General features: G+C 68.4%; 49 protein-coding genes, 1 other RNA gene and 1 pseudogene (2 of these 51 only partly in view). 15 read left to right on the top strand and 36 right to left on the bottom strand.

Annotated elements, in window-relative coordinates:
* From FFI97_RS13530 to gyrA, 14 genes and pseudogenes are all read right to left on the bottom strand, one after another.
* Positions 1–1,183, bottom strand: the 5' portion of a protein-coding gene (locus FFI97_RS13530; protein WP_175497132.1) for a TRAP transporter large permease. It extends 131 nt beyond the left edge of the window; only the first 1,183 of its 1,314 coding nucleotides appear in the window; its start codon is at positions 1,181–1,183; the stop codon falls past the left edge of the window.
* 31 nt (positions 1,184–1,214) lie between these two features.
* Positions 1,215–1,748 (bottom strand): TRAP transporter small permease, encoded by a 534-nt coding sequence (locus FFI97_RS13525; RefSeq protein ID WP_062468676.1) that lies wholly within the window; start codon positions 1,746–1,748, stop codon positions 1,215–1,217.
* A gap of 3 nt (positions 1,749–1,751) precedes the next feature.
* Positions 1,752–2,720 (bottom strand): TRAP transporter substrate-binding protein, encoded by a 969-nt coding sequence (locus FFI97_RS13520; protein WP_062468673.1) that lies wholly within the window; start codon positions 2,718–2,720, stop codon positions 1,752–1,754.
* Positions 2,721–2,882: 162 nt separating this feature from the next.
* Positions 2,883–3,215, bottom strand: a complete 333-nt coding sequence (locus tag FFI97_RS13515) for a ComEA family DNA-binding protein (protein WP_062468671.1) — start codon at positions 3,213–3,215, stop codon at positions 2,883–2,885.
* Positions 3,216–3,352: 137 nt separating this feature from the next.
* A pseudogene (gene lapB / locus FFI97_RS13510) lies at positions 3,353–4,532 on the bottom strand (lipopolysaccharide assembly protein LapB).
* A complete protein-coding gene (locus tag FFI97_RS13505; RefSeq protein ID WP_062468665.1) occupies positions 4,522–4,857 on the bottom strand; it encodes a lipopolysaccharide assembly LapA domain-containing protein in 336 nt (111 codons plus the stop codon). Before FFI97_RS13505 ends, lapB begins: the two are co-directional and overlap by 11 nt.
* Positions 4,858–4,999: 142 nt before the next feature.
* The gene (locus tag FFI97_RS13500; protein ID WP_070064000.1) at positions 5,000–5,326 is read right to left on the bottom strand and encodes an integration host factor subunit beta; all 327 of its coding nucleotides are present in this window, start codon (positions 5,324–5,326) and stop codon (positions 5,000–5,002) included.
* Positions 5,327–5,406: 80 nt separating this feature from the next.
* A complete protein-coding gene (gene rpsA / locus FFI97_RS13495; protein ID WP_062468664.1) occupies positions 5,407–7,095 on the bottom strand; it encodes a 30S ribosomal protein S1 in 1,689 nt (562 codons plus the stop codon).
* A 232-nt stretch (positions 7,096–7,327) separates the two neighbouring features.
* Complete coding sequence (locus FFI97_RS13490) at positions 7,328–9,346, bottom strand: bifunctional 3-phosphoshikimate 1-carboxyvinyltransferase/cytidylate kinase (RefSeq protein ID WP_139705134.1); 2,019 nt, start codon at positions 9,344–9,346, stop codon at positions 7,328–7,330.
* Position 9,347: 1 nt separating this feature from the next.
* On the bottom strand, positions 9,348–10,241 hold the full coding sequence (locus FFI97_RS13485) for a prephenate dehydrogenase (RefSeq protein WP_139705136.1): 894 nt from the start codon (positions 10,239–10,241) through the stop codon (positions 9,348–9,350).
* Between the two features lie 18 nt (positions 10,242–10,259).
* The gene (pheA, locus tag FFI97_RS13480) at positions 10,260–11,381 is read right to left on the bottom strand and encodes a prephenate dehydratase (protein ID WP_062468655.1); all 1,122 of its coding nucleotides are present in this window, start codon (positions 11,379–11,381) and stop codon (positions 10,260–10,262) included.
* Positions 11,382–11,405: 24 nt separating this feature from the next.
* Positions 11,406–12,536 carry a 3-phosphoserine/phosphohydroxythreonine transaminase gene (gene serC, locus FFI97_RS13475; protein ID WP_139705138.1) on the bottom strand — a complete coding sequence of 377 codons (1,131 nt, stop codon included), beginning with the start codon at positions 12,534–12,536 and terminating at the stop codon, positions 11,406–11,408.
* 6 nt (positions 12,537–12,542) lie between these two features.
* Positions 12,543–13,130, bottom strand: coding sequence for a DUF2059 domain-containing protein (locus FFI97_RS13470; protein ID WP_235926701.1), 588 nt, complete (start codon positions 13,128–13,130; stop codon positions 12,543–12,545).
* Positions 13,127–15,772: a DNA gyrase subunit A gene (gene gyrA, locus FFI97_RS13465; RefSeq protein WP_062468652.1), complete on the bottom strand. Its 2,646-nt coding sequence runs from the start codon at positions 15,770–15,772 to the stop codon at positions 13,127–13,129. The genes FFI97_RS13470 and gyrA overlap by 4 nt, the downstream gene beginning before the upstream one ends.
* A 224-nt stretch (positions 15,773–15,996) precedes the next feature.
* Here gyrA and ompA point away from each other — a divergent pair, with 224 nt between their 5' ends.
* The 4 genes from ompA (at position 15,997) to ssrA (ending at position 18,576) form a co-directional block, all read left to right on the top strand.
* Positions 15,997–16,647: an outer membrane protein OmpA gene (gene ompA, locus FFI97_RS13460; protein ID WP_062468651.1), complete on the top strand. Its 651-nt coding sequence runs from the start codon at positions 15,997–15,999 to the stop codon at positions 16,645–16,647.
* 129 nt (positions 16,648–16,776) lie between these two features.
* Positions 16,777–17,505: a bifunctional 2-polyprenyl-6-hydroxyphenol methylase/3-demethylubiquinol 3-O-methyltransferase UbiG gene (ubiG, locus tag FFI97_RS13455; protein WP_139705140.1), complete on the top strand. Its 729-nt coding sequence runs from the start codon at positions 16,777–16,779 to the stop codon at positions 17,503–17,505.
* Positions 17,505–18,179: an HAD family hydrolase gene (locus FFI97_RS13450; protein WP_185993610.1), complete on the top strand. Its 675-nt coding sequence runs from the start codon at positions 17,505–17,507 to the stop codon at positions 18,177–18,179. The genes ubiG and FFI97_RS13450 overlap by 1 nt, the downstream gene beginning before the upstream one ends.
* A gap of 12 nt (positions 18,180–18,191) precedes the next feature.
* Positions 18,192–18,576: a transfer-messenger RNA gene (ssrA, locus tag FFI97_RS13445) on the top strand.
* Positions 18,577–18,715: 139 nt separating this feature from the next.
* Here the strand turns inward: ssrA and FFI97_RS13440 are convergent.
* Positions 18,716–20,149 carry a PLP-dependent aminotransferase family protein gene (locus FFI97_RS13440; protein ID WP_139705142.1) on the bottom strand — a complete coding sequence of 478 codons (1,434 nt, stop codon included), beginning with the start codon at positions 20,147–20,149 and terminating at the stop codon, positions 18,716–18,718.
* A gap of 186 nt (positions 20,150–20,335) precedes the next feature.
* On the opposite strand from FFI97_RS13440, the gene FFI97_RS13435 reads away from it, so the two are divergent.
* From FFI97_RS13435 to FFI97_RS13425, 3 genes are read left to right on the top strand one after another with little or no spacing between them, the layout of a single operon-like run.
* A complete protein-coding gene (locus FFI97_RS13435; protein WP_139705144.1) occupies positions 20,336–21,505 on the top strand; it encodes a pyridoxal phosphate-dependent aminotransferase in 1,170 nt (389 codons plus the stop codon).
* 47 nt (positions 21,506–21,552) lie between these two features.
* Positions 21,553–21,900 (top strand): RidA family protein, encoded by a 348-nt coding sequence (locus tag FFI97_RS13430; RefSeq protein WP_139705145.1) that lies wholly within the window; start codon positions 21,553–21,555, stop codon positions 21,898–21,900.
* A 38-nt stretch (positions 21,901–21,938) separates the two neighbouring features.
* A complete protein-coding gene (locus FFI97_RS13425; protein WP_139705147.1) occupies positions 21,939–22,820 on the top strand; it encodes a PhzF family phenazine biosynthesis protein in 882 nt (293 codons plus the stop codon).
* 198 nt (positions 22,821–23,018) lie between these two features.
* On the opposite strand, the gene FFI97_RS13420 is transcribed toward FFI97_RS13425, so the two are convergent.
* Complete coding sequence (locus FFI97_RS13420; RefSeq protein ID WP_185993609.1) at positions 23,019–24,239, bottom strand: hypothetical protein; 1,221 nt, start codon at positions 24,237–24,239, stop codon at positions 23,019–23,021.
* A 396-nt stretch (positions 24,240–24,635) separates the two neighbouring features.
* On the opposite strand from FFI97_RS13420, the gene FFI97_RS13410 reads away from it, so the two are divergent.
* The 4 genes from FFI97_RS13410 (at position 24,636) to FFI97_RS13395 (ending at position 29,420) form a co-directional block, all read left to right on the top strand.
* Positions 24,636–25,109, top strand: a complete 474-nt coding sequence (locus FFI97_RS13410; RefSeq protein WP_139705152.1) for a hypothetical protein — start codon at positions 24,636–24,638, stop codon at positions 25,107–25,109.
* 154 nt (positions 25,110–25,263) lie between these two features.
* Positions 25,264–25,791, top strand: a complete 528-nt coding sequence (locus FFI97_RS13405) for a sigma-70 family RNA polymerase sigma factor (protein WP_139705154.1) — start codon at positions 25,264–25,266, stop codon at positions 25,789–25,791.
* Positions 25,758–26,768, top strand: coding sequence for a FecR domain-containing protein (locus tag FFI97_RS13400; protein WP_260684991.1), 1,011 nt, complete (start codon positions 25,758–25,760; stop codon positions 26,766–26,768). Before FFI97_RS13405 ends, FFI97_RS13400 begins: the two co-directional genes overlap by 34 nt.
* Positions 26,769–26,897: 129 nt before the next feature.
* A complete protein-coding gene (locus tag FFI97_RS13395; protein ID WP_139705156.1) occupies positions 26,898–29,420 on the top strand; it encodes a TonB-dependent siderophore receptor in 2,523 nt (840 codons plus the stop codon).
* A gap of 149 nt (positions 29,421–29,569) precedes the next feature.
* Here FFI97_RS13395 and FFI97_RS13390 read toward each other — a convergent pair whose 3' ends face one another.
* The 7 genes from FFI97_RS13390 to FFI97_RS13360 form a co-directional block, all read right to left on the bottom strand.
* On the bottom strand, positions 29,570–30,940 hold the full coding sequence (locus FFI97_RS13390) for an FAD-binding oxidoreductase (RefSeq protein WP_139705158.1): 1,371 nt from the start codon (positions 30,938–30,940) through the stop codon (positions 29,570–29,572).
* Positions 30,941–30,948: 8 nt separating this feature from the next.
* On the bottom strand, positions 30,949–31,767 hold the full coding sequence (locus tag FFI97_RS13385) for an ABC transporter permease (RefSeq protein WP_139705160.1): 819 nt from the start codon (positions 31,765–31,767) through the stop codon (positions 30,949–30,951).
* On the bottom strand, positions 31,764–32,597 hold the full coding sequence (locus tag FFI97_RS13380; protein ID WP_139705162.1) for an ABC transporter ATP-binding protein: 834 nt from the start codon (positions 32,595–32,597) through the stop codon (positions 31,764–31,766). The genes FFI97_RS13385 and FFI97_RS13380 overlap by 4 nt, the downstream gene beginning before the upstream one ends.
* A 13-nt stretch (positions 32,598–32,610) precedes the next feature.
* Entirely contained in the window at positions 32,611–33,597 is a 987-nt protein-coding gene (locus FFI97_RS13375; RefSeq protein WP_095744428.1) for an ABC transporter substrate-binding protein, read from the bottom strand.
* A gap of 61 nt (positions 33,598–33,658) precedes the next feature.
* A complete protein-coding gene (locus FFI97_RS13370; RefSeq protein ID WP_139705165.1) occupies positions 33,659–34,522 on the bottom strand; it encodes a creatininase family protein in 864 nt (287 codons plus the stop codon).
* Positions 34,523–34,541: 19 nt separating this feature from the next.
* Positions 34,542–35,810: an amidohydrolase family protein gene (locus FFI97_RS13365; protein ID WP_139705167.1), complete on the bottom strand. Its 1,269-nt coding sequence runs from the start codon at positions 35,808–35,810 to the stop codon at positions 34,542–34,544.
* A gap of 178 nt (positions 35,811–35,988) precedes the next feature.
* Positions 35,989–37,206, bottom strand: coding sequence for an MFS transporter (locus FFI97_RS13360; protein WP_139705169.1), 1,218 nt, complete (start codon positions 37,204–37,206; stop codon positions 35,989–35,991).
* Positions 37,207–37,317: 111 nt separating this feature from the next.
* Here FFI97_RS13360 and FFI97_RS13355 point away from each other — a divergent pair, with 111 nt between their 5' ends.
* Positions 37,318–38,256, top strand: a complete 939-nt coding sequence (locus FFI97_RS13355; RefSeq protein ID WP_139705170.1) for a LysR family transcriptional regulator — start codon at positions 37,318–37,320, stop codon at positions 38,254–38,256.
* A 29-nt stretch (positions 38,257–38,285) separates the two neighbouring features.
* Here FFI97_RS13355 and FFI97_RS13350 read toward each other — a convergent pair whose 3' ends face one another.
* The 3 genes from FFI97_RS13350 to FFI97_RS13340 all read right to left on the bottom strand — a co-directional run bounded on the left by FFI97_RS13350 (position 38,286) and on the right by FFI97_RS13340 (position 40,719).
* Complete coding sequence (locus FFI97_RS13350) at positions 38,286–38,918, bottom strand: TetR family transcriptional regulator C-terminal domain-containing protein (protein ID WP_062470962.1); 633 nt, start codon at positions 38,916–38,918, stop codon at positions 38,286–38,288.
* A 291-nt stretch (positions 38,919–39,209) separates the two neighbouring features.
* The gene (locus FFI97_RS13345) at positions 39,210–40,058 is read right to left on the bottom strand and encodes a PhzF family phenazine biosynthesis protein (RefSeq protein WP_139705172.1); all 849 of its coding nucleotides are present in this window, start codon (positions 40,056–40,058) and stop codon (positions 39,210–39,212) included.
* A 31-nt stretch (positions 40,059–40,089) separates the two neighbouring features.
* Positions 40,090–40,719 carry a LysE family translocator gene (locus FFI97_RS13340; protein WP_139705173.1) on the bottom strand — a complete coding sequence of 210 codons (630 nt, stop codon included), beginning with the start codon at positions 40,717–40,719 and terminating at the stop codon, positions 40,090–40,092.
* A gap of 126 nt (positions 40,720–40,845) precedes the next feature.
* Here FFI97_RS13340 and FFI97_RS13335 point away from each other — a divergent pair, with 126 nt between their 5' ends.
* Complete coding sequence (locus FFI97_RS13335; RefSeq protein WP_139705175.1) at positions 40,846–42,192, top strand: PLP-dependent aminotransferase family protein; 1,347 nt, start codon at positions 40,846–40,848, stop codon at positions 42,190–42,192.
* A gap of 13 nt (positions 42,193–42,205) precedes the next feature.
* Here FFI97_RS13335 and FFI97_RS13330 read toward each other — a convergent pair whose 3' ends face one another.
* Both FFI97_RS13330 and FFI97_RS13325 read right to left on the bottom strand, forming a co-directional pair.
* A complete protein-coding gene (locus tag FFI97_RS13330; protein WP_139705177.1) occupies positions 42,206–43,753 on the bottom strand; it encodes an amidase in 1,548 nt (515 codons plus the stop codon).
* Positions 43,754–43,774: 21 nt separating this feature from the next.
* The gene (locus FFI97_RS13325) at positions 43,775–44,779 is read right to left on the bottom strand and encodes a Bug family tripartite tricarboxylate transporter substrate binding protein (protein WP_139705179.1); all 1,005 of its coding nucleotides are present in this window, start codon (positions 44,777–44,779) and stop codon (positions 43,775–43,777) included.
* A 189-nt stretch (positions 44,780–44,968) separates the two neighbouring features.
* Between FFI97_RS13325 and FFI97_RS13320 the strand changes: the two genes are divergently transcribed.
* Positions 44,969–45,874 carry a LysR family transcriptional regulator gene (locus tag FFI97_RS13320; protein ID WP_062470965.1) on the top strand — a complete coding sequence of 302 codons (906 nt, stop codon included), beginning with the start codon at positions 44,969–44,971 and terminating at the stop codon, positions 45,872–45,874.
* 21 nt (positions 45,875–45,895) lie between these two features.
* Here FFI97_RS13320 and FFI97_RS13315 read toward each other — a convergent pair whose 3' ends face one another.
* From FFI97_RS13315 to FFI97_RS13300, 4 genes are all read right to left on the bottom strand, one after another.
* Positions 45,896–46,918, bottom strand: coding sequence for a Bug family tripartite tricarboxylate transporter substrate binding protein (locus FFI97_RS13315; RefSeq protein WP_062470813.1), 1,023 nt, complete (start codon positions 46,916–46,918; stop codon positions 45,896–45,898).
* 85 nt (positions 46,919–47,003) lie between these two features.
* Positions 47,004–47,687 (bottom strand): hypothetical protein, encoded by a 684-nt coding sequence (locus FFI97_RS13310; RefSeq protein WP_095744436.1) that lies wholly within the window; start codon positions 47,685–47,687, stop codon positions 47,004–47,006.
* A gap of 123 nt (positions 47,688–47,810) precedes the next feature.
* Positions 47,811–48,659: an acid phosphatase gene (locus tag FFI97_RS13305; RefSeq protein ID WP_139705183.1), complete on the bottom strand. Its 849-nt coding sequence runs from the start codon at positions 48,657–48,659 to the stop codon at positions 47,811–47,813.
* A gap of 22 nt (positions 48,660–48,681) precedes the next feature.
* Positions 48,682–50,010, bottom strand: a complete 1,329-nt coding sequence (locus FFI97_RS13300) for a porin (RefSeq protein WP_139705185.1) — start codon at positions 50,008–50,010, stop codon at positions 48,682–48,684.
* Positions 50,011–50,433: 423 nt separating this feature from the next.
* On the opposite strand from FFI97_RS13300, the gene FFI97_RS13295 reads away from it, so the two are divergent.
* Entirely contained in the window at positions 50,434–51,162 is a 729-nt protein-coding gene (locus tag FFI97_RS13295; RefSeq protein ID WP_139705187.1) for a Crp/Fnr family transcriptional regulator, read from the top strand.
* Positions 51,163–51,175: 13 nt separating this feature from the next.
* Here FFI97_RS13295 and FFI97_RS13290 read toward each other — a convergent pair whose 3' ends face one another.
* The 4 genes in view from FFI97_RS13290 to FFI97_RS13275 are tightly spaced (at most 43 nt apart) and all read right to left on the bottom strand, a layout consistent with a single transcriptional unit that may run on beyond the window.
* On the bottom strand, positions 51,176–52,222 hold the full coding sequence (locus FFI97_RS13290; protein WP_185993608.1) for an AraC family transcriptional regulator: 1,047 nt from the start codon (positions 52,220–52,222) through the stop codon (positions 51,176–51,178).
* A 21-nt stretch (positions 52,223–52,243) separates the two neighbouring features.
* Positions 52,244–53,239, bottom strand: a complete 996-nt coding sequence (locus FFI97_RS13285) for a Bug family tripartite tricarboxylate transporter substrate binding protein (protein WP_139705191.1) — start codon at positions 53,237–53,239, stop codon at positions 52,244–52,246.
* A gap of 43 nt (positions 53,240–53,282) precedes the next feature.
* A complete protein-coding gene (locus tag FFI97_RS13280; protein ID WP_260684990.1) occupies positions 53,283–54,614 on the bottom strand; it encodes a DUF1254 domain-containing protein in 1,332 nt (443 codons plus the stop codon).
* On the bottom strand, positions 54,611–56,538 hold the 3' portion of the coding sequence (locus tag FFI97_RS13275) for an arylsulfatase (protein ID WP_139705194.1). 433 nt of this gene lie beyond the right edge of the window; only the last 1,928 of its 2,361 coding nucleotides appear in the window; its start codon lies beyond the right edge, outside the window — the gene reads right to left on this strand; the stop codon is at positions 54,611–54,613. The genes FFI97_RS13280 and FFI97_RS13275 overlap by 4 nt, the downstream gene beginning before the upstream one ends.

Genomic DNA, 56,538 nt, shown 5'->3' with positions numbered 1-56,538 from the left:
TTCCGGTCATGTTCTGCAGCACGAACAGGTTGAAGCCCACCGGCGGCGTGACCTCGGCGATCTCGACCAGCAGCACCACGAAGATGCCGAACCAGACCAGGTCGAAGCCCGCCTTCTGGATCATCGGCAGCACCACCGCGCTGGTCAGCACGATCATCGAGATGCCGTCCAGCGCCGTGCCCAGCACGAGGTACACCACCACCAGCGCGCCGATCAGCGCATAGGGCGACAGGTGCATGCTGTCGACCCACTCGGCCAGCTCGCGCGGGATGCCGGTGAAGGCCATGGTCTTGGTCAGGAACGCGGCCCCGGCCAGGATGAACATGATCATGCAGCTGGTGCGCGTGGCCCCCATGATCCCGTCCTTGAAGTTCTGCCAGGTCAGGCTCTTGCCGTAGGCCGCAATCGCCAACGAGCCCAGCACCCCGAAGGCCGCGCACTCGGTGGCCGTGGCCCAGCCGGCCACCAGCACCCAGACGATGAACACGATCAGCAGCGCGCAGGGAATGAGGTTGCCCGACAGCCGGATCTTCTCCATGAAGGTGGTCGGCGGGTCGGCCGGCGGCACCTGGTCGGGGTGGCGCAGGCTCCACCAGCCGATGTAGCCCGAGAACAGCAGCATCAACAAAAAGCCCGGCAGGAAGCCGGCCAGGAAGATGCGGATGATCGAGGCGTCGGCCGCCACCGCGTACACCACCATGGTGATCGACGGCGGAATCAGGATGCCCAGCGTGCCGGCCGTGGCCAGCGAGCCGATGGCCAGCTTCTCGTTGTAGCCGCGGCGCTTGAGCTCGGGCAGCGCCACCTTGGCGATGGTGGCGCAGGTGGCGGCAGAGGAGCCCGAGACCGAGCCGAACACGCCGCAGCCGAGGATGGTGGTGTGCATGAGCCGGCCGGGCACGCGGTTCAGCCACGGCCTCAAGCCTTCGAACATCTCCTCGCTGAGCTTGGTTCTGAACAGGATCTCGCCCATCCAGATGAACAGCGGCAGCGCCGCCAGCTCCCAGCTCGCATTGCTTTCCCAGAAGGCCGAGAACAGGTTCTTGCCGGGCAGGGTGTTGGTGAAGAAGGCCTGGCCGACCCAGCCGACGATGGCCAGGGTCATGGCGATCCAGACGCCGCCGGCGAGCAGCAACAGCATGATGCCGAGCAGCAGCGCGCCCATCAGAAGGGTTTCGAGCATCGGGTGTCTTGGTTGTTGTTGTCGTTGCCGATCAGACGTCGGAAGAGAAGTCGCCCGCAGCATGGCGCTCTTCGACGGCGCGCTGGTAGCTGGGCTTCTCGCCGCGCACCACGCCGACGAGTTCGTCGACCATGGCGATCAAGAGCAGCCAACAGCCGATCACGAAGCTCGACTGCGGAATCCAGATCGGGATCACGAGCAGGCCCGTGGCCATCTCCTTGAACTCGTAGCTCTCGTACGTGAAGCTGGTGGCCCAGTAAGTCAGGTAGGCGACCGAGACGGCGGCGACCAGCAGGCAGGCCACGTCGAGCACGCGGCGCACCTTGGGCGGCACGGCATCGAGCAGCAGCGTGACGCGCACGAAGTCGCCGTGGCGAAAGGCGTGCGCCATCGCGAAGAAGGCTGCCGCCGCGCACAGCCAGGCCACCGCGTCGTTGAGTCCGCTCACGTGCCAGTTCATCTGCCGGCCCACACCGGCCACGATCATCAGCACGAAGATCAGGAACACGCAGAACGCACCGAGCGCGCCTGCACCGTTGTACAGGCGGTCGAGGAAGCGCCTCACGGCTTACTTCTTCTTGTAGGCGTCGACGATGGCGGCGCCATCGGCACCGGCGGCCTTGAGCCAGTCGGCCTGCATGATGCCGCCGACCTGGCGCATGTCGGTGTCCAGCTTGGGCGAGGGCTTGTGGATCTTCATGCCGCGCTCGGCCAGCAGGCGCTTGTACTCGTCGTTCTTCTCCTGCGCGACCTTCCAGCCGCGTGCTTCGGCATCGGCTGCGGCCTTGGTGACGGCGGCCTTGCCGGCGGCGTCGAGTGCATCGAAGGCCTTGGCGTTCACGAGGATCGCGTTCTTCGGAATCCAGGCCTGCGTGTCGTAGAAGTTCTTGATGTGCTCGAAGGTCTTGGTGTCGTAGCCGGTGGAGCCCGAGCTCATGTAGCTCTCGATCACGCCGGTCGCCATGGCGGCGCTCAGTTCAGCCTGCTGGATCTGCACCGGCTGCGCGCCGATGAGTTCGGCGATCTTGGCGGTGGCCGGACTGTAGGCGCGCCACTTGATGCCGCGCAGGTCGGCCACCGAGCCGATCTCCTTCTTGGTGTAGATGCCCTGCGGCGCCCATGGCACCACGAACAGCACCTTGATGCCCTGCGCGGCCAACAGCTTGTCCATCGCAGGCTTGGAGGCGTCGTAGAGCTTGCGGGCCTCGGGATAGGTCGTCGCCAGGAAGGGCACGCCGTCCAGCGCGTAGATCGGGTTCTCGTTGGCGTAGTTGGCCAGCAGGATCTCGCCGGCCTGGGCCTGGCCGCTTTGCACGGCGCGCTTGATCTCGGGTGCCTTGAACAGCGACGCGTTGGCATGCACCGTGATCTTCAGCTTGCCGCCGGTGGCCGCGTCCACGTCCTTGGCGAACTGCGTGATGTTCTCGGTGTGGTAGTTGGTCGCGGGGTAGGCGGTGGGCAGGTCCCACTTGGTTTGCGCGAAGGCGGCGGCGCCAAGGGTGAGGCCCGCCAGGGCAATGCCGAACTTGTGATTCATGGACGCGCTCCGGAATGTAGTCAAAGCTGAATGAAAGAAAAGCATACGTGCAAATTCCGGGCCATTCGCTGAGGCATTTCCCTGCCATGTGGTGTCGATGCGGCACCCGGCGCGGGCATGAAAAAACCGCCTCGGGGGCGGTTTCTTCGTTTCAGGGCGAGGTCACTGCTTGGCGGGTTTCGCCTCGGCCACCTTGGCGGCCTTGCTTGCCTTGGCCGGGGCCGCCGCGCCGTTGAAGCTCTGGCCGTTGACCGTCAGGCCCTCGGCCGACAGCTTGGCCGCGCTCTTTTCCTTCACGCCCTTCACGCGCTGCATGAGGTCGGGCCAGTCCTTGAACTCGCCTTCCTTGCGGGCGTCGAGGATGCGCTTGGACAGCGAGGGGCCGACGCCCTTGAGGCCGTCGAGGTCGGCGGCGCTGCCCTTGTTGGCGTCGACGGCGGCGAACGAGACGGCCGCGAAGCACATGGCGAGCGTGGCGATGACTTTCTTGAACATGGTGAAAACTCCCTCTTCAATCGTTGGTATGGCTATGCCGACAGGAATATCGGCTTCGGCTCAACGAGAGGGCGCGCGCGGCAGTTGACGCGAAAACGGGGCCCGCGGCCCCGTGTGACGATTGTTCTGAACCGTGGTCAGAGTTCTTCCACGCGCCGCGGTGGATAGCTGTCCCAGGCCTGGCAGCCAGGGCAGTGCCAGAAGTACTGGTGCGCCTCGAAGCCGCAGGCCGCGCAGCGGTAGCGCATGAGCGGCCGGGTCGCCTGGTCGAGCGCGCGTTGCACCTGCGGGTGGAACTGCTCGTGCTCGAAGCGCTCGCCGGCGAGCCAGCGCGACGCCGCGACGAGCGAGGGCTGGTGCGCGAGGTGGGCGATGTAGCCGTCGCGCGGCGTGGGGGCTTCGGTGGGCGCGTCCGATGGCGTGGCGTCGGGTGTGCCGCCGAGCGCGATCATCGCTTCGAGCACGTCGATCGACGGCGACTCGGCATAGCGCCGCTGCAGCAGCGCCAGCGCCTCGCCTTCGCGCTGCGCGGCCACGGCGGCCTTCTGCAGCGACGCGGCGTACAGCGGCAGCGCCAGCGGCGCCGTGTCGCTGAGCCCTTCGAGCGTGTCGAAGGCCGCGGCGGGCTTCGCCGTTGCGCAGCTGCAAGGTGGCGGTGTCGATGGCCGGGCGCGGTGCCTGCGGTGCCAGGGCGCGGGCCTGCGTGAGCAGGTCGCTGGCGCCCTGCAGGTCGCCGGCCGCGACGCGTTCGTTGGCCTGCTCGCACAGGTGGTGGGCGCGGCGCGTGCTGTAGCTCGCCTGGTCGGACTCGTCGAGCTTCTGCGCCACGTCGGCGGCCTGCGCCCATTCGCGCGAGCGTTCGTAGATGGCCAGCAGCGCGAGGCGGGCCTCGTTCTCGTAGCGCGTACCTTCGAGCTTCTGCAGCGCCGCTTCGGCGCGGTCGAGCAAGCCGGCGCGCAGGAAGTCTTGTGCCAGCGCGTGCTGCGCGCGCTCGCGGTCGGCACGGCTCAGGTCGCCACGGCCCAGCAGGTGCTCGTGCACGCGCACGGCGCGCTGGTACTCGCCGCGGCGACGGAACAGGTTGCCGAGCGCGAAGTGCAGCTCTTGGGTGTCGGGGTCGTTCTGCACGGCCTCGATGAAGGCGTCGATGGCCTGGTCCTGCTGCTCGTTGAGCAGGAAGTTCAGGCCGCGAAAGTAGGCCTTGGGCGCCTGCCGGTTCTCGAGCTTGAGCTGGCGGATGTCGAAGCGCGATGCGAGCCAGCCCAGCACGAAGGCGACGGGCAGGCCGATCAGCAGCCAGCTGGGATCAAAGTCCATGTTGACGTACGGCGGGAAGGTCGGTGGCGGAGATGGACGGCGTTGCCGCGGAGGCGGTCGCAGTGGCCAGCGGTGCGGGCGAGGGGGCTTCGGTGGTCGCAGGCACTTGCGCCGCGGCGGCGCGGTGTTTCCACCAGCCGGGCAGCATGCCCAGCGCGCCGACCACGAGCCCGCCGGCAAAGGCCGCGAGCACGACGAGCACCAGCGGCGCGCGCCAGTGGGTTCCGAAGAAGAAGTAGACGGTCGCGTCGTGCTGGTTGTTCAGCGCGAAGGCGAAGAGCGTAAAAAAAATGGCTGCCTTGAGCAGCCACAGGAGGTACTTCATAGCTGTTCCCGTTGCCGGTGGATTATTGCTCGCCCCCAGGCTGCGCGCACTTCGTGTCGCTTCGCCAACCCCCTACCGGGGGCGGGCCGGCCGCTTCGGGCGGCCGTGCGCGGCGGCCCCCTGGAAGGGGCCGGAGCGATTGTCACCGGAGTTGGCCTTGGGCTTCCTTGCCTGCATCGAGCTCGGCGGTCTTCGCGTCGACGGCTTCGCGCAGCGCCTTGCCCGGCTTGAAGTGCGGCACGCGCTTCTCGGGAATCTGCACGCTCTCGCCCGAACGCGGGTTGCGGCCGATGCGCGGCGGACGGCGGTTGACCGAGAAGCTGCCGAAGCCACGGATCTCGATGCGATGGCCGCGCACCAGCGCGTCGCTCATGGCGTCCAGGATGGTCTTGACGGCGTATTCGGCATCGCGGTGCGTGAGCTGCGCGAAACGGGCGGCGAGTTCTTCGACGAGGTCTGAGCGGGTCATAGGCCAAACATAAACGAAAAACGTGGACGAAAAAAAAGACAGAGCGGCCCCGGGGGCCTGCCTCTGTCTTCGGACTCAGCTTACTTGTTGTCGCTGTTGTCGAGCTTGGCGCGCAGCAGGGCGCCCAGGCTGGTCGTGCCCGCGTTTTCGCGTGCCGACTGCTGGCTCAGGCTGGCCATGGCGCCTTGTTCGTCGACCATGTCCTTCTGCTTGATCGACAGCTGGATGTTGCGGGTCTTGCGATCCACATTCACCACGATGGCCGTGACTTCGTCGCCTTCCTTGAGCACGTTGCGGGCATCTTCGACGCGGTCGCGCGAGATTTCCGAAGCACGCAGGTAGCCGATGATGTCTTCGCCGAGGTCGATTTCAGCGCCGCGGGCGTCCACGGTCTTGACCTTGCCGGTCACGATCTGGCCCTTGTCGTTCACGGTGGTGAACGTGGTGAACGGATCGCTGTCGAGCTGCTTGATGCCCAGCGAGATGCGTTCGCGGTCGACGTCGACAGCCAGCACGATCGCTTCGACTTCCTGGCCCTTCTTGTAGTTGCGAACGGCGGTTTCGCCGGTTTCGTTCCACGAGAGGTCCGAGAGGTGAACCAGACCGTCGATGCCGGCAGCCAGACCCACGAACACGCCGAAGTCGGTGATCGACTTGATCGGGCCCTTGACGCGGTCGCCACGCTTCGTGTTTTGAGCGAACTCTTGCCACGGGTTGGCCTTGCACTGCTTCATGCCCAGGCTGATGCGGCGCTTGTCTTCGTCGATTTCCAGGACCATGACTTCGACTTCGTCGCCCAGCGAGACGATCTTGTTCGGAGCGATGTTCTTGTTGGTCCAGTCCATTTCGGAGACGTGCACCAGGCCTTCGATGCCGGGTTCGAGTTCGACGAACGCGCCGTAGTCGGCAATGTTCGTGACCTTGCCGAACAGGCGGGTCGATTGCGGGTAGCGGCGCGAAACGCCCATCCAGGGGTCGTCACCCATTTGCTTGAGACCCAGCGAGACACGGTTCTTTTCGGTGTCGAACTTGAGGATCTTGGCGGTGATTTCCTGGCCGGCCTGAACGACTTCGCTCGGGTGGCGGACACGGCGCCATGCCATGTCGGTGATGTGCAGCAGGCCGTCGATGCCGCCGAGGTCCACGAACGCACCGTATTCGGTGATGTTCTTGACCACGCCGCGCACGACTGCGCCTTCCTTCAGGGTTTCCATCAGCTTGGCGCGTTCTTCGCCCATGCTGGCTTCGACCACGGCACGGCGCGACAGCACGACGTTGTTGCGCTTGCGATCGAGCTTGATGACCTTGAATTCGAGGGTCTTGTTCTCGTACGGGGTCAGGTCCTTGATCGGACGCGTGTCGATCAGCGAACCCGGCAGGAACGCGCGGATGCCGTTGACCAGGACGGTGAGACCGCCCTTGACCTTGCCGCTGGTGGTGCCGGTGACGAAGTCGCCCGATTCCAGGGCCTTCTCGAGGGCGAGCCACGAAGCCAGACGCTTGGCGGTGTCGCGCGAGAGGATGGTGTCGCCGTAGCCGTTTTCAACGCTGCCGATGGCAACGGAAACGAAATCGCCGGCCTGGACTTCGAGTTCGCCCTTGTCGTTCTTGAACTCTTCGATCGGCACATACGCTTCGGACTTCAGACCGGCGTTGACGACGACGTGGTTGTGTTCGACGCGCACGACTTCGGCGGTGATGACCTCGCCGCTGCGCATTTCGGAACGCTTCAGGGACTCTTCGAATAGGTCGGCAAAAGATTCAGACATTTATGGTTCCTTCCGTCAGGCAGGGTTGGCAGGCGCTCTTGCGAAATTGCGTGCGGCTGCTGTGGGTCTGTAGACGGCGGTTAGGTTGTGGGCGTGAGCCCGGTTGGTTGAACAACCAGCAGGCCGGTGCGCTGTCGCGCGGAAGGAGTCTGCTGGAGCGGTAGGCGCCACCCGGAACACCCGGGAGACGCAAGCCTTTCAAGCGGACTTGAAAGGCTGCACTTCAATCCGCTCAAGCGGACTTGAACGGTTGAATTTCTTGCCACCAGTTCAACACCGTGTCGATCGAGCGTTCGATGGACAGCTGGGAGTTGTCGAGGTGGCGAGCGTCCTGCGCCGGCTTCAGAGGGGCGACGCTGCGGGAAGAGTCCCGGGCGTCACGTGCTTCCAAGTCGGAGCGAAGACTGTCGAGTGTAGTCGAAATACCCTTTGAAATCAACTGCTTATGCCGCCGTTCGGCGCGCTGGGCGGCACCCGCCGTGAGGAACACCTTGAGCGCTGCGTCGGGGAAGATCACGGTGCCCATGTCGCGCCCGTCGGCCACGAGGCCGGGCAGGCGGCGAAAGCGGTGCTGCAGGTCTTGCAGCGCCTCGCGCACGGCCGGCAGCGCGGAGACGCGCGAGGCGTCCATGCCGGCGGCTTCGGTGCGGATGTCGTCGCTCACGTCTTCGCCGGCCAGCAGCACCTTGCCCTCGGTGAACTGCAGGGGCAGGGCGGCGGCGAGGGCGGCGATCTGCGCTTCGTTCGCGGCGTTGGCCTCCAGGCTGGCGCGGCGGGCGGCAAGCCCGGTCACGCGGTACAGCGAGCCCGAATCGAGGTAGTGGTAGCCCAGCAGGCGCGCCACCTCGGCGGCCAGCGTGCCCTTGCCCGAGGCGGTCGGGCCGTCGATGCAGATCACGGGCACTTCGGCGGCCTCGGCCACCGAGAACAGGGTCTCGAAGTAGTCGGGGAAGGTCTTGGCGACGCAGTGCGGCTCGAGGATGCGCACCGGCACGCCGGCCGGGTTGAAGGCCGCGAGCGAGAAGCACATGGCGACCCGGTGGTCGTCGTAGGTGCGGATGCTGGCGGGCCGCCAGCCGGCGGCGGGCAGCGGGTGGATGCGGATGAAATCGGGCCCGGCCTCGACCGTGGCGCCGAGCTTTTGCAGCTCGTTCGCCATGGCGTCGATGCGGTCGGTTTCCTTCACGCGCCAGCTCGCGATGTTGCGCAGCGTGGTGGGACCGTCGGCGTACAACGCCATGACGGCCAGCGTCATGGCGGCGTCGGGGATGTGGTTCGCATCGAGGTCGATGGCTTTCAGGGGCCAGGCGCCGCGCCGGATTTCGAGCCAGTTCGGGCCGCTGTCGACCCGCGCGCCCATCTGCTGGGCAGCGTCGATGAAGCGGATGTCGCCCTGGATCGAGGCCGCGCCGACGCCTTCGATGCGGATGCCGTTCTGGCCCGAGACACCCGTCGCAATGGCGCCGAGCGCTATGAAATAGCTAGCAGAGGAGGCGTCCGCCTCGACGTGGATCTCGCCCGGCGAGCTGTAGCGGCTGCCGGCGGGGATGGTGAAGCGCTCCCAGCCGTCGCGCTGCACCGTGATGCCGAAGCGCGCCAGCAGGTTCAGCGTGATCTCGATGTAGGGCTTGGAAATCAGCTCGCCGACGACCTCGATCACGATGTCGTTGGCTGCTGCGAGCGGCAGCGCCAGCAGCAGGGCGGTCAGGAACTGGCTCGACACGTCGCCGCGCACGCGGATCGGTGCGCCGAGCGCCAGTTCGTCGTGCGACACCGGGTGGATGCGCAGCGGCGGGTAGCCGGGGTTGCCGAGGTAGTCGATGCGGCAGCCGAGTTGCGTGAGGGCGTCGACCAGGTCGCCGATCGGGCGCTCGTGCATGCGCGGCACGCCGCTGAGTTCGAACTCGCCACCGAGCAGCGACAGCGCCGCCGTCAGCGGACGCATGGCGGTGCCGGCATTGCCCAGGAACAGCGGCAGCAGCGTCGCGCCGAGCGACGGCGGCAGCTGGCCGCCCAGGCCCGTGATGCGCAGCGAGGCGCCGGCCGGCTCGATGCCGCAGCCCAGCGCGCGCAGGGCGTCGAGCATCACGCGCGTGTCGTCGGAATCGAGCAGGTCGTGGATCGTGGTGGTGCCGCTGGCGAGCGCAGCCAGCAGCAGCACGCGGTTGGAGATGCTCTTGGAGCCCGGCAGCCGGACCGTGCCGGCGGCGCCCGCGAGGGGGGGGAGGTCGAGGAAGGCGGTCGAGAACATGTCAGCTGTCCTGCTGGGCCAGAGCGTCGGTGCTCGAATTCGGTCTCCAGGCGGCGCGTGCCTTGCTGGCGGCGGCGATGGATTGCTCCAGGCCCTGCAGGTCGCCGGCGGTCATCAGCGTCTCGAGGTCTTCCAGCGCCTTGCGGAAGGCCTGCGACTGTTGCAGCACCTGCTCGCGGTTGGCGAGCAGCACGTCGCGCCACATGACGGGGTCGCTGGCGGCGATGCGCGAGAAGTCGCGAAAGCCCGGCCCTGCCAAGCTCAGGAAGCGGTCGCCCTGCGGCTGGCCGGTGAGCGCGTTGGTGTAGGCAAAGGCCAGCAGGTGCGGCAGGTGGCTCACGGCGGCGAAGGCGGCGTCGTGTTCTTCGTGCGTCATGGTGACGACGTTGGCGCCGATGCCACTCCACACCTGCGAGGCGCGCTGCACGTTCGAGCGCAGTGTGGTCTTGACCGGGGTCAGCACAACCTGGCGGCCGGTGAACAGCGAGGCTTCGGCGTGCTCGATGCCGGAGACTTCCTTGCCGGCGATCGGGTGCGCCGGCACGAAGCTGGCGAACTGCTTTTGCAGGCCGTTGCGCGCGGCCTCGATCACGTCGCCCTTGGTCGAGCCCACGTCCATCACCAGCGTGTCGGCCGAGATGCCGTGGCGGATGGCCTTGAAGGTGGCTTCCGAGGCGGCCACCGGCACAGCCAGCAGCACGATGTCGGCGCCCGACACCGCCAGCAGCGCCGAGGGCGCCGCCACGTCGATCACGCCGAGCTGGCGCGCCCGTTCGGTGGTGGAGGGCGACTTGCTGTAGCCCACCACGCGTTTCACCAGCTTCGCGCGCTTGAGCGCGAGCGCAAAGGAGCCGCCCATGAGGCCGCAGCCGATCAATCCCAGTTGCTCGAACATCGCGTCGGTCCGTTCGGCTCAGGCTTTGATCGGGTAGGCGCCGAGCACCTTGTAGAAGGCGCAGAGGCCGCGCAGTTCGGCCAGCGCCGCCGCCACGTTGGGCTGCGAGGGGTGGCCGTCGAGGTCGATGTAGAAGTAGTACTCCCACTGGCCGGTGCGCGCGGGGCGCGACTCGAAGCGCGTCATCGACACGTTGTTGGCCTTCAGGGGCACCAGCAGGTCGTGCACCGCGCCGGGGCGGTTGGGCACCGAGACGATCAGGCTCGTGCAGTCCTTGCCCGAGGCCGGGGGCATGGCCAGCGTCTGCGGCAGGCAGATCACCGAGAAGCGGGTGCGGTTGTACGAATCGTCCTGGATGGCGTGCGCCACGATGTGCAGGCCGAAGCGGGTGGCGGCGCGTTCGCCGGCCAGCGCGGCCCAGGCCGGGTTGGTGGCCGCGAGGCGTGCGCCTTCGGCGTTGCTCGACACGGCGCGCCGCTCGGCGTTGGGCAGGTGCTTGGACAGCCAGGTCTGGCACTGCGCCAGTGCCTGCGGATGGGCCAGCACGGCCTCGACGCCTTCGAGCGAATTGCTGCTGCGCATCAGGTGGTGGCGCACCAGCAGGCTGACTTCGCCGACGACATGGGTGGGCGAGTGCAGGAACAGGTCGAGCGAGCGCGTGACCACGCCTTCGGTCGAGTTTTCGACGCCGACCACGCCGTACTGGGCGCTGCCCGCGGCGGTGGCGTGGAACACCTCGTCGAAGCTGGCGCAGTAGATCAGGTCGGCGGCGCCGCCGAAGTACTCGATGGCGGCCTGTTCGCAGAAGGTGCCCTCGGGGCCGAGCACGGCCACGCGTTGGGGCGATTCGAGCGCCAGGCAGGCCGACATGATCTCGCGCCAGATGGCCGCGACATGGAGGTCCTTGAGCGGACCGCCATTGCTTTTCTGCATCTTGTCGATGACCGCGGCGACGCGGTCGGGGCGGAAGAAGGGCGTGCCTTCGCGCTTCTTGACCTCGCCGACCAGCTCGGCCACATGGGCGCGCTCATTGAGCAGGCTCAGCAGCCGTTGGTCGAGGGAGTCGATCTGCACGCGCAGACCGGCCAGGCTTTCGGAATTGTCGGGGGTGGTGGGTGGTGTGGGGGCAGAGGCGGTCATCGGTGCGAGCAACAGGGCATGCGCCTACGCATGCGATCGCTCGAATTCTCTCATGTAGGCCACCAAGGCCTGCACCCCTGCCAGCGGCATGGCGTTGTAGATGCTCGCGCGCATGCCACCGACCGACTTGTGGCCCTTGAGCTGCAGCAGCCCGGCTTCGCGCGCGCCGGCCAGGAAGGCCTCGTTGCGCCCCTCGTCGGCCAGGAAGAACGGCACGTTCATGCGCGAACGGCAGTTGGCGTCGATGCGGTTGGCGTAGAAGTCGGAGCCGTCGATGAAGTCGTACAGCAGCTTCGCCTTCTCGACATTGCGCTGCTCCATGGCGGCAACGCCGGTGAGCGCGCCCTCGGTCTGCTGCAGCAGCCACTGGAACGTGAGCCCTGCCATGTAGATGCCCCAGGTCGGCGGGGTGTTGTACATGGAGTGGTTGTCGGCCACGGTCTTGTAGTTGAACGCGCTCGGGCAGATCTCGAGCGCGTGCCCCAGCAGGTCGTCGCGCACGACCACGATGGTCAGGCCGGCGGGGCCGAGGTTCTTCTGGGCGCCGCCGAAGGCCAGGCCGACGCGGCTCCAGTCGACGCTGCGCGAGGCCACGTGGGAAGAAAAATCGATGACCAGCGGCGCTTTGCTGCCGAGCGCGGCCAGGTCGGGCAGTTGCTGGAACTCGATGCCGTTGATGGTCTCGTTGCTGCACACGTGCACGTACGAGGCATCAGAGGACAGCTGCCAGCTCGCGGGCTCGGGCAGCTTCGTGTGCTGGTTGTCGGCGTTGCTGGCCGCCACGCGGGCGGTGCAGTAGCGCTGCGCTTCCTTGTGGGACTTGGCGCTCCAGCTGCCGGTGACGACGAAGTCGGCAACGCCGCCGCGCGACAGGTTCAGCGGCACGATGGCGTTTTCGCCAAGACCGCCACCCTGCATGAACAGGATGTGAAAGTGCGAGGGGATGGCCAGCAGCGTGCGGATGTCGGCTTCGGCCTGGGTGCAGATGGCGCCGAATTCCTTGCCGCGATGGCTCATCTCCATCACGCTCATGCCGCTGCCCTGCCAATCGAGCATCTCGGAAGCGGCGCGTTGCAGCACCGCCTCCGGCATGGCAGCCGGACCGGCCGAAAAGTTGTAGGGGCGCTTGCCGGCCGGCGTCTGCTGCTGGGTCACGTTGCTTTACTTCTTGGCGGGAGCCTTGGCGGCGGGCGCCTTGGCGGGAGCTGCTGCGCCGTCGGTCGGAGCACCGAGGGCCTTGGCGACGTTGGTGTCGAGTGCGCGCATCTTGGGTTCGATGGTGGCGCGGGTTTCGGTCACCAGCTTTTCCGTCAGAGCGGTCTGCATCTTCGGGTTCAGTTCCTGGTACTTCTTGCTCAGGGGCGAGTTGATCCAGGCCAGCAGCTGCTTGAGTTCGTCTTCGCTGAAGTTCTGCTCGAGGATGGGCGTGAGGGCGCCAGGGGCGATCTGCACGGCCTTGTCGCGCACCAGCGGGTAGGCGTCGTCGAAGTACTTCTTCAGCTCGGCGTCAGCGGCCTTGGCGGCGGATTCGCGCTTGGCTTCGGGCACCTGGGTCTGCAGGTACTGCGAACCGGCTTGCGCGATGGGGGCGCTCGACTGCTCGATCAGGCCGCGTGCCAGCGACTCGATGCCGGGGCGCTGAATCTCGATGAACTGCTTGATCAGCGTGGCCTTGTCCTGGGCCATGGCGGCCATGGACGAGCCGGCGAGGGCAGCGGTCAGGAGTGCGAGCTTGAGTTGTTTTTTCACTGAGGATTCTCCGTTGAAGATGTGGAAGTGTCGTCTGCGTCCGGCTCACCTTCGCCGTTCGCGTCGTTTTCGACGATGCGTTGAAGCCCGCTAAGTTTGGCGCCTTCGTCGAGCCCGATCAGCGTGACGCCTTGCGTCGCCCGACCCAGTTCGCGAATCTCGGCCACACGGGTGCGCACGAGCACACCCTTGTCGGTGATGAGCATGATCTCATCGTCCGCATGAACGAGCGTGGCGGCAACGACCTTGCCGTTGCGCTCACTCTGTTGAATCGCGATCATGCCTTTGGTTCCGCGGCCATGACGCGTGTATTCGGTAATGCTTGTGCGTTTTCCGTAACCATTTTCGGTGGCCGTGAGCACGCTCTGCTGCTCGTCCTCGGCCACCAGCATGGCGATCACGCCCTGGCCGGGCTCCAGCGACATGCCTCGCACGCCGCGGGCGTTGCGGCCCAGCGGGCGGACGTCTTCCTCGTCGAAGCGCACGGCCTTGCCGTTGTCGCTGAAGAGCATCACGTCGTGCTTGCCGTCGGTGAGCGCCGCGCCGATGAGGTAGTCGCCTTCATCGAGGTTCACGGCAATGATGCCGCCCTTGCGGGGGTTGCTGAATTCGTCGAGCGCGGTCTTCTTGACCGTGCCCATCGAGGTCGCCATGAACACGTACTGGTCGGCCGGGAAGTTGCGCTTCTCGCCGGTGAGAGCGAGGGCGACGTTGATCTTCTCGCCTTCCTGCAGCGGGAACATGTTGACGATGGGGCGTCCGCGCGAGCCGCGCGAACCCGCCGGCACTTCCCACACCTTGAGCCAGTACAGCCGGCCGCGGTTGGAGAAGCACAGGATGTAGTCGTGCGTGTTGGCGATGAAGAGCTGGTCGATCCAGTCGTCGTCCTTCGTGGACGTGGCCTGCTTGCCGCGCCCGCCGCGCTTTTGCGCGCGGTACTCGCCCAGCGGCTGGCTCTTGATGTAGCCGCTGTGCGAGAGCGTGACGACCATGTCGGTCGGCGTGATCAGGTCTTCGGTCGAGAGGTCGTAGGCACTGTGCTCGACCAGGCTGCGGCGGGCGCCGATCTTCGACTGGCCGAACTCCTGCTTGATCTCGCCGAGTTCGTCGCCAATGATGATCGAGACGCGCTCGGGCTTGGCCAGGATGTCGAGCAGGTCGTCGATCTCGGCCATGACGTCCTTGTACTCGGCAACGATCTTGTCCTGCTCCAGGCCGGTCAGGCGCTGCAGACGCATCTGCAGGATTTCCTGCGCTTGCGTTTCCGACAGGCGGTACAGGCCGTCGCCGCCCATGCCGTACTCGCGCTCAAGGCCTTCGGGGCGGTAGTCGTCGGCGTTGATCACGCCGCCGTCGGCGCGCGAACGCGTGAGCATTTCGCGCACCAGCTTGCTGTCCCAGCTGCGGGTCATGAGCTCGGCCTTGGCGACCGGTGGGGTGGGCGACTCGCGGATGATGCGGATGAACTCGTCGATGTTGGCCAGCGCCACCGCCAGGCCTTCGAGCACGTGGCCGCGTTCGCGGGCCTTGCGCAGCGTGAAGACGGTGCGGCGCGTGACCACTTCGCGGCGGTGCTGCAGGAAGACTTCGATCAGGTCCTTCAGGTTGCACAGCTTGGGCTGGCCGTCGACCAGCGCCACCATGTTGATGCCGAAGGTGTCCTGCAGCTGGGTCTGCTTGTAGAGGTTGTTGAGCACCACCTCGGGCACTTCGCCGCGCTTGAGTTCGATCACGAGGCGCATGCCCGACTTGTCGGACTCGTCCTGGATGTGGCTGATGCCTTCGATCTTCTTCTCGTGCACCAGCTCGGCCATGCGCTCCTGCAGCGTCTTCTTGTTGACCTGGTAGGGGAGCTCGTCGACGATGATCGCCTGGCGCTGGCCGCGGTCGATGTCCTCGAAGTGGCACTTGGCGCGCATCACCACCTTGCCGCGACCGGTGCGGTAGCCGTCCTTCACGCCGTTGATGCCGTAGATGATGCCGGCGGTGGGGAAGTCGGGCGCCGGCACGATTTCCATCAGTTCGTCGATGCTCGCCTGCGGATTGCGCAGCAGATACAGGCAGGCATCCACCACTTCATTCAGGTTGTGCGGCGGGATATTGGTGGCCATGCCGACCGCAATACCGCCGGAGCCATTGACCAGCAAATTCGGCAGCTGGCTGGGCAAAACTTTCGGTTCTTTTTCGGAGCCGTCGTAATTGTCCTGAAAGTCGACAGTTTCCTTGTCGATATCGGCCAGCATTTCGTGCGCAATTTTGGCCAGCCGGATTTCCGTATAACGCATTGCGGCGGCGTTGTCGCCGTCGACCGACCCGAAGTTGCCCTGGCCGTCGACCAGCATGTGGCGCATCGAGAAGTCCTGGGCCAGCCGGACGATGGTGTCGTAGACCGACTGGTCGCCGTGCGGGTGGTACTTACCGATCACGTCGCCGACGATACGGGCCGACTTCTTGTACGGCCGGTTCCAGTCGTTGTTGAGCTCGTGCATCGCGTACAGCACGCGCCGGTGCACCGGCTTGAGGCCGTCGCGGGCGTCGGGAAGCGCCCGGCCGACGATCACGCTCATGGCGTAATCGAGGTAGCTGCTGCGCATTTCCTCTTCGAGACTGATGGGCAGGGTTTCTTTGGCGAAGGAGGTCATGAGCAAGAGGCTGGCGGCAGGAAGGCGAAATTTTACGCTGTGAGGGGTGTCGCACCGCCGCAACACAAGGGCTCTATTCCGCCTCCGTCCTACGCTTCAGGGGCGTCCAGCGGCCTGTTTGCCAAAGACCCTATGGCACAATCGTCTCAACGTTTTGGGTGGTGGTCACTTAAAGCGTCCTTGATTCGCAGCGCGGCTGCGGCTTTTTCCCCAAGAGGAGAACCATGAAGAAACTGAATAAAGTGGCGATGATGTTTGCAGTCGCTGCGCTCGCCACTGCCGCCGGCGCGCAGACCCGTGTCACCGCTGCGAACGGCGGTCCTACGATCGACAACTGGCAAAACGGCACCGGCGAACTGGTCTGGAAGAACGGCACGAATGAACTGTGCTGGCGCGATGCCAACTGGACGCCCGCAACGGCTGCCGCCGGTTGCGACGGCGCTCTGGTTCCGGCTGCTCCGGCTGCTGTGGCTCCCACGCCTGGCGCTCCGGTCGCTCCGCCTGCCGCACAAGTCGCTGCTTCGAAGGTCACCTTCGCTGCTGACGCCTTCTTCGACTTCGACAAGTCGGTGCTGAAGCCCGAAGGTCGCGCCAAGCTGACCGACCTGGTCGAGAAGATCCGTGGCGTGAACCTCGAAGTCATCATCGCTGTGGGTCACACCGACTCCATCGGTACCGACGCCTACAACCAGCGTCTGTCGGTGCGTCGCGCCGAAGCCGTCAAGGCCTTCCTGGTCTCGAAGGGCATCGAACGCAACCGCGTCTACACCGAAGGCAAGGGCGAGAAGCAGCCTGTGGCTGACAACCGCACCAAGGAAGGCCGCGCCAAGAACCGTCGCGTGGAAATCGAAGTGGTTGGCACCCGCGCCAACTGATCGATCGATTCCATCGACGAATGAAAACCCCGCCTCGGCGGGGTTTTTTTATGCCTGCCGTATTTGCGGCTGTGCCCGATGCAAGCCCATTGCGTTCGAGCCGGGCTTTGCTCGCTTCATAATTGCCCCATGACAGAAAACGTGAATGCAGACCCGGCCGAACTGGCCAAGTTTTCGGAGCTCGCACACCGGTGGTGGGATTTGGAGAGCGAATTCCGCCCGCTGCACGAAATCAATCCATTGCGACTGGAATGGATTGACGGCATTGCGCCTATTTCGGGCCAGCGCGTGGTCGATATCGGCTGCGGCGGCGGCATCCTGGCCGATTCGATGGCGCGCAAGGGCGCCGACGTGCTGGGCGTCGACCTCGCGACCAAGGCGCTCAAGGTCGCTCAACTGCACGCCCTCGAAGCGGGGACGCGCGGCGTCAAGTACCGCGAAATCAGTGCCGAGGCGCTGGCGGCCGAGCAGCCCGGCAGCTTCGACGTGGTCACCTGCATGGAAATGCTGGAGCACGTGCCCGATCCGGCGTCGGTGATCCAGGCCTGCGCCACGCTGGTAAAGCCGGGCGGCTGGGTGTTCTTCTCGACCATCAACCGCAACCTGAAGTCCTTCATGCTGGCGATCGTGGGCGCCGAGTACGTCCTGGGCATGCTGCCGCGCGGCACGCACGAGTACCCCAAGCTGATCCGCCCCAGCGAACTGGCCGGCTACTGCCGCGCCGCCAGCCTGGACCTGCGCCACACCCGCGGCATGGAGCACAACCCGCTGACCCGCCGCTACTGGCTCAGCGCCGACACCAGCGTCAACTACCTCTTCGCGACCCAGAGGCCGGCGCTGCCGGAGGCGCAGGGATGATGAAGATCGGGAGCACGACCACACAGGCCATCCTGTTCGACCTCGACGGCACGCTGATCGACAGCGCGCCCGACCTGGGCGCGGCGGCCGACAAGATGCGCACCGACCGCGGCCTGGCGCCTTACCCGCTGGAGCGCTACCGCCCGATGGCCGGCGCCGGCGCGCGCGGCATGCTCGGCATCGCCTTCGGCATCACGCCCGAGGCGCCGGAGTTCGATGCGCTGCGCGAGGAGTTCTACGTCGGCTACGAGCGCCGCATGCTGCTCAACACCCTGGTGTTCGACGGCGTGGCGCCGCTGATCGAGGCGATCCGCGAGCGCGGCCTGCGCTGGGGCGTGGTCACCAACAAGTCGGCCCGCTTCACCGAGCCGCTGACCGCTGCGATGCCGCTCTTCGCGAGCGCGGGCGCGATCGTGAGCGGCGACACCACACCGTTCGCCAAGCCGCACCCCGAGCCGCTGCACGAGGCGGCGCGTCGCCTCGGCGTGGCGCCCGAGGCCTGCATCTACGTGGGGGACGACGAGCGCGACATCATCGCGGGCCGCGCCGCAGGCATGGGAACCGTGGCGGCCACCTACGGCTACATGGGTTCTCAGGCCGATGCGGCGCTGTGGAAAGCCGATGCCTCAATCTCTTCGCCCCTGGAGCTCTTGAAGTTACTCAATAGCGCCTAAAATGAGTCGCTTGGGGCTGCACTGGTTTCGACGTGGGTTCGGAGTCGCAGCGGGGCATGTCGAGCTGAATGCGCTCGTAAAACAGATTCAAACAAACTAACTGCAAACGACGAACGTTTCGCACTCGCTGCTTAATTGCCAGTGAGCCTTGCAACAGTTGGCCGATGGGCTGGGCAAGGGGGTCTGGAGCAATCCTGACCTCCCGGCTGCAAGGATAATTACATGGGCTGGCTCCGATCCGGGTACCTTGGGTCGGGGCGAGAAAATAGGGTGCTGGCGTCCGGTTTAGCGTGTGACTGCGCGACTCCGGAAGCGAGACTCAAATCAGATCACTACACATGTAGAACTGCGCGATGAAGGCTTGCGGACGGGGGTTCAAATCCCCCCAGCTCCACCACACAACGACCTAGGGCGTTCACTGAAGTTCAGTGAACGCCCTTTTTCTTTGGCGAAGCGGCCATCGGTCGCACGAAGACGTTCGACAAGATTTGCTTGCAGCGCGGCTCGCGGTTCTTGCACGGGCCGTTGCCACGCTTCTAGGCCGAGAGCTGAACACGAGCAAGTTCGCCAAGACGCCGAACCCCCGTGTCGATCCGTTCGCTCCAGGTGCTGCCGGCGCTCAAGCGCAGGCAGTTCCGGAAGCGGCGGCTGGCGGAGAACACGTCCCCCGGCGCGAAGCAGATGCCGTGCGCCAGCGCTTCATCGAACAGCGCCCGCGAGTCGAACCCTCTGGGCAGTTCGACCCAGAGCGCGAATCCGCCCATCGGCCGGCTGACGCGCGTCTGCGGCGGAAAGCTTGCTTCGATGGTGCGGGTCATGCGCAGCAGGTTCTCTTCGAGCACGCGACGCAGCCGGCGCAAGTGCGCGTCGTAGGCGCCGCTGGCCAGGAAGTCTGCGAGCGCGACCTGCGGGAGGACAGGGTTGCAAAGACTGAAGGCCAGTTTGCGGTCCAGCACCTGTTGCGCAAACCCGCCCGGCGCGATCCAGCCCACGCGGTACCCGGGCGCCAGGCTCTTCGAGAACGAGCCGCAGTAGATCGTGCGGGCGCCGCCATCGAGCGCAATGAACGGCTTCGGCCGCTCGCGCGTGAAGTGGATGTCGCCGTAGACGTCGTCCTCGATCAGCGGGACGTCATGCTGCGCCAGCAGCGCCAGCAGTTCGCGCTTGCGTGCCTCGGGCATCAGCGAGCCCAGCGGGTTGCTGAAGCTCGACGACAGCATGCAGGCCGCCACCCGCTCGGTGTCGAGCAGCCGGGCGAGCGCGTCGACGTTGACGCCGCGGGTCGGATCGGTGGGAAGCTCCAGCGCCTTCAGGCCCAGCACCTCGAGCGTGTGCAGCAGCCCGAAGTAGGTGGGCGATTCGACCGCGACGGTGTCGCCCGGCCTGGCAACGGCGGTCAGTGCGAGGGTCACCGCTTCCGTGCAGCCGTTCGTGATGATCACGTCGTCCGGCGACAGCACATGCCCGACGCGCATCGCCCGCCGGGAGATTTCGCGGCGCAGTTGCGGATCGCCGCGCGGCGACCCGTAGACGTTGTGGCGTGCACCGTGCTGGCGTGCGGCACGCGCCATCGCCAGGTCGAGCCGGTTCGATCGCAGCACGGCCGCGTCCGGCACGGCGCAGCCCAGCGGCACGAGTGCCGAGTTGGAGGCGTGCTCCAGCAGCACGACCACGGCGCCGCTGATGGACACCGTCGATGCCTTCGAGCGCAGGCGTGACGTGGACGGCAGTGCAAGCGTTCCACCCTGCGTGGCTGCCACATAGAAGCCCGACTGCGGCCGCGCCACCAGGATGCCGCGGTCTTCCAGCAAGCGGTAGGCCTGCAGCACGGTCGAGATGCTGATGCCGTGCTGCTCGCTGATGGTGCGCACGGACGGCAGACGCATGCCGGGTGCCAGCGTGCCGTTGTCGATCGTGCCGAGGATCAGGTCCGCGAGCTGCTCGTAGCGATGGGTGGTGGCTGCGTCCATGGGGCGATTGTCCGCGAACCGGCCCTGGAAGGCGCTCCAACTGTACTGGTCGAATCAGCTGGAAATTGTGGCTGTTCCGATGGCCCGGCGATCCCTAGGATTCGTGTTTTCTTTGACATCCGACACGCCCCGACGCAGGTCTCTGACCGCACGGGGCGTCCCGCGGACCCCTGCAAGGTGGAACGAATGACAGTGCATGAAGAGAAGAAAGTGGCGACGACCTGGCGAGGCCGGTTTCCTTACAACGAGATCATTTCCCTGCTCGACGTGAACCGACCATTCAACCTGGCGGAGAGCACGTCGCAAGACCTCACGGTCGGGGACGTGCTGGACATGGCCGGGCTCGAGACGCTGCGCAGCCTGAAGCTGGGCTACGGCCGGTCTGCCGGCGCGGCCGAGCTTCGCGAGGAGATCGGCAAGGCCTGCAACGTGCCCGCCGAACAGGTCGTCACGACGCAGGGGACGGCCCTGGGCCTGTTCCTGCTGGCCTTCGAGGTCTGCCGTCCCGGCGACGAAGCGGTGCTCGTGACACCGTGCTTTCCGCCGAGCCGCGACTGCCTGCTCGGCGCGGGCGTCGATGTTCGCGAGATCAGGCTGACCTTCGAGACCGGCTACCAGCTGGACCTGGATGAACTCGCAGCCCGCCTGTCACCGAAGACCAAGCTGGTCAGCCTGGCTTCGCCGCAGAACCCCAGCGGCGTCCGGGCGTCTCGCGCAGTCGTCGAAAAGCTCCTCGCGCTGCTGGAGCAGCGGGCGCCGCAGGCCATCCTCTTCATCGACGAGACCTATCGCGAGGCCACCTACGGCGACAAGCCTGCGCCCGACAGCTTCGCCGGGCTGCATCCGCGCATCGTCACGGGCGGCTCGGTGTCGAAGGCGTTGGGTGCGCCGGGCTTGCGCACGGGCTGGCTCACCGTGCCGGACGCCGACCTGCGGTCGCGCCTGGTCGTCGCCAAGCTGAACACCGTGATCTGCGGCCCGGTGCTGGACGAAGCGTTGGCCACCGCGCTGTTGCGCCATCGCGAACGCGTGCTGGCACCGCGCCGCCGGCTGCTCGCCGAAGGGCTCGCGGAGCTGGCCGCCTGGTGCGAGGCCGAGCACCTGCGCATCGAATGGGTCCGACCGGAGGGCGGCGCCTTGTGCTGCCTGCGCCTTCGCGCCGACACGTTCGACACCGCCGCCGTCTCGCGGTTCTGGGACTTGCTGCCCCGGCACGACCTGCAACTGGCGTCGGGCGCCTGGTTCGGCGAGAGCGACCGCGTGTTCCGGCTGGGCTTCGGGTACCTGCCGCCCGGACGCCTGGGCCCCGCGCTGTCCGCGCTGTCGACGGTGCTCGATGCCGCCATGGCCCCGTGAGCGCGCGGCAAGGCGCGTTCGATTCAACTTTCATTCAAGGAGAAACCATGCAGATCCAGCGCTACGACACCAACCCACGCATGAGCCAGGCCGTGGTCTGCGGTGGGTTCGCGTTCCTGGCCGGGCAGGTCGCCGACGACACGAGTCAGGACGTGAAGGGCCAGACGGCACAGATCCTCGCCAAGATCGACGCGCTGCTGGCCAGGCTCGGCAGCGACAAGACCCGGATTCTGTCGGCCAGCATCTGGCTGGCGAGCCATGCGTCGTACGACGAGGTGAACGAAGTCTGGGATGCCTGGGTTCCCGAAGGCGAGGCCCCTGCGCGTGCCTGCGTCGAGTCGAAACTGGCGTTTCCGCAGTACACCGTCGAGATCGGCGTTATCGCCGCGGTGTAGCCGATGCGCCGCCGCTCATGCCCCAACTGGAGCCCCGCATGAAACGATCCCATCGCTACACCGTGGTCGACGTGTTCACCTCGCGACCACTGGCAGGCAACCCCGTGGCCGTCGTGTTCGACGCCGACGGCCTGGACACCGAGGCCATGCAGTCCATCGCGCGCTGGACCAACCTCTCCGAGACGACCTTCGTCCTGCCACCCACGACGCCTGCGGCCGACTACCGCCTGCGGATCTTCACGCCGCGCAGCGAGCTGCCCTTTGCCGGACATCCGGCGCTCGGCAGCGCGCATGCCGTGCTCGAAGCAGGGCGGGCCACGCCACGCGAAGGCGGCCGGTTGGTTCAGCAATGCCACATCGGCCTGGTCGATGTGGCGGTCGAGGAGGGCGCCGAGGGTCGCCAGCTCGCGTTCGCTTCGCCGTCCGCGCAGATCGAGCCGCTGCCGGCTGCCGACGTGGCAGAGCTCGAACGCATCCTGGGATGCGCGCTGAACCGCGAGGCCGCGCCGGCCATCGTGAACGTGGGGCCGCGCTGGGTCATCCTGCCGCTGAACGACGCTGCCACCGTGCGCGAACTGCAGCCCGACGTCGCCAGGCTGGCCGCGTTCGAACGCCGCCTGGCCATCACGGGCGTCACCGTCTTCGGCCGCTACCCGCAAGGCGATGTGGCCATCGAAGTGCGCACCTTCGCGCCGTCGTGCGGGGTCGAGGAAGACCCGGTCTGCGGAAGCGGCAACGCCAGCGTGGCGGCCTTTCAGTGGGAGCGCGGCCTGCTGCCCGCGGGCGGCACGGCGTACGTGGCCGCCCAGGGGCGCTGTGTCGGACGGGACGGGCGCGTGAAGGTGCAGGTCGACGCGGACGGCCGGGTCCGCGTCGGCGGATCGTGCATCACCTGCGTGGAGGGCGTGCTTGCGCTGTAGGCCCCGCCCGCCAGATCGCTCAACGCAACAGGCTTCGCGCCACGACGAGGTCCGCCGAAGTCTCGTCGCCCGCCGCGATGACATGCGGGCGCATCGTGGCGTAGCGTGAGTGGTTGGCCATGCCGGGCACTGCCTGTCAGGTGCGGAAAGCAGAACGCCCCGCGCGGGGCGGGGCGTTCCGTCTGCAGGCAGGCTGCGTCAGTTGGTGACCGGCGCCGGCTTGTTCAGGCTCAGGTTGAGGAAGCCGTTGGCGTTGGTCGCGCCCAGACGCGACACCACGGTCAGGCCGCCGCCCAGGGGCAACTGGATCACCGGCGAGATGTCGGTGGCGCCGTCGCGCTTGCGGTAGCCCGGCAGCGGTGCGTTGTAGTGCACCGTTTGCACGAGGCTGCTGTTCGTGCCCGCGTAGCGCGTCACGGTGCTGGTGCCACTGTCGACCGAGACGACGGTGTTGTAGTCCGCCGTGATGTCGGTCTCGGATTCGCCCAGGGTGTCGGCCGAGAACTGCCAGTAATGGCTGACCTGGCCCACCGTCGGCAAGCTGGAGCTGCGCTGGTTGGTGAAGAACTGGACGCTGCCGCTGTCCTTGTTGTACGCGACCAGCGTCACCACGTCGCCGAACTTGAAGGCGTAGGCGTGGTCGTTGGCCAGCCCGCCCGTGCCCGAGAAGCCGCCGGCCGCGCTGTCGGCCACGAAGCCGGTGTTGGCGGGAATGTCGTTGGGCACCACCAGGGACGTGCAGCCGCCGGCGATGCTGGAGGTGATGGGACAGGCCAAGCCATCCGTGACCACGCCGCCGTTGAAGCTGACGGCGCCGTAGGCCAGCGAGAAGTAGTCCGCGTCGGTCTCGCGCTCCCAGCCCAGGCGGTTGAACACGCCGTTCAGATCGGACGCCTTCACCGCACCGTCGCCCGCCTGCTCGGGGAAGAACAGCGTGACGGCGAAGCCTGGCGTGCCGGCGTACGTGACCGGGTCGGTGGCCAGCCCCAGGCCGTTGGGGCCGATCACCAGCTTGCTGCCGTTGAGCGTGAACTCGCAGGCGCTGCCGTTCACCGGCGCCAGCGTGGTGGTGGCGCCGCTGGCGTCGGTGATCTGCGCCGAGCGCGTCGTGCCGTCCGCGCCCAGCAGGCCGGCCTTGACCTGGAGCAGACCGGTCGCGTCGGTCTTGTCGCTGGAGGTGAGGTAGCGATAGGTACCGCTGGTCAGGCTGGCGCAGGTGGCCGCCACGCCCGAATCGTCCTGGGCGGCCGGTGCCGGAGCCGGCGCGGGGGGCGCCGGGGCTGGTGCGGGTGCCGGCGCGGGGGCCGCTGTCGGGAGCGGGAAGCCGAGGCCGCCGCCGCCGCCGCCACCACCACAGGCAGCCAGGGTGAGCATCAGGGCCGCCGCACTGGCCAGGCGAGTCTTTTTCGGAATGTGCATTTGGGTGTCTCTTTGCTGGAATGTGTCAAAAAGGGCTACTAACCCGGCGCCGAGTTTCTCGGGGAGTGCGGCCCAGGGGCATCGCATGAAAAGGGGATAGGTCGACCACAGGGGCGCGGTTCGGGACATGCCGCGAGCCGTTCCGCACTGGAAAATCCGGCTCCGAAGTCAGCCGATGTCTGAGCGCAGAAAGCGCTCTTCAACGGTCAGTGGTTCGACGGGCTTCAACAGCCCTTCGCAACCCGTGCAGCGAAATGGCGGTGGACGATCAGGCCTCGTGCTTCGAAAGGTTGGGCGCGTTGTCGCCTTCGACGGGCTACGATCAGCAACGCATGCCGCGCACTACGAGGCGAGAACCCCAGGCTGACCGAACCCCATTTCTGACCAGGAGCCTTCATGCGTACTGGACGCGGTCTTTCCATCCTTGTGCCACTGCTGGCAGCCGGTTTCGCGTTCGCTGCATCGGCCAGCACACCGACCCGCAGTGAGCTGAGGTTGGCAGGCTTGAAGATCGACGATCCTCTGGCCCTGGTGCACAAGAACCTCGGTCAGCCGCAACGCGTGATCGGCGCACCCGGCTCGGGCCACGCCATCCTGCTGTATCCCGGGTTGCGCATCGAGATGACGAGGTCCGGTCGGGTCTTGATGCTGAAATCCACGTCGTCGCGCTACTGCACGTCTTCGGGCGTGTGCCCGGGCAAGCCGCTCGCAGAAGTACGCAAGCGCTGGGGCGAGGGCACGACCGACGAGGATGCCCAGGGCCGCGGCAAGATCAGCTATGACGACATCGGCGGCTCCTCCTGCTTTGTGGAAGTCGAACCGGACACGTCGGGGCGAGTCGTGCACAGCGTGGGTTTTGCCTGTCCATGATGGCGGGGTGACACAGGCCGGATTCTGTGGACTGCGCGAGCGCAACGCGCTCTTTTTGCCGCCTGCGACAGTGCCGTCTCTCGATGCCTACATTGTTGAGAAGCATTCGCATTTATAATGAGTGCGGAAGTTTCCCACCCGAAAAGAGGCATCGATGGTTGTCGGCGAGTCGACCCCGCAACAGCAGGCGCACGCCCTCTACCGCGAGCACCACGGCTGGCTCTTCAGCTGGCTGCGGGGTCGGCTGGGCAACAGCTTCGACGCGGCGGACATCGCCCACGACACCTTCCTGCGCATCTGGTCCGGCCTGCGCGCCGGTGCCCTCCCGACGCTGCACGAGCCGCGCGCCTACCTGACCACGGTGGCCAAGCGCCTCGTCATCAACCACCACGAACGCCAATCGCTGGAGCGCGCCTACCAGGCGTCGCTCGCGCTGCTGCCCGAAGCGCTGGTGCCTTCGGTCGAGGAGCGCGCGATCCTGCTCGAGACGCTGCACGAACTCGATGCGCTGCTCGACGAACTGCCCGCCCGCGTGCGCACCGCGTTCCTGTTGTCGCAACTCGAAGGCCTCGGCTATGACGACATCGCCGTGCGGCTCGGTGTCAGCGTGCGCACCGTGACGCGCTACATGGCGCAGGGATTCGCGCAGTGCCTGCGGCTCATGCTGGCGACGCCGCCGTGAGCGCGGCGCAGGCACCAGGCGCCATCGATCCGCGATTGGTCGACGAGGCCGCGCAGTGGCTCGCGCGCATGCACGCGGGCCGCCTGTCCGACGCCGACGCGCAGCGCTGGGCGCAGTGGCGCGACCAGAGCCCCGAGCACCGGCGCGTGTGGCACAGCGCCGAGCAACTGAGCCGCAAGTTCGGCGCGGTGCCGCCGGACGTGGGCATGCCGGTGCTCGACCGGCGCCGGGGACTGGCGAACCGGCGCGCACTGCTGCGCACCGTGGCCGTGCTGGTGGCCGCACCGTCTGCGGCCTGGCTCGGCTACCGCGCGGTGCCCTGGCCGTCGCTGGGCGCCGAGTACCGCACGGCGACGGGCGAGCGTCGCACCATCGAGCTGGCCGACCGCAGCCGCACCACGCTGAACACCGCGACGGCCATCGACGTGGCGTTCGATGCCACGCAGCGGTTGGTGCGACAGCGCAGCGGTGAAATCCTTGTCGAGACCGCACCCGACACGAACCCCGGAATTTCGCGACCGTTCCTGGTCGAGACGCCGCAAGGCCGGCTGCGCGCGCTGGGCACGCGCTTCATCGTGCGCATCGACGAAGGGGGGCACACCCGCCTCACGGTGCTGGCCGGCGCGGTCGAAGTGAGCGCTGCACGCGCCACCGGCACCCCGGTGGTCGTGCCGGCCGGTCGGCAGCTGAGCTTCACCGCCGACGGGACGGGCCCGGTGACACCGGCCGCGAGCGGCGCCGAAGCCTGGACGCAAGGCGTGCTCTACGCCGAGGAGATGCGCCTGGCCGATGTGCTCTCGGAAATCGGCCGTTACCGCAGCGGCGTGCTGCGCTGCGACCCCGCCGTGGCCGACCTGCGTGTGTCGGGCGCGTTCCAGCTCGAGGACACCGACCGTGTGCTCGCCGTCCTCGCGCAGACCCTGCCCGTGCGCCTCGATGCGCGCACGCGCTACTGGGTGACGGTGACCGCCCGGTGAGGCCTGGCTGCCTTGCGCAGCGCCTGGAAAAAACTTGCCGGTGCGTGTCCGGTTTTCGCGTCTCGCCTGTCATGTCGATGAAGAGCAAGCAAGCCATCCACTTCCCGACATGCGACAAGGACACCCTTCATGACCGCCAGGCCTTCCGTCTTCCCGAACTCCCGTGACGCGGCGCACCACCGCCCGCGCCTGGCCGTGCGCGCCGTGCAGGGCGCGCTGTGCGTCCTCGGCCTGGCCACCGCCGGGCTGGCCGCGTTGCCGGCCCATGCGGCCGATGGCGTCGCATCTGCCGCGCGCAAGGCCTACCGCGTGCCGGCCGGTCCGCTCGGGCCGGCGCTGCTGAGCTTCGCGGGGCAGGGCGGTTTCAACCTCAGCTTCGACCTGGCCCGCACGCGCGGGCTGAGCACGCCGGGCCTGGCCGGCGAGTTCTCCGCCGAAGAAGGGCTCGGCCGGCTGCTGCAAGGCAGCGGCTTGCGCGCACGGCGGCTGGCCAGCGGCGACTTCACGCTGGATGCAACGCCGGTCCCCGTCGCCGCTGCGCCGGCCGTTGAATCCGCACCGGCCGAGGACGCCTTGCCCGCCGTCACCGTGACCGCCCGCACGCAGAGCAACCTCATGGCGCCGACGCGGCAGGTCACCGTGCTCGAACGCGAAGAGCTCGACACCCTGCGCCAGGGCTCCGACAGCGTCGCCACCTTGCTCAGCAAGGTCGTGCCCGGCATGGCCGATTCGAGCCACACCATCACCGACTTCGGCCAGACCCTGCGCGGGCGCAACATGCTCGTGCTGGTCGACGGCATTCCGCTCAACACCAACCGCGATTCGTCGCGCAACCTGGCCAACATCAACCCCGCCGACGTCGAGCAGATCGAAGTGCTGCGCGGCAGCAGCGCCATCTACGGCAGCGGCGCGGCCGGCGGCATCGTGTCGATCCGCACGCGCCAGCCCAGCGGCGAAGCGCGCGCCGAAACCACCGTCACCGGCGTGCTGCCGCTGTCGCGCCCGGGCGGCGCCGGGCTGGGCGCCGAGGTGCAGCACTACCTCTCGGGCGGCGGCGAGGTCTTCGACTATTCGGTGAGTCTCGGCGCACGGCGCGTGGGCGGCTCGTACGACGCGCGCGGCGACCGCATTGCACCGGAGCCCAGCCAGGGCGACCTGTTCGACTCCAACATCTACAACGCGTCCGCCAAGATCGGCTACCGCATCGACGCCAACCAGCGGCTGCAGTTGTCGGCGAGCCACTACGACGCGAAGCAGGACACCGACTACGCCTCCGACGCGTCCGTGGCCAGGCTGCTCGCGGGCAGCGTCGCGGCGCGCCCGCTCAAGGGCTTGCAGCTGGACAAGCAGAACCGCGTGACCAACAGCCTGCTCGGCCTGGACTACACGAACCGCGACATCGCCGGCAGCACGCTCGCCGCGCAGCTGTACTACCGCGACTTCTTCACCCGCTTCGCGCCCTTCGACGCGCGCGGTGTCGTGGCGCGCGGTTCGAGCGTCGACCAGGTGATGCAGAACTCACGCGTGTACGGCGGCCGGTTGACGGTCAAGACGCCCTTCGGCGCCGACAAGAAGACGCAGCTCACCTGGGGCGCCGACTTCAACCAGGAGCGCACCGACATGCCGCTGGACGTGTTCGACCCGAAGCTCTACGACGCCAGCCGTGGTCTGAGCTTCAACCGCACCGGCACGCTGATCTTCATGCCGCCGATCACCACGCGCAGCCTGGGCGCCTTCGGCCAGCTGCAACACCGCTTCAACGACCAGTGGTCGGTGGAGGGCGGGGCGCGCTACGACAAGGCCAGCGCGCGCTTCGACAGCTTCACGCCGCTGTCGCAGCTGCGTGCGCGCAACCCCGCCCAGGTGACGGGCGGCACGGTGGACTACGGTGCCTGGACCTACAACGCCGGCGTGGTGTTCAACCCGAGCAAGCGCCACGACATCTACGCCTCGTACAGCCAGGGCTTCGAGCTGCCCGACATCGGCCTGCAGGTGCGCAACGCGACCCCGAGCTTCAACATCCGCAGCTCCAACCTGCAGCCGGTGAAGACCGAGACGGTGGAGCTGGGCTGGCGCGGCCGTTTCGACAACGCGGCGGCCAGCCTGAGCGTGTTTCAGTCGCAATCGGCGCTGGGCGCGGTCCAGAGTTCGTTCAACGGCCTGGTCATGACGCGCACCAGGGAACGCATCCACGGCATCGAAGGCGCCATCGACTACGCCGGCAGCAGCGACCGCTGGGCCGCGGGCGGTTCCTTCACCTGGATGAAGGGCCGCGAGCTGCCGCAGGGCGGCACGCGCTACCAGGACATGTGGGGCTACCGCATTCCGCCGCTCAAGCTGACCGCCTACGTGGAGTACAAGCCCAGCGCGCGCTGGAGCCACCGGCTGCAGGCCGTGTCATATGGTTCGAAGGACTACCGGCTCGACGGCGTGAACAGCTTCGGGCGCCGCGAGGTCAGCGGGTACACCACCGTGGACCTCGTCAGCCGCTTCAAGATCGACGAGAAGAACAACGTCGTCATCGGCGTGGAGAACCTGTTCAACCGCAAGTACTTCCCGCTGTACAGCCAGCTGCTGCGCAACAGCAACAACACGAGCCGGCTGCCGGCCGCGGGCGCGGTGCTGAAGGTGAGCTACTCGCACCGCTGGTAAGGCACACAATGACCCAGGGCGTTCACTGACGTTCGGTGAACGCCCTTTTTCATTGGGAAATCGGCCGTGTGCCGGGCTGCGCTTGAGCGCGGGAACTCACCATCGTTCGCGGGCCCGCCAGACGCCATCGCGTGGGCAGGAGACCGCCCTCAGTTCGCGGCCACCGCCTTCACCGGCCAGTCGCGCAGCTTGCCCGGGTTCAGCAAGCCCATCGGATCGAAGCGTCTCTTCACCTCGATGACTTCCGGCGGCAGCGGCCCGCCGGCCTTGCCGTCTTCCACGATGTTCACGTGCGGGTTGTTGATGTGCACTTGGTGCGCGCGGTGGATGTCGATGATCTCGTTCAGGCGATCCTCGGTGCTGAAGCGCACCAGCTGCAGCCCGCTGCAGGTCAGCAGCCCCGCCGCATTGCGCAGGAACTCGACGTGCATCATGACCTCGCCGCCCAGCAGTTTCTCCATCTCGATGACCTGCTCGACATGCCGGCCGGGGATGAACCCGCTTTGCAGGTAGGTCAGCGTCGGGTCGATCTTCAGCGCGTGCAGCGTCGTGTGGTTCCAGGTGAACTCCATCAGCGTGCGGTTGCTCTTCTGTACTTCGGCGGCCGTCTTGCGGTAGCCCACGGTGCCGCCGTGCGCTTGCGCCAGCAGCATCATGGCCGGCTCGCTCTGCTCGGCCACCAGCGACAGCACGGTGTGGCAGCCCTTCGGCAGGTGCGCCGCCAGTTGCGCGAGGTGGTCGGCGATGGGCGCCGCGAAGAAGGTGACGCCGCGCTTCACGATGCCCGGCGCATGCGCGAGCTTGTCCGCGAAGTTCAGCGCGTTCTCGAAGTCGTCGAAGGTCACCAGCGTCTCGAGCCACGGATGCGCGGGTGCCAGTGCGATCTCCAGCTCCAGCACGAGGCCGTTGGTGCCCCACAGGTGGTGCATGCGCATCGCTTCGGCGCCGCGCAGTTCGATCACCTGCGGCTCGGCCTCGATGGTCATCGCGCGAATGCCCAGCACATTGCCGGGCGCGCCCAGCGGCCCGTAGTTGATCGAGCCCACGCCGCCGAAGCCGCCACCGAACAGGCCGCCCAACGTGGCGCTGCGGTAGGTCGAGGGCACGCAGCGCATCTCCTGGCCGGTGGGTCTTGTCTGCTTCTCGAGTTCGCCCAGGCGGATGCCGGCCTGCGCGCGCGCCACGCCGGGCTGCACCCACAGGCAGGCGTTGTAGCCCGTCATGTCGAGCACCACGCCGCCGGCGAGCGGCGTGGTCTGGCCGTAGTTGCCGGTGCCGCTGCCGCGGATCGTGATGGGCACGCCGCGGCGTGCGCAGGCGCCCACCACCGCGCGGATGTCTTCTTCGGTGCGCGGGCGCACCACCACGTCGGCGCGCTTGTCCTTCAGCTGGCGCGTGAGCACCGGGCTGAACCAGGAGAAGTCCTGCGAGAGGCGCGTGACACGGCCTTCGTCGGTGATCCAGTCGAGGTCGGGGAGTTCGAGCAGCAGTTGTTCGATGGCGGAAGCGGGAGCGTTCATGGTCGATTTCAATCCTGGGAAAGTTCGCTCGCATGCCACGAGCCCAGCGCCACCTTGGTGAGCCAGGCCATCAGCACGAAGAGCGCCACACCGGTGAGGGAGATGAGCAACAAGGCCGCGAACATGCGCGGAATGTTCAGCTGGAAGCCCGCCTGCAGGATCTGGTAGGCCAGCCCCGCGCCGGAGCCGCCCGTGCCGGCCACGAACTCCGCCACCACCGCGCCGATCAGCGCCAGGCCGCTGGAGATGCGCAGCCCGCCGAAGAAGTACGGCAGCGCGCTCGGAATGCGCAGGCGCACCAGCTGCTGCCAGCGCGTGGCGCGGTTCAGCTTGAAGTAGCTCTGCAGGTCGGGGTCGATGCTGCGCAGGCCCAGCGTCGTGTTGCTGATGATCGGAAACAGCGCTACCAGCGCCGCGCACACCGTCATGGCCGCCACCGGGTTCTTCACCCAGATGATGATCAGCGGCGCCACGGCCACGATGGGCGTGACCTGCAGCAGCACCGCGTACGGAAAGAGCGCGGTCTCGATGCGCTTGCTCTGCACGAACAGGAACGAGATCAGCACGCCCGCCACCGTCGCCAGCGCGAAAGACAGCACCGTGATCTTCAACGTGACCAGGAGCGCGCTGCCCAGCGGCGCCCAGTCGGTCGCCAGCGTCTGCATCATCAGCCAGGGCGAGGGCACGAGGTAGGGCGGCAGTTCCATGGCGACCACCATCCATTGCCACAGCGCGACCAGCACCACGCCGATGAGCACCGGGTAGAGCACGCGCTGCACGCGCGGCTGGCCCAGCAGGGGCGTTGCGGGTTTCGTCGTTGCCTTCATGGCGCGGCCTCCTCTTCTTCTGTGGTGCTGGCGCGCAGCAGGCTGTCCTGCAATTGCTTCGCGTAGCGCGCGAACTCGGGCGTGACCATGAAGTCGGCCTGGCGCGGGTAGGGCTCGTCGATCTGGAACTGCTCGACCACGCGACCCGGCCGCGCGGCCATCATCACCACGCGACTGGACAGGAACACCGCCTCGTGGATCGAGTGCGTCACGAAGATCACCGTGAGCTTCTTCTTGCGCCACAGCTCGAGCAGGTCGGCGTCGAGCTTGTGGCGCGTGATCTCGTCGAGCGCGCCGAAGGGTTCGTCCATCAGCAGCAGGTCGGGCTGCGTGACCAGGCCGCGCGCGATCGACACGCGCATCTGCATGCCGCCCGACAGCGCACGCGGCAGCGCACTGGCGAACTTCTCCAGCCCCACGAGCGCGAGCGATTCCGTCACCCGCGCATCGGCCTCCTTGCGGGGCACGCCGGCCAGGTCCAGCGGCAGCCGCACATTGGTCTGCACGCTGGCCCACGGCATCAGCGTGGGCGACTGGAACACGAACGACATCTTGTGCGGGCAGTCGTGCAACTGCGCCACGGGCTTGCGCCACACCAGCAGGCGCCCGTCGCTGGGTTCGAGCATGCCCGCCACCATCTTCAGCAGCGTGCTCTTGCCGCAGCCCGAGGGGCCGAGCAGCGTGACGAATTCGCCTTCGGCGATCGACAGGTCCACCGGCAGCAGCGCCTGCGTGCCGTTGGGGTAGGTCTTCTCGGCCGAGAGCACTTCCACCGCGGGCACGGCAGGGGTGGTCGGCGGCGCGAGGGTGTGGGGGTCGATGCGGTTCATGGCGCGGCGAGATTCAGGGCAAGACCTTGGCGTCCTTCACGAACTCGGTCGTGTAGGTTTTTGCGAGGTCCACCTTGGCCGGGTCGAGCAGCTTGGAAGCCACCAGGAAGTCGTAGCTCGCTTTGGCGCGCGCATCGGTGATCACGCCGATGCCCAGCTTGGCCGCATCGCCGCCGGTGACCATGCCCATCTCCTTGAGCTTGGCCACGCTGTAGGCGAGCTGGTCGTCGGTCATGTTGGGGTTGTCCTTCTTGATCAGCGCGTTGGCCGGTGCCGGGTCGGCCAGGTAGCTCTTCCAGCCTTCGGCCGAGGCCTTCACGAAGGCCGCGACCTGCTTGCTGCGCTCCTTCACCGTCTTGTCCATGCACGACACGGTGACCGCGTACGAGGGGTAGCCGTGGTCGCTGAACATCAGCACCGTGCTCTTCACGCCGGCCTTCTGGATGGCGTAGGGCTCGGAGGTCAGGTAGCCCTGCTGCGCGGTGTTGGGGTCGGCCACGAAGGGCTGGATGTTGAAGGTGTAGGGGCGCGTCTGTTCGTCCTTCAGGCCGAAGCGGGCCTTGAGCCATGGCCAGTAGCCGCGGTTGGCCTGCGCGCCGATCAGCAGCGTCTTGCCCTTGAGGTCCTCGAATTTCTTGACGTCGTCGTGCGCGATCAGCACCTGCGGGTCCTTCTGGAAGAAGGCCGCCACGTTGACCACCGGCACGCCGCCTTCGCGCACCTGCATCATCTGGATGTCGCTCGATCCCATGATGCAGTCGGCCTGGCCCGCGGCCATCATCTGCGTGATGTTGACCTGCGGGCCGCCCATGCGGATGGTCACGTCCAGGCCGTGCTTCTTGTAGATGCCCTGCGCCACCGCCTGGTAGAAGCCGCCGTGCTCGGCCTGCGCGTACCAGTTGGTCATGTAGGTGAACTTGTCCTGGGCCTGTGCGGGTGCAACGGCCGTGAGGAGCGAGAGCGCGGCGGCGCCGGCCAGGGAAAGAGCGAAGGAACGCATGGTGGGGACCTCTCGAAGGCGGGATGAAAAAGAAGAGTGAAGCCGTTGCAAGGAGCGCGCCTCAGGCCGGCACGAACGACTGCTGGATGAAGCCCTGCTGGTGGCCGCGCTCCCAGGTGGCTTCCTCGCGCACGACCCAGCGCAGCGCATGAAGCTCCGTCAGCGCCTGGGCCCAGCTGTCCGAGAGCGTGTCCAGGATTTCGAGGCCCTGTTCGCGCGTGGCGCTGGTCGGGTCGCCGATCACGCCGCTGGGGCCGAAGTCGCGCGCGGTCCAGGCGCAGGCCGGGCGGCCGTCGGCCGACAGCAGCTGGATCGGGAAGGGCGGCGGAAAGTTGGCCACCGCGCGTTCCATGTGCACGGTGTCGGGCGCCAGCGCGAGCATCAGCGCGGTCTCGGAATGGCCCGCGTGCATCGCGAGCTTCTTCTCCTGCTCGCTCACCTGCCGGCTCGCCGCGCTGGGCAGGCGCGACACGCCGTGCGGCACGATCACGAAGTCGCCGTGGCGCAGGCGCAGTTCGCGCGCCGCCATCTCCAGCACCTGCGGCTGGCCGCCGTGCCCGTTGGCGAACAGCAGCTTGCGAAAGCCCGAGCGGTACACCGATTCGCCGATCTCGATCACGGTCGACAGCAGCGTGGTGCCCGTGAGCGTCACGGTGCCGGGAAAGTGCAGGTGCTCTTCCGACTTGCCGTAGGTGATCGGCGGCAGGGCAAAGGCGCGCACCTCGGCCGGCAGCTTCTCCAGCGCCTTGCCCATCACGCCCGAGGCGATCACGCTGTCGACCGAGCACGGCAGGTGTGGGCCGTGCTGCTCGATCGCGCCGCACGGCAGCACGATGACGGTGTTCTCGCGGTCGGGCAGCGCGGCGATTTCGGCCCAGCTCAGGTAGGGCAGGAAGCGGTGGGGCGGGATGTAGCCGTGGAGCATGGGGGTCCTTGCGTGTTCTTTATTCAGGGAGGAAAGGCGATGCATCGCCGTGCGTCACGCGGCCGTCGCGCAGCACCACGCGGGTGGCGCTGCGCGAGGGCCAGCCGTGGCGGTCGGCCTGCGTGAACAGCACCAGGTCGGCCTTGGCGCCGACCAGCGTGGGCGTCGTCGTGGCGGGCGCGCGTCCAAGCCAGTCGCTGCGGCACAGCGCCTGCGACCAGGTGTCGAAGGGTTCGTCGAGCTGCGCCACCAGCGCGGCGGTGCCCAGCGCCTCGACGGGGTCGAAGCTGCCGAGGCGGCAGAACGGGTCCTGCACGTTGTCGCTCGCGAACAGCAGCGGAATGCCGCGCGCATGCGCTTCCTTGACCAGCGTGATGCCGCGCTGGCGCGGCGTGCGCCCGGTGACGGCGTCCTGCAACAGCAGGTTGGTGGTGGGCAGCGACACCACGGTGATCGGCGCGCGCGCCACGGCGTCCAGCGTGGCGAAGGCCTGCGCCTCGGGCTGGGCCGCCAGCGCGCAGAGGTGGCCGCAGACCACGCGGCCTTCGTAGCCGATCTCGCGCAGGAGGCGCGCGGTGGTCTGCAGGCCCACGGCCGAGGCGTCGAGTTCCTCGTCCACGTGCAGGTCGATGTCGAGCTCGCAGGCCTGCGCCGCCAACAGCAGGTTGCACAGCGCGTTCTCGCTCCAATTGGTGGAGTGCACGAAGCCGCCGAGCAGTGCGTGCGCTCCGGTGGCCTTCACCAGCCGCGCCAGGCGCAGCGCCTGCGATGCGTCTTCGAACAGGGGCAGCTTGATGAGGGCGACCTGCTCCAGCCGCACCCGGCCGGCCCATTCCTGCGCCAGCTCGGCCATGACGGGCCAGGCGGTGGGCAGCGCGTCGGGCTCCCACCAGTCGACGTGCGTGCGCACATGGGCGGTGCCGCATGCCCAGGCCCATTGCAGGCCGCGCGATGCGCGCTCGCGCACGTCGGCGGGCGTCCAGTGCACGCGGTCGGCCAGCATCGCGTCGATCGCCCCGAGCAGGCCGGGCTGCACCTTTTGCATGCGCGCCAGCGTGAATGCCTTGTCCAGGTGCGTGTGCGCGTCGACGAAGGCGGGGAGGGCGAGTGTGCCGGCGAGGTCCCAGCCGGCGCCCGGCGTGATGTCCCTCGCGGGCTGCACCGACCGGACGCGGCCGGCTTCGATGGCGACGCGTGCGAGTTCGGGCACCCCGTGGCGCTGCGGCCAGTCGGCGGGCAGCAGCCAGCGCGGCAGCCGTGCGTTGTCCAGCAGCGTGGGCGCGTTCATGCGAAACGCGCCCCCGTCGGGCCTGCGGGGGCGCTGGTTTCCATCGACAGACAGCAGGCAACGCGGATGTGCATGAATTTGACCAATTAATCAGAGCAACTGGTCAGGTTATGCAAGCGACGTGCCAGTCCGGGTGCACCGGACTGGGGAGGCGGGCGTCAGCCCGCGGCTGATGCGACTACGTTGCCTGGCGCGGCCAGAGCCGCACCGCCAGCGCGGCGGTGGCCGTGGCGCTCGCCAGCGCCGTCACGCCGGCCCAGCCCCAAGAAGCGAGCACCAGCGCGCCCAGCGCCGAGCCGGTCGCCATGCCGATGAACATGCTGGTGAACAGCACGGCGTTGAGCCGGCTGCGCGCACCGGGCTCGATGCCGTAGACGATGGTCTGGTGGGCGATGAGCGCCGCCTGCATGCCCAGGTCGAAGCCGATCGCTGCGAGTGCCAGCAGCCACAGCTGCGCATGCGGCGTCATCAGCGGTGCCAGCCCCATGGCTGCGAACGACACCAGCGCCAGCCCCGCGCCCAGGCGCGTCACCAGTTCCGGTCCGCGCCGGTCGGCGAGCCGCCCGGCCAGCGGCGCCGCCAGCGCGCCCGCCGCGCCGGCCAGGCCGAAGGCGCCTGCCGCCGCGCTGCCCAGGTGGAAGGGCTCGCCGTGCAGCATCACGGCCAGCGTCGACCAGAAGGCGCTGAACCCCACGGCCAGCAGCGCCTGGGCCAGCGCCGCGCGGCGCAGCATGCCGTGGCGCGACCACAGCGTGCCCAGCGAGCCGAGCAGGGCGCCGTAGGCCAGGTGCGTCGTCGGCCGAAAGCGCGGCAGCCCGCGCCAGGCCGCGGCGCCGATGAGTGCGATGCTGGCCGCGGCCGCGATGAACATCGCGCGCCAGCCGAAGTGCTCGGCCACGAAGCCGCTCACCACGCGCGACAGCAGGATGCCCAGCAGCAGCCCCGTCATCACCGTGCCGACCGTCTTGCCGCGCGTGGCGTCGGGCGCCAGCGTGGCGGCGGCGGGCACGAGGTCCTGCGCCATGGTGGCCGCCAGCCCGATCGCGAGGCTGGCCGCCAGCAGCACGCCGATCGACGGTGCCGCGCCGGCCACCAGCAGTGCGGCGCACAGCGCCCCTGCCTTGATCAGCACGATGCGGCGCCGGTCGAAGCGGTCGCCCAGCGGCGCCAGCAGCAGGATGCCCAGCGCATAGCCCAGTTGCGTGAGCGTGGGAATGAAGCCCACCGCACGGGTGGAGGCGCCGATGTCGGCGCCCAGCACCCCGAGCATCGGCTGGGCGTAGTAGAGCGAGGCCACCGACAGGCCCGCGCCGGCGGCCAGCAGCAGGATCAGCGAGGCCGGCAGGCCGTGCCCCGGCGCGGTGGCCGGTGCATGCGTAGTTTGAATGAAAGACATGGTGTTAACCCTCGATTATCGAAGCAAGGGTTGGAATGTGCCCGTTGGTGGCTTGGCTTGGTAGTCCCGCGGATCGCACAATGCCCATACGCCAAACGTATAAATGAGGCCATGTCAACTTCACCTGCCGTCGACCGCATCGAGCTGATGCAGACCTTTCTTCACATCGTCGAGGCCGGCAGCCTGTCGGCCGCCGCGCTCCAGATGGGCGCGACCCAGCCCACCGTGAGCCGTCGCCTGCAGGCGCTGGAGCGCTCGCTGGGCGTGCGGCTGCTGCGCCGCTCCACGCACGCCATGAAGCTCACGGAAGACGGCGAGCGCTGCTACGAGCGCGCCCGAGAGCTGATCGCCGACTGGCACGCCTTCGAAGCCGACCTGCGTGGCGTCGGCGACGAGCCCGAGGGCACGCTGCGGGTGGTGGCGCCGCATGCGCTGGGCCAGCTGTTGCTGGTCGGTCCGCTGGCCGAGTACCTGCGCGCCTATCCGCGCGTGTCCGTCGAATGGCTGCTGAACGACCGCCGGCCCGACTTCATCGCCGAGGGCGTCGACTGCGCGATCCAGGTCGGCGAGATGACCGACGCGATGGCCGTGGCGGTGAAGGTCTCGGAGGTTCCGCGCGTGGTGGTCGCCGCGCCCTCGCTGCTGGAGGGCCGCCCGCCGCCCGCGCACGCGGCGGAACTGGCCGAGCTGCCGTGGCTCGCGCTGCGCACCTTCTATCGCAACGAGGTGCTGCTCACGCACCGGCCGACCGGCGAGATCGCGCGCGTGCCGATCCGTCCACGCATGAGCACCGACAGCCTCTATGCGCTGCAAAGCGCGGCGCGCATGGGACTGGGCGCCTGCCTGGGTTCGGCCTGGCTGCTGAACGAGGACATCGCCGCCGGACGGCTGGTGCAGCTCGTGCCGCAATGGCATGTGGCGCCGCTGCCCGTCTACCTGACCTACCCGCACACGCGCTTCCAGCCGGCGCGCTTGCGCCGCTTCATCGAGATGATGCGGCTTGCATTGGCCGACCCGACGGGCCAGGTCTGGGAGGCGCGCGTGGGCTGAGCGAGGGCGGTGCGCGGACGGCGCGGGGCTCAGGCCTTGATGCCGCAGCCGCCCAGGACGAACGCCACCAGTTCCCGCGCGATCGGTTCGCGGTCGATCGGCGCTTCGGGCGGCAGGCCGAGCATCACGCGCGTCTGGATCGCGTAGTCGGCGTAGCTCTGGGTCATGGCCCAGATGTGCATCAGCAGCAGGCGCGCATCGAGCGGGCGCATCTGCCCGCGCGCGATCCAGCCGTTGATGATGTCGACCTTCTTCTGCGTCCACGCCTGCGCGTTGGGCCAGTAGCGGTCGAGGTTGCGTCCGCCGTCGAGCACCTCGCGCGTGAAGATGCGCGAGATCTCCGGGTTGTCGAACGCGTGGTCGAGCTTCTTGCGGATGTAGTCGCCCAGCACCGTGGCCGGGTCGCTGGCGTCCTCGAACGAGAACACCACCTTCCAGGCATGCAGCACCTGCATCAGCAGCTCTTCGTAGAGCTCTTCCTTGCCGGCGATGTAGTAGTGCAGCTGGGGCTTGGTGAGGCCGGCGCGCGCGGCGATGGCCTGGGTGGAGGTGCCCTTCAGGCCGTGCAGGCTGAACTCCGTCACCGCCGCCGTGCGGATGGCCGCCATGATGCGTTCGCGCCCCGGCCTCGCGCGCGACAGCGGGCCGTCGGGGGCGGGCATTTCTTGGGCGATGGCAGGGGGCACAGGGGCGGTGGCGACGGTCATGGGCGTGGGAGGCGCGGCGTGCGCCCGGCCGATGGTAATCCTTGGCCCGTGGCCCTTTCTTGCGATGAGTGCGCCTGCGCCTTTCTCGATGGGCGATGAAAGGTGACAGCGGTCGGCATCGAGGCGTTTCCCTGAGCTACTTTTTTCTTCCCCTTGCCTCTACCAGCGCCGAACCGCTGTCGAAACGTAGTGTGCGCAACGCAGGTGAAGTCAGAGTGAAGTCTGTGCAGGCCTTGCGTGAACGGATCAGAGGCCGTCCAGTTCGCCCTTGACGTGCGTGCGCGTGTCGCCGCCGACCCAGACCTGGCCGGCGTCGTCGCGGGTCAGGTGGATGCGGCCCTGCCGGCCCAGGCGCGTCCCCTGCGCGGCGACATAGTCGTCTTGTGCCACGCCCGTGGCGAAGAGCCACTGCGCGAGCGAGGCATTGAGGCTGCCCGTGACGGGGTCTTCGACGATGGCGCCCAGATGGTCGGTGAAGAAGGCGCGCACTTCGAAGGCCGCATCGCCGCCCTCGGCATGAGGGCCGACCACGCCGACGTCGATGCGGGTGGGCCAGCGTCGGGCCGGATCGAGAGATAGCACCTTGTCTGCCGACGCCAGCCGAATCCCCAACCATCCGGGACCGTTGTCGATCCAGGCCGCGTCCTGGATGTCGTCGGCTTCGATGCCCAGCAGCCGCCGTGCGTCCTCGAGTTCGGCCGGGGTCGGTGCGCCCGAGCGGATCAGCGGTGGCGCGGCGAACGCGAGCCGTCCCTGGTCGCGCCGAATCTGGACCAGCCCCGCGCCGCACTCCTGCGTGATCGCCGTGGCTTGCTGCCTGGGCGCGCCCTGGCCCGAGAGCCAGGCGTGGCAACTGCCGAGCGTGGGGTGCCCTGCAAAGGGCATCTCCCGGTCCAGGGTGAAGATCCTCACGCGGTAGTCCGCCTCCGGGTGCGTGGGGGCGAAGACAAACGCGGTTTCCGAGAGGTTGAACCAGCGCGTCAGCTGCTGCATGTCGTGCGTGGCGAGCGCGTCGGCGCCGGTGACGACCGCCAGCGGATTGCCCGAGAGCGGGCCGGCGCCGAAGACGTCGACCATGTGGACGGTGATGCTCATGCGTTCGGTCTTTCGCTGGGATTCATTGGATTCAGTTCTGCGAGGCCAGCAGCTTGAGCCCCGCGGCCGCGAACACCGCCGAGAGCACGCCTTCGATCCAGCGTCGCAGCCTCGCATACAGCGCGATCATCGACGCGGTCGAAAAGACGATCGCGTAGCCGCCGAACACCATGATGCCGAGACACACGCAGCCGCCCACGATCGCCGGCAACCCGCCGGCGGGCGTGTCCTGGTGCACGCCGAGCGAGATGATCGCGATCCACGACATGATGGCCTTCGGGTTGCCGATGTGCATGAGCACGCCCTGGCGGTAGAGGGTGCGGTAGCGCAATGCGCCGCGTTCCGCGCTGTTCTTCACCGCGTCGGCGCCAAGTCGCATGGCGGACCGGCCCGCGCGAAAAGCCAGGTACAGCAGGTAGAGGCCGCCGGCGATCTTGAGCACGACAAGCGCCTGCGCATACGCGGTCAGGACCGCGGAAACACCGGTCGCCGCCAGGATCGCCCAGAAGAGCGAGCCCGTGACAACGCCGGCCGCAAGCGCGAGCGCAGGGCGACGGCCGTCACGCATCGCGGTGCCCATGATGGCCATGTTGCTCGGCCCCGGGCTGGCGGTGGCGATGAGGTACGTCCCGTAGACGAGTGCGATCTGGCTGACGGCCATGCGGGTGCTCCAAAACCAAGGGTGTCTTCAGCGGCCTTCAGCGCGATGGAGGCCGAGGAGTGAAAGTTACACTATTGGGATATTCAAAAAGTGTCACGTGACACTTTTATTTGCGAGGCCGCGCACGTGCTCCTTCGATCCTCCTGGACGCCCCGTCTGGCAAGCAACGGCACGAATGCCACCGAGCGGGTGGTGCTGGCCCTGGCCGACGACATCGTCGAGGGGCGGCTCGCGGGCGGCGATCGTCTGCCTGCCCATCGGGACCTGGCGAAGACGCTGCAGATCGGCCTGGGCACCGTGACGAAGGCCTATGCCCTCCTGGAGCGCAGGGGCCTCACGCGCAGCGTCAAGGGCCGGGGCACCTTCGTGGCGATCCACCAGGCGCACGGCGACCGGCAGATCGATCTGTCGTCGAATGCGCCGCCGGCCGCGCTTGGTGCGCGCGTGCTGGCGCGCACGCTGGCGGGCATCGCGCGCAAGATTGACGCGGATCACTTCAACCTGTACGCGCCACCCGGCGGGCACCTGGAACATCGCCGCGTTCTCGCCCGCTGGCTCGAGACGATCGGCCTGGTGGTCGACCCGTCGCAGCTGGTCCTGACCAGCAGCGCCCGCCAGGCGCTGTCGCTGGCCTTCGATCTGGTGTGCGGGCGGCAAGGCGTGCTGCTCACCGAACGGATCACCTACCCCGGCGCCCTCGCGCTGGCTCGGCGCAAGGGGTGTCGCATCCAGGGCGTCGAGATGGACGCGGAAGGGATGGTGCCGCAGGCGCTCGCACAGGCGCTCGACGGCGCGGCGCCCGCTGGCAGCGCGGCGGTCTATCTCACCCCGACGCTGCACAACCCGACGACGGCCACGATGAGCGCGAAGCGACGGCGGGCCATCGTGGCGGTGTGCCGCCGCGCGGGCGCCTGGATCATCGAGGACGGCGTGTACGCAGCGGCCTCCGACGGCTTGCCCCAGTTGGCCACATTGGCGCCCGACATCGCGTTGCATGTGAACGGGCTCTCCAAGTCGCTCGGTCCGGGATTGCAGGTCGGCGTGCTGGCACTGCCGCCCGAACTGTGCGGCCCCGCGCAGGACCTTCTGCAGGATGTGCCCATGGCGCCGTCGGCGTTCTCCTGCGCGGTGGTCGATGAATGGCTGGCCACCGGCGTGGTCGCCTCGGTCCAGCGCGATCTGCGCCACGAGGCCCGGCGGCGCTCCAGGCTGGCCGTCTCGCTGCTCGCTGCCAGCGAACTGGTCTGGCATCCCGATGCCTACAACGTCTGGCTGCCGATGCGGCGCGATGTTGCCGAGGGCGTCGTGGCCGCGGCGGCGCAAGCCGGCGTGAAGCTCACCCCGCCGCAGACCCTGATGGCGAACCCGAAGGACCGTGCAAGCGGCCTGCGAATCTGCCTGGGCGGCACCGGCTTCGACGAGCTGACCGGCGCCCTGGCGCTTCTGGCCACCTTGCTGAAGCGAAGCGCCTGACGCGGCGCGGACCTCAGACCACCGGTGCCGGGGCGCCGTCGGTGGGCACGCTGGCGTGCCGGTCGTCGGGCGGCGCGGTCACGATCGAGTCGAGGGCGGGCTCGGCCTTGCGAAGGCGTGCGAGATCGGGCCGCGGCCGGCGCAGCCGCGGATCGGGGGCGAAGGCCTGTTCCATCGCCTGCGCGGCCGACAGCAGCGCGAGGTCGCCGCGAAAGCGCCCCACCACCTGCAGGCCGAAGGGCATGCCGCGCTCGTCGGTGCCGCACGGCAGGCTGATCGCAGGGTGCGTGGTCAGCGTCACCACGTAGGTCAGTGCGAGCCAGCGGTAGTAGTTCTCCTGCGGGCGGCCGTCGATCTGCAGCGCATGCGACTGCGTCCAGGCAAAGGGCGACACCGGCGTCGTGGGCGAGAGCACCAGGTCGTAGTTCTCGAACACCTTCTGAAAGCGCTGGAGGATGCGCGTCTGTTCCGTCTGCGCCCAGGCCGCGTCGGGCAGGCTCATGCGCGCGCCCATCTCGTAGTTGCTGCGCGGGTTCGGGCCCAGGCTCTCGGGGGCGCGTTCGTAGGCTTCGCGCATGCCGGCGACGAAGGCCTCCGCGCGCAGCACGTCGAAGCAGCGGTGCACCTCGCCCAGGTCGAAGCGCACCTCGTCGCAGGCCGCAAAGAGCCCGCGCATGGCGGCCATGCGGTCGTGCATCGTCCGGCGGATCGACGGGTCGACATCGCACAGGCCGAAGTCGGTGGTCCAGGCCACGCGCAGGCGCGACAGGTCCAGCGGCGCCGGCCGCGCGAAGGCGGACGCATCCAGCGGATAGCTCAAGGGATCGCCCGGATGCGGGCCCGCCGTGGCCGCGAGCTGGAGGCAGGCGTCGGCCACATCGCGGCCCATCGGACCGACCACCGAGATCGGCGACCAGCCCAGGCTCTTGCGCACGCTGGGCACGATGCCAGGCGAAGGCCGCAGGCCCACCACGCCGCACTTGGCGGCCGGGATGCGCAGCGAGCCGCCGGTGTCGGAGCCGGTGCACACCGGCAGCATGTCCAGCGCCAGGGCCGCGGCCGAACCGCCCGACGAACCGCCGGCGTTGAGGTTGGGGTCGAAGGGATTGCCCGTGGCCCCCCAGACCGGATTGCGGCTGTTGGCGCCGGCGCCCATCTCGGGCACGTTGGTCTTGCCCACCACGATCGCACCGGCGGCGCGCAGGCGGCGCACCAGCTCGATGTCGTTCGACGGCACGTGGTTGCGCAACGCGGGGGTTCCCATGGTGGACAGCAGGCCCGCCGTCGGCTCAAGGTCCTTCACGCCCAGCGGCAGGCCGTGCAGCAGGCCCAGGGGCTCGCCGCTCTTCACGGCCCGCTCTGCCGCGCGAGCCTCGGCGCGGGCGCGCTCGTAGCAGGTGGCGGTCACGGCGTTGACGAAGGGGTTGAGCTGTTCGATGCGCGCGATGCAGGCTTCGAGCAACTCGACCGGCGAAAGGGCGCGCGTGCCGATCAGCCGTCGCAGTTCCACGGCGGAGAGTTCGACGAGCTCGGAAGAGGAAGAAGAGGAAAGTGGAGTCATGGCTTTCGGAATGTGCCGCACTCAGTCGGCCTGGATGTTGGCGCGCCGGGCGACGGCGCGCATGAGCGGCAGTTCGCGTTCAATCTGCGCGAGCGAGGCGGCGGCGCCAGCGAAGGCCGGCTCCGCGCCCTGGGCCTGCAGGGCCGCCTGGGCCTGGGGCGTGGCGACGATCTTGGCGAGTGTCTTCTCCAGCCGCTCGCGCACCGGCGCAGGGGTGCCCTTGGGCGCGACGACCATGATCCAGGTGTCGGCATCGACCTCGGGGTAGCCCGCCTCGGCGAAGGTCGGGACCTGCGGCAGCTGCGAGGAGCGCTGCCGGGTGGTCACGGCGATCGCCTTGACCTTGCCGCCCTTGAGCTGCGGAATGGCGGCGGTGACGGTGTCCACCGAGAACGGCACCTGGCCGCCGATCAGGTCCGTCATGGCCGGTGCGCTGCCCCGGTAGGGCACGTGCATGATCTTCGCGCCCACCGCCTGCAGGATGATCTCGCCGGTGAAGTGCGAGGACGTGCCCGTGCCGAAGGACGCGTACGAGTACTTGTCGGGCGCCGCGCGCACCGCGCTGGCGAACTCCTTGACGTTGCCGATGGGCACGTTCTTGTTGGCCAGCAGGATCAGCGGAATGCGCGCGACGATCGCGACCGGCTCGAAGCTGCCGAGGGCGTCGTAGGGCAGGTTCGGGCGGATGGCCGGGTTCATCGTGAGGGTCGAGCCCGAGCCGAGCAGCAGCGTGTAGCCGTCGGGCGATGCCTTGGCCACGAACGCGGCGCCGACCGCCGTGCCGGCACCGGGGCGGTTGTCGATGAGCACCGGCTGCCCCAGTTCCTCCGACAGGCGCTGGCCGACCAGGCGTCCCACCGTGTCCGCGCTGCCGCCGGGCGGGTACGGCACCACCAGCGTGACGGGGCGCGTCGGGTAGGCCGGTTGTGCCATCGCGGGCAGGGCCGTGCCGAGGCATGCGGCCAGGCCCGCGAGGACGGCACAGCACCAGCGCCGCTGCGGCGCTTGCGAACAGGGAGCGTTCATTGACAGGTCCTTCAGTAGAGCGAAGAGGAGAGAGGGGGGAGGGGAAATGCTGGGGCACGCCCTGCGGTGTAGCAAGCACAATGATTGGAAGGTTGCGTTGCTGCTGGCGCAACGCAGACCACGCCGATGAAACCTCCCACCTCCAAGCCTTCAGCCCCCGCCCGCACCGGGGCGCGCACCGAACGCCCGATCAACCAGCGCGTGCTCCAGGAGGAGTCGATGCGCTACTTCCTGGAGGTGGCGCGCGTCGGCTCGGTCACCGAGGCGGCCGTGCGGCTGAACGTGGCGCCGTCGGCCGTGAGCCGCCAGATCGGCCGCATCGAGCGCGAGCTCGACACCCTCCTGTTCGAGCGCCGCGCCCGCGGCATGGCGCTCAATTCAGCCGGCGAGCTGCTGGCGGCGCACGCGCGCCGGGCCTGGCTCGACATCGAGCGCGTGACCGACGACATCCTCGCGCTGCGCGGTCTGCGCAAGGGCGAGGTGCGCGTGGCCGCGACCGAGGGCTTCGCCTACGAGTTCCTGCCGGCCCTGGTGGCTGCGTTCCAGGCGCGCTGTCCCGGCATCCGCTTCTCGCTCGACATGTGCGTGCAGCGCGAGGTGGCGCGCCGCGTGCGCGAAGGCCTGGTCGATCTCGGCGTGACGGTGAGCCTGGGCTCGGAGCACGGCCTGGACGTCGAGATCCGGCACCCCTCGCCCGTGTGCGCGGTCATGGCGCCTTCGCATCCGCTGGCCGAGCGGCGGCAGGTGTCGCTGGCGCAGGTGGTCCATTACCCGCTCGCGCTGCCGGCCCCCACGTCGACGCTGCGCCAGCTGCTCAACATCAGCTGCGCCCGTCAGCGCCTGCCGCTCGAGGCGGCATTGACCAGCGACCATCTCTACCCGCTGGTGCACTACGCGGCGCACGGCCAGGCCGTGACCTTCTGCGGCGAACTCGCGCTGCGCCAGCAGCTCGAGAACGGCACGATCGTGGCGCGCGCCTTGCGCGACCGCGAGATGAACGAGCGGCATTTCGAAGTGCAGAGCATGGCGGGGCGGCGCCTGCCCGATGCGGCGCGCGCTTTCGTCGAGCACCTGCGCGAAGTGCTCAGCGCCTGATGCGCGGCGCGGGGCCGAGGCTCAGTCGGCCGTGATGTTGTTCGCCTTCACGACGGCGCCCCACATCTTGTACTGGTCGCGCGTCATCGCGCCGAGCTGCTCGGGCGAGCCGCCACCGGGCTCGTCCCCGCGATCGACGATGCTCTTGACGACGGTCGGCTCCTTCAGTGCCGCGTTCATGGCGCTGTTGGCCTTCTTCACGACCTCGGGGCTCAACCCGGGCGGTCCGTACAGGCCGATGAAGGAGATGATGCTGAAGTCCTTGATGCCGCTTTCCGCGGCGGTGGGCACGTTCGGCAGCATCGGCGAACGCTTGTCGCTGGTCACCAGCAGGGGCCGCAGCTGACCCGACTTCACGAACGGCGCGACGACGGAGGTGGCGTCGAACATGGCGTCGAGGCGGCCGGCCATCAGGTCGACCATTGCCGGGCTGCTGCCCTTGTAGGGAACGTGGTTCATCGCCGGGTTGCCCAGGCGCTCGCGCAGCAGTTCCATGGTGACGTGGATCAGCGAGCCTGCGCCCCCCGTTCCGTAGTCGATGCCCTTGCCGCTCTTGGCACGCGACTTCACCTCTTCGGCGAACTGCGCGTAGGTCTTGATCGGCGACGTGGCGGGCACCACCAGCACCAGCGGCGACTGCAGCATGATGCCGATGGGGGTCATCTTTTGCGGATCGACGATGCCGAGCTTGGTGTACACGTGCGGCATGATCGTCATCGAGCCGTTGCCCACCAGCAGCTTGTGGCCGTCCGGCGGCGCCTTCATCAGTTCGACGGACGCGATGTTGCCGTTCACGCCGGCCTTGTTGTCGATGACCACGGGCTGGCCGAGCGCGCCCTGCATGCCGTTCGTCAGCACGCGGCCGGCGAAGTCGGTCTGCCCGCCGGGCGGGAAGCCGATCAGCAGCGTGACCGATTTGCTGGGCCAGGCCGTCTGCGCCCACGCGGGGCTTGCCCCGAAGGCGCCCAGGCCGAGTGCCGCGGCACCCAGGCAAAGAAGCAGGCGCCGCGGCGCTGCACGAAGGGGCTGGGTGGCTTGGATCATGAAGTCCTCCGATGGGTCGTCTGTGGCACATCGCAGCGCGCCCGCCCGTGGATCGACGCACGGGCCGGGGCGCTGCCCTGCGGGCTCAGTTCACGGCGAAGCAGTACATCAGGCCGGCACTGCCGCTTTGCTTGAGCTGGTCGACGCTGCAGCCCCGCGTGCCGTGCGACGCGTTCCACGAGGCGTTGGCGACCGGGTCGGGGTTGGTGCCCTTCTTGTCGTGGTGGCCGACGATGGCCGAGCCGTCGACGCTGCGCGTCCAATTGCCGCAGGTGGTGTCCTTGCCGGCGGCGGCCGGCGCGAGCGTGCCGTCGGGGCGCGAGCCGGTGAGGATGTCGTGCCGGTTGACCGGGTCGCCGAAGCCCGAGACCACCTCGCCCTTTTCGGTCAGCGAGGTGTCCTTGCCGAGCTTGGCGTTCGCGCTGTGCAGGTCGGCCACGCTGGTGGCCACGACCACGCCCTTGGCGTTGCGCCACGGCCCGGCGCCGATGCGGTCGCGTGCGTTGACGGCCGGCTGGCCGCCCGCTTCGGTGGCGCTCAGGTAGGCACGCCAGGTCTTGCCGCCCGCACCGGCGCTCGCGGCCAGCGCCTGGCACTGGCGGTCAGCGCCGGCCAGGCCGCCGAGGTCGCCGCCCTTGCCGGGATTGGCACTCGTGATGAAGAAGCTCATCGGGTTGGCGTCCTTGCCCGAAGACATGGCGCCGCATGCAGCGAGGAGCGCGACCGCCGAGGCCGCGGCACCCCATGACAGAACGGAACGATGGCGCATGCGAGGTCTCCTTGGAGTGGTTGGAGTTGGCGAGGCTACCCGCTTCGCACACGCAGCGTTCCCCTCGACAACCCGCAGACACGCTGGCCGTGGGCGAGGCGGTCGAGTGGGCGCGGCGCGCGCTCAGGGCGTCAGCGCCGCGGAGCCCGCGATCGCGTTCGCCTCGGCCGCGCAGTCGGCCGCGGGCGGGGCGCTGTCCGGGCGGCTGCGTGCCTGCGCGATCTCGTTCTTCGCCGCGCTCATCTGCGCCGTGAACACCGGGTTGGCATGCAGCCGGCCCACGGTCGCCGCGCCGATCAGGCGTCCCGCTTCGATGTCGCTGCGCCAGTGCACGCCGCAGATGCCGCGGCTTTGCGCGAAGGCGCGGCCCCGCTGCAGCAGCGCATCCGCGCGCTCCGGCGCGAGCTCCGTCAGCACCAGCGCCCAGGCCCAGCCCAGCGCCGAGTGCCCGGAGGGGTAGGAGCCGTCCTTGGCCAGGTGCGCTTCTTCCTTCGGCGTGCAGCTCGCGGCCTTCAGCGCCACGAAGGGCCGCGTGCGCTGGTACTTCTCCTTGGCCTTGTAGGTGGCGCCGCCGGCATCGGCCAGCGTGCGACGCAGCAGCATGTTCAGGTGCGGCGTCTGCTGCTCCGAGATGCGCACGCCCAGCGCGCAGGAGAAGGTGGAGGCCGCCTCCGGAAAGCGCAGGTTGGCGTCGCGCACCGCGAGCGCGCCGCGCGGCGAACCCTGCAGCGCGGTGAGGCTGCGGAACGCGGCGACATCGGCCGCCAGCGCGGCCGAGTTGGCCTCGGGCGGCGGCGGCAGCAGCGCCAGGCTGTCGGGCATCTCGGCCGAGGCCAGGTAGCCCTTGAGATAGCCCGACCCCGGGCGTGTTTCGCCGACGTCGGCGGCCGAGGTGGTCGGCGCGGGCGGCGTGGCGCAACCGCCCGCGAGCAGGGCCGCGATGAGCAGCGGCGACAGGTGTTTCAAAGCCATGGGTACCTCCTTTCGCATGCGCTCAGAACGCGTGGCGGATGCCGAAGTCGTAGCCCATCGACGAGCGCGGCGCCCAGCCCGCGGCCTGCGCGGTGCCGCCCGTGAGGTAGGCGGCCGAACCGCCGGTGATGGCACCCATCACGCCGGGGTTGTTCCAGCCGTCCTTGATGCGGATGCGCGACACCGAGGCGTACAGCGCGGTGCGCTTGGACAGGTTATGCACGTAGCCCAGCGAGATCTGGTTGGCCGTGGTGTCGCGGTTGCCGTTCAGGCCCCACAACAGGCTGTTCAGGTCGGTCGCGGCCGGCGCGCCGTTCTTGTACTTCACCGAGGCGTACGACGCGCGGATGAGGCCCGGGCCCACGGGCACGGTCACGCCCAGCATGTAGCCGTTGTACTTGTCCTTGCGCGTGGTGGTGTTCATGAACGGGACCGCCAGGCCCGGCAGGTTCTGCAGCGTGCCCGTCTCGTTCTTGTCCTGCACGCGCGAGACCTCGGCGAACAGCTTGGCGGGGCCGAAGTTGTACGACGCGCCCAGGTTCAGCGCGTTGATCTTGCGCTCCTGCGTGGCGGTCGCGATGCCCAGCGCGTTGAGCGTGGTGCTGTCGGCGGCCGTGCTCTGGCCGTAGGCGATGGCCATGTCGAGCGGCCCGCTGGCATAGCCCAGGCGGCCGCCCACGTAGCGGCCCTTGGCCGATGGCGTGCCGGGCTGGTCGCTGCGCTTGGTGTTCTCGTGCAGCGTGTACTGCAGCTGGCCGTAGACGCCGCCCAGGTTCGGCGGCAGGAAGTAGCCGATCGAGTTGCCGGTGCGGATGTAGTTGTCGGTCGCGGCCACGACGGAGCCGGGGCCGGCGATGGCGGCGATGCGGCTGTTGATGTTGGCGATGAGGTTGGTGCCCACGCCGTTGGTGCCGAAGGGATCGAAGACGGTGTCGTTCCAGAAGGTCGCGGCGTAGTCGCGGCCCAGGCGCAGTTCGCCGAACGGGCCCGACAGGCTCATCGTCGAGCGGCGGTTGAAGTTGCTGATGCCCTTGGCGCCGTCGTCGTTGGTGATGCCGGACTCCAGCCAGAAGCTCGCCGCCAGGCCGCCCCCCAGGTCTTCCGTGCCGCGAAAGCCGACGCGGCTGCCCGCATAGCCCGAGTTCGACAGCGCGGTCTGGCTCGTCTTCGCACTGCCGCCCGCGGCGTTCGCCGGTGGCAGCGCGAAGGGGTTGGGGCTGTGGTACGTGCTCTTGGACGTGTAGCGGCTGATGCCGACGTCGACGATGCCGAACACCGTGACGGACGATTGCGCCGATGCAGTACCGGCAGTAGCGAGAAGGGCCAGTGCGGCGAGGGAGTGATGTTTCATGGCAGGTCTTGCTTTGCTTGCTTCTTCAGGGATGAACGAGTCCGCTGGTGCGCATCGCTGCGTTCCAGGGCTCGGGTGTTCCGAAGGGCGGATGCCCTTCGGGGACTTCGGGAAAAAGGGGTGCGGCCTCTAGCCGCGCGCGCAGGGCGTGCGGCCGCGCATCACGGCATTCGCATCGCGTCGCGCGAGCCGCGCATGCTGCGCAGGGGTCTCGTCGTTCGCGCATCGCGTCGCATGGGCGACGCAAGAAGCCGGATCAACGAACGCGCCGCGGTGCTGCGAAACAGCGTCAGGCGTGCAGGCAGGGAACGTGCATGTCTCACTTAGGGAGTTCCTCGTTGTTCTTTGATTGGCCAGTCCTATGATAGGAATCGCTGCTCTTCGAATCCGTCAACCAGGCAACAGTTTTTGCTGAGTCATCCCATGGAATACCCGCAATCCGTATCGCAGAGCACAAGGGAAGAGATCGAGCACGGGCTGAGCACGTGCGCGGTGTTTCTCGATTGGCCGAAAGACCGGCTGCGCGAGTTGGCGAACGCCGCGCGCGCCAGGCACTACCGGCGCCGCACGCCGCTCGTGAGCCGCGGCAACCACCAGCGAGAGGTGTTCGTGATCGTGTCGGGCTCGATCGAGATCGCGGCCACCAACGCGGCCGGCGACAAGTACATCCTCTCGGTGCTCGGGGCCGGCCAGATCACGCGCATGGTGCACCTCATCGACGACATGCAGCCCATCTTCGCCTTCGATGCGCGCGCCGATTCGCACATCATCCACATCCCCGGTGCCGCCATGCGGCGCATCCTCGATGCGGAGCCGGTGCTGTGGCGCAGCATCGCCCAGACCATGCTGCGGCGCTATCGCATGAGCGCCGAGATCCTGCAGGACCAGGTGCTGGGCTCGGTGCGCCGGCGCACGGCGATCACGCTGCTCAACATGGTGTATCGCTACGGGGACGCGAGCGGCGCGCCGTGCGACACCGAGCTGCGCGTGTCGCAGACCGACCTGGCGAACATGCTGGGTGTGTCGCGCCAGACCGTCGGCAAGGAGCTGGCGCAGTTCAAGGACGAGGGCGTGCTCGGCTGCAACGAGGGCTACCGCCTGGTCACCGTGGTCGACCTGCCCCGGCTGCACCGCATCGCCGCGGAAGACTGAGCCGAGGCCTCACTCAGCACGGCGCGCAGGCCAGGCGGTAGGCGTGCGGGCTGGTGCCGGTCCAGCGCACGAAGGCATGCCGGAAGTTCGCGGCCTCGCTGTAGCCCAGGCGCTCCGCGATCTCCTCGGTGGTCATGCGGGTCTTGCGCAGGTACTCGATGGCCAGCCGCAGGCGCACCTCGTTGAGGATCGACCGGTACGTGGTGCCATGCGTCGCGAGCCGCCGCCGCAGCGTGCGCGGCTCCAGCGCGAGCGTGCGGGCCATCGACTCGATGCTCGGAAAGCGCCACGGCATCTGCTCCACCAACTTGCGGCGCACCGCCGCGGCGATGCCGCCGGCATGCGCGAGTCCGGCCACGAACTGCTGGCAGCTCTCGCTGGCCATGGCGTGCGTGAGCGGATCGTGCAGGCGCGGCGCGCGCGTGCACCAGGCCTCGTCGAACTGCAGCGCGTTGTCGGGCTGGTCGAACTGCACGGGGCACTCGAACCATGCCTCCCAGACGCCCGCGCCGTGCTCGGGCGCGGGGCAGGCCAGGCGCAGGCCCGTGAAGCCGAAGCCATCGCCGTACAGGTCGCGCGCCAGCGTCAGGTGGGCCGCGAAGGTGAAGGCCAGCGCAAAGCGGTAGAGCGGGTCGCGCGGGTCGGGCGACACCAGCACCTCGAAGCTGCAGGTGCCGGGCGCGCGCGCGGGGTCGTGGTGCATGTCGGCCAGCGGCCCGATGGCGCGGCGGTAGGTGATGGCGAACTCGATCAACGCGCTGAAGGTGGGGCTGCTCTGCAATGCATAGCCCCACATGCCGTAGGCCGTGAGGTGCATGCGTGCGCCGGCGCGCAGCGCCACCGTGGGGTTGCGTGCCAGCGCGAGCGCATTGCGCAGCACGGTGACCGTCTGCGCATACGACACGCGCGTGCCGGGATCGCGCAGCGCGGCTTCGTCGAGCTCGCTGCCGGCCAATGCCTGTGCGGCGGGGATGCCGTCCGAGGCCAGCGTGGCGACGACCGCGGCGATGCGCTGCGGGGTGTACACCCGGGGTTCGAAATCGGGAGGCGGGTGATGCACGGTTCTCGAGAAGCGGCGCAATCAATCCAGCGTGACGCCCGTGGCCCGCGTGAGCTTCAGCGACACGGGCAGGAACGCCTTGTAGGCCGCCGTGGCTTCGGCCGGCGTGTTGCCGATGGGCTCGGCGCCCATGTCCTCGATGCGGCGCTGCACCTCGGGCTGCTTCACCACGGCTGCGACTTCGCGGCTCAGCTTCTCGACGATGGCATCGGGCGTCTTGGCCGGCACCAGCAGCGAGGTCGGCGCCATGAGCATGAACATGTCGTCCTTGTAGCCCTGCTCGGCGAAGGTCGGCACCGTGGGGGCGGCCTTGGCGCGCTGCGCGCCGGGCACGGCGATGGCGCGCAGCTTGCCGGCCGCGACGTAGGGCTGGAAGGTGCTGATGGAGCCCACGGTCATCTGGATCACGCCGCTGAGCAGGTCTACCGCCATCGGGCTCTCACCCTTGTAGGCCACGTGCAGGGTCTGCGTGCCGTAGGTCTTGTCCATGAAGACCTGCATCTGGTGCGGCTGCACGCCGGGGCCCCAGGAGCCCATCGCGTACTTGCCGGGCGCCTTGCGCACGGCCTCGACGAGGCTTTTGAAATCCTGCGCCGGTACCGAGGGGTGCACGACCATGATGGTGCGCGTGCTCGCGATGTCCGACACGTGGCGCAGGTCGGTGCGCGGGTCGTAGGGCAGCTTCTTGTACAGCGCCAGGTTCGCGGCGATCGGGCCCGGCACCGACAGCAGCAGGGTGTAGCCGTCGGGCGCGCTCTTGGCCACGTAGTCGGTGCCGATGATGCCGCCGGCGCCGCTGCGGTTCTCCACCAGCACGGGCTGCTTCAGCCGCTTGGCGAGCCCGTCGCCGACCAGCCGCGCGAGCGCGTCGGCCGAGCCGCCGGCCTGGTACTGGACGATGATGCGGATCGGCTTGCTCGGGTAGTCGGCCTGCGCCAGGGCGGCGCCGGCCGCCAGGTGGAGCCCGACGATGCACAGGCCGGGCGCGCGCAGCGCGCGGAAGCGGGAACGGGTCATGAAGTGAGTGCCTTTCGGGTGGGAGACGATGCAGTCGATACGGTCAGGGCAGGCGCTTCAGCGCGGGCGGTGCCCAGCGCCCGTCGAGCACCGGCGCCTGCGGCACGTACAGGCGCAGGTTCATGCTGAAGGGGCCGGCGGGCGCGGGCAGCCAGTTCGGGGCCTTGGCCGGGCCCGGCGACGCATGCTGGATGTACAGGTCCAGCGAACCGTCGGCGTTGAAGGCGAGCGCGTCGCGGTCGCCGATGGCGTAGCGGTTCAGCGCGTTGTCGACGAAGAACTGGTCGGGGCCGTACAGCGTCAGCGACCAGAACGCATCGGCCGGCGGCAGCTCGTGCGCGTCGAAGTGCAGCACATAGCGCGCAGTGCCCGACAGCGGCTGGCCCTCGCTGTCGCAGACCGAGCGCGGGTACATCGCCTCTTCGCGCGGCAGGGCGCCAAGCCCCGCGTAGGCGACGAAGGCGCGCGCCAGGTAGTCGTTGCCGTAGACGCCCACATTGCTGCCGAGGCTCCAGCCGTTGCGCACCATGCGCATCGCCGGTGCGCGCTCGAGCATGCGCCGGTAGGCATCGGGCGCGGCGCGCGCGAGGGCGCGTTGCACGGCCTCGGGGGCTTCGGCCAGTGCGAAGCCGCGGCCGGGAACCAGGCCGATGCGCGCCATGCGCAGCAGCAGCGCACCGTCGGTGGCATGCGGCGGGTTGCGTCGGAGCAGTTCGGCGAAGAGCGCGAAGAAGGCACCGGCGCCGAGCGCGGCCACCTGCTCGACGGGCGGGCGCATGTCCATCGCTGCATCGACGTGGCCGGCGGGTGGGTCATGGGGCTGGCCCCAGGCCGACAGCGACACGGCCTCGAAGCCGGCCTGCAGCGTGTGCACATGGGCGTAGTCGGCCGCGCCGTTGGTCTGGATGCGCCCGACGATCCAGCCCACGTCCGTGGGGCTCACGATGGCGCGCATGCCCTCGGGCAGCGTGCCTTGCCAGCGCGGGCCGACGAGCGCGAAGTGGCCGCCGCCGTTGCCGTTGGTGCGCGTGCCCAGCGTGGCGAACACGTCGGTCCACAGGTCGTAGAACGGAATGACGTGGTAGCGATCGCCCATGTCCGGCAGCGTCAGCACCAGCGGCTCTTCGCCGACGTCGTACCAGATGTTGGAGTACAGCGTGTCGGCGTTGGGACGCACCACGTCCTTGAAGCCGGCGTCGGGGTAGGTGGGCACGTGCACGAAGCGGTTCATCGGCCCGCGCACGCGCGCGCCGTCGGGCTGCGCGACGTTGGTGGCGACGCGGCGCGTCAGCTCCATCACCACCATCGGATAGGCATAGGTGTAGGCCTCGATGCCGATGGCGTAGGCGTCTGCTTCAGTGATCAACGTGCTCACGACTGGGCCTCCGCATAGCGCAGCCAGACATCGTGGATCTGCCCGTCGAAGCCGAACGGCGCACGGTCGAAGTACTCGGCCGCCACCGGCGAGCCCAGGTCGCAGCCGACGTCGAAGGTCTCGCAGGCCGAGAAGATGGCCGTCACGGTGACGCCAATGTCGCACGCCGCCACCTGCACGCCGTCGACGCGCAGCACGGCGCGCGCGGGCCGCTGGGGCGCCGTGCCGTCGCTCATCGTGAACTCGACGTCGATCGCATGGCGTTCGGCGGCGATGCGCGCGGTCGAGCGTGCCTTGAAGCGGTACATGCCGAGCATGTTGTATTCGTAGGCCAGGTGGCCGTCGTCCAGGTACAGGCAGATGCCGCCGTTGAAGCCGCCCAGCGCGAACAGCACGCCGCTCGCGCGCTCGCCCAGCGTGGCATCGACGGTGGCCGTGTGGCTGCGCGTCTTGATGTTGGGCGCGCAGTTTTCCGGAATGCGCGTGATGTCGCCGCTGAAGTGCCACGAGGTATGCCGGGGCGCGATGCGGTGCTGCGGCTTCAGCGTCAGGTGGTAGATCGCGCCCAGCGGATAGACGTGGTTGATGCCCGCCTGCACGGCGAACATCTCCTTCATCTGCGCCAGCCTGGCCGGCTGCGCCTGCGCCAGGTCGTGCGCTTGCGCGTAGTCCTGCGCGACGTGGTACAGCTCCCAGACGTCGTTGTCCGGGTCCCAGGTGGCCAGCCCGGGCGCGGCGCCCGCGACCCAGGGAATGCGCGGGCCGAACACGCCCGCGGTCCAGCCGTCGTGGTGCACCATGCGGCTGCCCGCCACCTCGAAGTACTGCACGCCCTTGCGGCCCTCGGCCTGCGGATGGGCGAAGGTGTAGGCCATCGAGATGCCGTCCAGCGAATCCTGCCGCACGCCGTTGAGCTCGACCGGCGGCGTGATGCCCAAGATGTCGTAGAGCGTGGGCGCGATGTCGTTGACGTGGTGGAACTGCGAGCGCGGCGTGGTGTCGGGCCGGATGCCGCGCGGCCACGACACGACCAGCGGCGTGCGCGTGCCGCCGAAGTGCGCGGCGATCAGCTTGGTGCTCTGGAACGGCGTGGAGCCGGCCCAGGCCCAGCCCGCGTGGTACATGTTGTCGGTCTTGCGTCCGCCCAGTGCGTCGAGGCCGCCCAGGCCTTCCAGCAGCTCGAGGTGCTGCGAGATTTTTGTGGAGATGCGGTTCTGCGCCAGCAGTTCGACCACGGTGCCGTTCTGTCCTTCGGCGCTGCCGCCGTTGTCGCTGAACACGAAGAACACCAGCGTGTTGTCGCGCAACCCGAGCTGCTCCAGCTCGTCGATGACCTTGCCGATCTGCGCATCGGTGTGCTCCAGGAAGCCGGCGTAGACCTCCATCAGGCGGCGCTGGAACGGGCGCTCGGCCTCGGGAATGCTGTCCCAGCTGGCGAGCGTCTCGGGCCGGGGCGTGAGCTCGGCGGTCTCGGGAATCCAGCCCATCTCCTTCTGGCGCGCGAAGGCGCGTTCGCGGTAGGCGTCCCAGCCGTCGTCGAACTTGCCCTTGTACTTGTCGGTCCATTCCTTGAAGACGTGGTGCGGGCCGTGCACCGCGCCGGGCGCCCAGTACATCAGGAAGGGCTTGTCGGGCGTGATGGCACGGTGGCGGCGCAGCCAGCCGCAGGCCTTGTCGGCCATGTCCTCGCTCAGGTGGTAGCCCTCGTCGCGCGGCGGCTCGATGAGCGTGGTGTTCTCGACCAGGCGCGGCTCGTACTGCGAGCTCTCACCGCCCAGGAAGCCGTAGAAGTGGTTGAAGCCGTGGCCGGTGGGCCAGCGGTCGAAGGGACCCATCTGCGTGGTCAGGTTGGCCGGCGTGTTGTGCCACTTGCCGAACGCGGCCGTGTTGTAGCCCCAGGCCCCGAGCACCTCGGCCATGGTGC

Source organism: Variovorax sp. KBS0712 (assembly GCF_006323185.2).
GTDB classification, from domain to species: Bacteria; Pseudomonadota; Gammaproteobacteria; order Burkholderiales; family Burkholderiaceae_C; genus Variovorax; species Variovorax boronicumulans.
This window is presented reverse-complemented; position numbering and strand designations above follow the sequence as displayed.

Bases quoted from the DNA above. Each gene is read 5' to 3' on its own strand.
- ompA (WP_062468651.1), top strand. From the start codon at position 15,997: ATGAAGAAACTGAATAAAGTGGCGATGATGTTTGCAGTCGCTGCGCTC.
- FFI97_RS13430 (WP_139705145.1), top strand. From the start codon at position 21,553: ATGCAGATCCAGCGCTACGACACCAACCCACGCATGAGCCAGGCCGTG.
- FFI97_RS13375 (WP_095744428.1), bottom strand. From the start codon at position 33,597: ATGCGTTCCTTCGCTCTTTCCCTGGCCGGCGCCGCCGCGCTCTCGCTC.
- FFI97_RS13310 (WP_095744436.1), bottom strand. From the start codon at position 47,687: ATGCGCCATCGTTCCGTTCTGTCATGGGGTGCCGCGGCCTCGGCGGTC.
- FFI97_RS13340 (WP_139705173.1), bottom strand. From the start codon at position 40,719: ATGGCCGTCAGCCAGATCGCACTCGTCTACGGGACGTACCTCATCGCC.
- FFI97_RS13350 (WP_062470962.1), bottom strand. From the start codon at position 38,918: ATGCCCGCCCCCGACGGCCCGCTGTCGCGCGCGAGGCCGGGGCGCGAA.
- FFI97_RS13365 (WP_139705167.1), bottom strand. From the start codon at position 35,810: ATGAACGCGCCCACGCTGCTGGACAACGCACGGCTGCCGCGCTGGCTG.
- FFI97_RS13405 (WP_139705154.1), top strand. From the start codon at position 25,264: ATGGTTGTCGGCGAGTCGACCCCGCAACAGCAGGCGCACGCCCTCTAC.
- FFI97_RS13315 (WP_062470813.1), bottom strand. From the start codon at position 46,918: ATGATCCAAGCCACCCAGCCCCTTCGTGCAGCGCCGCGGCGCCTGCTT.
- FFI97_RS13420 (WP_185993609.1), bottom strand. From the start codon at position 24,239: ATGCACATTCCGAAAAAGACTCGCCTGGCCAGTGCGGCGGCCCTGATG.
- FFI97_RS13440 (WP_139705142.1), bottom strand. From the start codon at position 20,149: ATGGACGCAGCCACCACCCATCGCTACGAGCAGCTCGCGGACCTGATC.
- FFI97_RS13520 (WP_062468673.1), bottom strand. From the start codon at position 2,720: ATGAATCACAAGTTCGGCATTGCCCTGGCGGGCCTCACCCTTGGCGCC.
- FFI97_RS13450 (WP_185993610.1), top strand. From the start codon at position 17,505: ATGAAGATCGGGAGCACGACCACACAGGCCATCCTGTTCGACCTCGAC.
- FFI97_RS13285 (WP_139705191.1), bottom strand. From the start codon at position 53,239: ATGACCCGTTCCCGCTTCCGCGCGCTGCGCGCGCCCGGCCTGTGCATC.
- FFI97_RS13505 (WP_062468665.1), bottom strand. From the start codon at position 4,857: ATGAAGTACCTCCTGTGGCTGCTCAAGGCAGCCATTTTTTTTACGCTC.
- FFI97_RS13490 (WP_139705134.1), bottom strand. From the start codon at position 9,346: ATGTTCTCGACCGCCTTCCTCGACCTCCCCCCCCTCGCGGGCGCCGCC.
- FFI97_RS13500 (WP_070064000.1), bottom strand. From the start codon at position 5,326: ATGACCCGCTCAGACCTCGTCGAAGAACTCGCCGCCCGTTTCGCGCAG.
- gyrA (WP_062468652.1), bottom strand. From the start codon at position 15,772: ATGACCTCCTTCGCCAAAGAAACCCTGCCCATCAGTCTCGAAGAGGAA.
- FFI97_RS13345 (WP_139705172.1), bottom strand. From the start codon at position 40,058: ATGAGCATCACCGTCCACATGGTCGACGTCTTCGGCGCCGGCCCGCTC.
- FFI97_RS13515 (WP_062468671.1), bottom strand. From the start codon at position 3,215: ATGTTCAAGAAAGTCATCGCCACGCTCGCCATGTGCTTCGCGGCCGTC.
- FFI97_RS13300 (WP_139705185.1), bottom strand. From the start codon at position 50,010: ATGAAACATCACTCCCTCGCCGCACTGGCCCTTCTCGCTACTGCCGGT.
- FFI97_RS13485 (WP_139705136.1), bottom strand. From the start codon at position 10,241: ATGTTCGAGCAACTGGGATTGATCGGCTGCGGCCTCATGGGCGGCTCC.
- FFI97_RS13325 (WP_139705179.1), bottom strand. From the start codon at position 44,779: ATGAACGCTCCCTGTTCGCAAGCGCCGCAGCGGCGCTGGTGCTGTGCC.
- FFI97_RS13435 (WP_139705144.1), top strand. From the start codon at position 20,336: ATGACAGTGCATGAAGAGAAGAAAGTGGCGACGACCTGGCGAGGCCGG.
- rpsA (WP_062468664.1), bottom strand. From the start codon at position 7,095: ATGTCTGAATCTTTTGCCGACCTATTCGAAGAGTCCCTGAAGCGTTCC.
- FFI97_RS13305 (WP_139705183.1), bottom strand. From the start codon at position 48,659: ATGGCTTTGAAACACCTGTCGCCGCTGCTCATCGCGGCCCTGCTCGCG.
- FFI97_RS13370 (WP_139705165.1), bottom strand. From the start codon at position 34,522: ATGCTCCACGGCTACATCCCGCCCCACCGCTTCCTGCCCTACCTGAGC.
- FFI97_RS13355 (WP_139705170.1), top strand. From the start codon at position 37,318: ATGTCAACTTCACCTGCCGTCGACCGCATCGAGCTGATGCAGACCTTT.
- ubiG (WP_139705140.1), top strand. From the start codon at position 16,777: ATGACAGAAAACGTGAATGCAGACCCGGCCGAACTGGCCAAGTTTTCG.
- FFI97_RS13295 (WP_139705187.1), top strand. From the start codon at position 50,434: ATGGAATACCCGCAATCCGTATCGCAGAGCACAAGGGAAGAGATCGAG.
- pheA (WP_062468655.1), bottom strand. From the start codon at position 11,381: ATGACCGCCTCTGCCCCCACACCACCCACCACCCCCGACAATTCCGAA.
- FFI97_RS13425 (WP_139705147.1), top strand. From the start codon at position 21,939: ATGAAACGATCCCATCGCTACACCGTGGTCGACGTGTTCACCTCGCGA.
- FFI97_RS13360 (WP_139705169.1), bottom strand. From the start codon at position 37,206: ATGTCTTTCATTCAAACTACGCATGCACCGGCCACCGCGCCGGGGCAC.
- FFI97_RS13330 (WP_139705177.1), bottom strand. From the start codon at position 43,753: ATGACTCCACTTTCCTCTTCTTCCTCTTCCGAGCTCGTCGAACTCTCC.
- FFI97_RS13385 (WP_139705160.1), bottom strand. From the start codon at position 31,767: ATGAAGGCAACGACGAAACCCGCAACGCCCCTGCTGGGCCAGCCGCGC.
- FFI97_RS13390 (WP_139705158.1), bottom strand. From the start codon at position 30,940: ATGAACGCTCCCGCTTCCGCCATCGAACAACTGCTGCTCGAACTCCCC.
- FFI97_RS13380 (WP_139705162.1), bottom strand. From the start codon at position 32,597: ATGAACCGCATCGACCCCCACACCCTCGCGCCGCCGACCACCCCTGCC.
- FFI97_RS13395 (WP_139705156.1), top strand. From the start codon at position 26,898: ATGACCGCCAGGCCTTCCGTCTTCCCGAACTCCCGTGACGCGGCGCAC.
- FFI97_RS13410 (WP_139705152.1), top strand. From the start codon at position 24,636: ATGCGTACTGGACGCGGTCTTTCCATCCTTGTGCCACTGCTGGCAGCC.